The sequence below is a fragment of the Xanthomonas euroxanthea genome, assembly GCF_900476395.1.
Classification (GTDB): Bacteria; Pseudomonadota; Gammaproteobacteria; order Xanthomonadales; family Xanthomonadaceae; genus Xanthomonas; species Xanthomonas euroxanthea.
In genome coordinates this window covers 340,453-398,123 of sequence record NZ_UIHB01000006.1, presented here as the reverse complement: position 1 = coordinate 398,123, position 57,671 = coordinate 340,453, and the positions used below count along the sequence as shown (strand labels likewise).

At 67.4% G+C, this 57,671-nt stretch carries 40 protein-coding genes (2 of these 40 only partly in view); 8 read left to right on the top strand and 32 right to left on the bottom strand.

Annotated elements, in window-relative coordinates; translation table 11 throughout:
* Positions 1-602: the 3' portion of a hypothetical protein gene (locus CPBF1521_RS19075; RefSeq protein ID WP_115677936.1), read on the top strand. 22 nt of this gene lie to the left of the window's left edge; the window shows 602 of its 624 coding nt (coding positions 23-624); its start codon lies off the left edge, out of view; it ends in the stop codon at positions 600-602.
* 95 nt (positions 603-697) lie between these two features.
* Here CPBF1521_RS19075 and ribD read toward each other — a convergent pair whose 3' ends face one another.
* The 5 genes from ribD to CPBF1521_RS19050 form a co-directional block, all read right to left on the bottom strand.
* Complete coding sequence (gene ribD / locus CPBF1521_RS19070; RefSeq protein WP_115677935.1) at positions 698-1,792, bottom strand: bifunctional diaminohydroxyphosphoribosylaminopyrimidine deaminase/5-amino-6-(5-phosphoribosylamino)uracil reductase RibD; 1,095 nt, start codon at positions 1,790-1,792, stop codon at positions 698-700.
* A complete protein-coding gene (locus CPBF1521_RS19065) occupies positions 1,783-2,268 on the bottom strand; it encodes a GNAT family N-acetyltransferase (RefSeq protein ID WP_164739764.1) in 486 nt (161 codons plus the stop codon). Before CPBF1521_RS19065 ends, ribD begins: the two co-directional genes overlap by 10 nt.
* Positions 2,265-2,789, bottom strand: a complete 525-nt coding sequence (nrdR, locus tag CPBF1521_RS19060) for a transcriptional regulator NrdR (protein ID WP_006453216.1) — start codon at positions 2,787-2,789, stop codon at positions 2,265-2,267. The genes CPBF1521_RS19065 and nrdR overlap by 4 nt, the downstream gene beginning before the upstream one ends.
* Positions 2,790-2,890: 101 nt before the next feature.
* Positions 2,891-4,144, bottom strand: a complete 1,254-nt coding sequence (gene glyA / locus CPBF1521_RS19055) for a serine hydroxymethyltransferase (RefSeq protein WP_104649428.1) — start codon at positions 4,142-4,144, stop codon at positions 2,891-2,893.
* 199 nt (positions 4,145-4,343) lie between these two features.
* On the bottom strand, positions 4,344-4,868 hold the full coding sequence (locus CPBF1521_RS19050; protein WP_104585544.1) for an RcnB family protein: 525 nt from the start codon (positions 4,866-4,868) through the stop codon (positions 4,344-4,346).
* Positions 4,869-5,094: 226 nt separating this feature from the next.
* On the opposite strand from CPBF1521_RS19050, the gene ettA reads away from it, so the two are divergent.
* A complete protein-coding gene (gene ettA, locus CPBF1521_RS19045) occupies positions 5,095-6,756 on the top strand; it encodes an energy-dependent translational throttle protein EttA (protein WP_016904669.1) in 1,662 nt (553 codons plus the stop codon).
* 53 nt (positions 6,757-6,809) lie between these two features.
* Here ettA and def read toward each other — a convergent pair whose 3' ends face one another.
* On the bottom strand, positions 6,810-7,325 hold the full coding sequence (gene def / locus CPBF1521_RS19040; RefSeq protein WP_016904668.1) for a peptide deformylase: 516 nt from the start codon (positions 7,323-7,325) through the stop codon (positions 6,810-6,812).
* A gap of 260 nt (positions 7,326-7,585) precedes the next feature.
* Positions 7,586-8,008 (bottom strand): arsenate reductase (glutaredoxin), encoded by a 423-nt coding sequence (arsC, locus tag CPBF1521_RS19035; RefSeq protein WP_115677971.1) that lies wholly within the window; start codon positions 8,006-8,008, stop codon positions 7,586-7,588.
* Between the two features lie 675 nt (positions 8,009-8,683).
* On the opposite strand from arsC, the gene CPBF1521_RS19030 reads away from it, so the two are divergent.
* Together CPBF1521_RS19030 and CPBF1521_RS19025 are read left to right on the top strand one after the other, a co-directional pair.
* Positions 8,684-9,097: a post-PEP-CTERM-1 domain-containing protein gene (locus CPBF1521_RS19030; protein ID WP_181901295.1), complete on the top strand. Its 414-nt coding sequence runs from the start codon at positions 8,684-8,686 to the stop codon at positions 9,095-9,097.
* On the top strand, positions 9,090-10,748 hold the full coding sequence (locus tag CPBF1521_RS19025; protein WP_115677933.1) for a PA domain-containing protein: 1,659 nt from the start codon (positions 9,090-9,092) through the stop codon (positions 10,746-10,748). The genes CPBF1521_RS19030 and CPBF1521_RS19025 overlap by 8 nt, the downstream gene beginning before the upstream one ends.
* Before the next feature lie 138 nt (positions 10,749-10,886).
* Here CPBF1521_RS19025 and pncB read toward each other — a convergent pair whose 3' ends face one another.
* The 6 genes from pncB to CPBF1521_RS18995 form a co-directional block, all read right to left on the bottom strand.
* On the bottom strand, positions 10,887-12,083 hold the full coding sequence (gene pncB / locus CPBF1521_RS19020; protein WP_115677932.1) for a nicotinate phosphoribosyltransferase: 1,197 nt from the start codon (positions 12,081-12,083) through the stop codon (positions 10,887-10,889).
* Between the two features lie 162 nt (positions 12,084-12,245).
* A complete protein-coding gene (locus tag CPBF1521_RS19015; RefSeq protein WP_115677931.1) occupies positions 12,246-13,214 on the bottom strand; it encodes a glycoside hydrolase family 113 in 969 nt (322 codons plus the stop codon).
* A complete protein-coding gene (locus CPBF1521_RS19010) occupies positions 13,196-14,491 on the bottom strand; it encodes a hypothetical protein (protein ID WP_181901294.1) in 1,296 nt (431 codons plus the stop codon). The genes CPBF1521_RS19015 and CPBF1521_RS19010 overlap by 19 nt, the downstream gene beginning before the upstream one ends.
* 49 nt (positions 14,492-14,540) lie before the next feature.
* Positions 14,541-16,448, bottom strand: a complete 1,908-nt coding sequence (locus tag CPBF1521_RS19005) for a glycosyltransferase family 2 protein (RefSeq protein WP_115677929.1) — start codon at positions 16,446-16,448, stop codon at positions 14,541-14,543.
* A gap of 13 nt (positions 16,449-16,461) precedes the next feature.
* Entirely contained in the window at positions 16,462-17,484 is a 1,023-nt protein-coding gene (locus tag CPBF1521_RS19000) for a hypothetical protein (RefSeq protein WP_181901289.1), read from the bottom strand.
* Positions 17,485-17,614: 130 nt separating this feature from the next.
* The gene (locus CPBF1521_RS18995) at positions 17,615-18,454 is read right to left on the bottom strand and encodes a glycosyltransferase family 2 protein (RefSeq protein WP_104649423.1); all 840 of its coding nucleotides are present in this window, start codon (positions 18,452-18,454) and stop codon (positions 17,615-17,617) included.
* Between the two features lie 353 nt (positions 18,455-18,807).
* Here CPBF1521_RS18995 and CPBF1521_RS18990 point away from each other — a divergent pair, with 353 nt between their 5' ends.
* The 4 genes from CPBF1521_RS18990 (at position 18,808) to CPBF1521_RS18975 (ending at position 23,843) form a co-directional block, all read left to right on the top strand.
* Positions 18,808-19,968 carry a phosphotransferase enzyme family protein gene (locus tag CPBF1521_RS18990; protein ID WP_115677928.1) on the top strand — a complete coding sequence of 387 codons (1,161 nt, stop codon included), beginning with the start codon at positions 18,808-18,810 and terminating at the stop codon, positions 19,966-19,968.
* Positions 19,969-20,000: 32 nt separating this feature from the next.
* The gene (locus CPBF1521_RS18985) at positions 20,001-22,166 is read left to right on the top strand and encodes a TonB-dependent receptor (RefSeq protein ID WP_115677927.1); all 2,166 of its coding nucleotides are present in this window, start codon (positions 20,001-20,003) and stop codon (positions 22,164-22,166) included.
* A 267-nt stretch (positions 22,167-22,433) separates the two neighbouring features.
* Positions 22,434-23,009, top strand: coding sequence for a nicotinamide riboside transporter PnuC (gene pnuC / locus CPBF1521_RS18980; protein ID WP_115677926.1), 576 nt, complete (start codon positions 22,434-22,436; stop codon positions 23,007-23,009).
* Positions 23,010-23,114: 105 nt separating this feature from the next.
* Positions 23,115-23,843, top strand: coding sequence for a UTRA domain-containing protein (locus CPBF1521_RS18975; RefSeq protein ID WP_115677925.1), 729 nt, complete (start codon positions 23,115-23,117; stop codon positions 23,841-23,843).
* A gap of 512 nt (positions 23,844-24,355) precedes the next feature.
* Here the strand turns inward: CPBF1521_RS18975 and CPBF1521_RS18965 are convergent.
* From CPBF1521_RS18965 to xerD, 19 genes are all read right to left on the bottom strand, one after another.
* A complete protein-coding gene (locus CPBF1521_RS18965) occupies positions 24,356-25,195 on the bottom strand; it encodes a glycosyltransferase family 2 protein (protein ID WP_115677924.1) in 840 nt (279 codons plus the stop codon).
* Entirely contained in the window at positions 25,192-27,495 is a 2,304-nt protein-coding gene (gene gspD / locus CPBF1521_RS18960; protein WP_115677923.1) for a type II secretion system secretin GspD, read from the bottom strand. Before gspD ends, CPBF1521_RS18965 begins: the two co-directional genes overlap by 4 nt.
* A complete protein-coding gene (gene xpsN / locus CPBF1521_RS18955) occupies positions 27,492-28,283 on the bottom strand; it encodes a type II secretion system protein XpsN (protein WP_115677922.1) in 792 nt (263 codons plus the stop codon). The genes gspD and xpsN overlap by 4 nt, the downstream gene beginning before the upstream one ends.
* The gene (gene gspM, locus CPBF1521_RS18950) at positions 28,273-28,926 is read right to left on the bottom strand and encodes a type II secretion system protein GspM (RefSeq protein ID WP_115677921.1); all 654 of its coding nucleotides are present in this window, start codon (positions 28,924-28,926) and stop codon (positions 28,273-28,275) included. The genes xpsN and gspM overlap by 11 nt, the downstream gene beginning before the upstream one ends.
* Positions 28,910-30,031, bottom strand: coding sequence for a PilN domain-containing protein (locus CPBF1521_RS18945; RefSeq protein WP_115677920.1), 1,122 nt, complete (start codon positions 30,029-30,031; stop codon positions 28,910-28,912). Before CPBF1521_RS18945 ends, gspM begins: the two co-directional genes overlap by 17 nt.
* Positions 30,028-30,879: a type II secretion system minor pseudopilin gene (locus CPBF1521_RS18940; RefSeq protein ID WP_104649414.1), complete on the bottom strand. Its 852-nt coding sequence runs from the start codon at positions 30,877-30,879 to the stop codon at positions 30,028-30,030. The genes CPBF1521_RS18945 and CPBF1521_RS18940 overlap by 4 nt, the downstream gene beginning before the upstream one ends.
* A complete protein-coding gene (locus tag CPBF1521_RS18935; RefSeq protein ID WP_115677919.1) occupies positions 30,876-31,511 on the bottom strand; it encodes a type II secretion system protein J in 636 nt (211 codons plus the stop codon). Before CPBF1521_RS18935 ends, CPBF1521_RS18940 begins: the two co-directional genes overlap by 4 nt.
* The gene (gene xpsI / locus CPBF1521_RS18930) at positions 31,508-31,924 is read right to left on the bottom strand and encodes a type II secretion system protein XpsI (protein ID WP_115677918.1); all 417 of its coding nucleotides are present in this window, start codon (positions 31,922-31,924) and stop codon (positions 31,508-31,510) included. Before xpsI ends, CPBF1521_RS18935 begins: the two co-directional genes overlap by 4 nt.
* Positions 31,921-32,430 (bottom strand): type II secretion system protein XpsH, encoded by a 510-nt coding sequence (xpsH, locus tag CPBF1521_RS18925; RefSeq protein WP_104649412.1) that lies wholly within the window; start codon positions 32,428-32,430, stop codon positions 31,921-31,923. The genes xpsI and xpsH overlap by 4 nt, the downstream gene beginning before the upstream one ends.
* Before the next feature lie 10 nt (positions 32,431-32,440).
* Positions 32,441-32,872 (bottom strand): type II secretion system major pseudopilin GspG, encoded by a 432-nt coding sequence (gene gspG / locus CPBF1521_RS18920; RefSeq protein WP_024939118.1) that lies wholly within the window; start codon positions 32,870-32,872, stop codon positions 32,441-32,443.
* A gap of 123 nt (positions 32,873-32,995) precedes the next feature.
* The gene (gene xpsF, locus CPBF1521_RS18915; protein ID WP_104585582.1) at positions 32,996-34,213 is read right to left on the bottom strand and encodes a type II secretion system protein XpsF; all 1,218 of its coding nucleotides are present in this window, start codon (positions 34,211-34,213) and stop codon (positions 32,996-32,998) included.
* Between the two features lie 175 nt (positions 34,214-34,388).
* A complete protein-coding gene (gspE, locus tag CPBF1521_RS18910; protein WP_164740086.1) occupies positions 34,389-36,116 on the bottom strand; it encodes a type II secretion system ATPase GspE in 1,728 nt (575 codons plus the stop codon).
* A gap of 129 nt (positions 36,117-36,245) precedes the next feature.
* Positions 36,246-38,129: a diffusible signal factor-reguated S8 family serine peptidase gene (locus CPBF1521_RS18905; RefSeq protein ID WP_115677969.1), complete on the bottom strand. Its 1,884-nt coding sequence runs from the start codon at positions 38,127-38,129 to the stop codon at positions 36,246-36,248.
* Positions 38,130-38,352: 223 nt separating this feature from the next.
* Positions 38,353-44,913 (bottom strand): ESPR-type extended signal peptide-containing protein, encoded by a 6,561-nt coding sequence (locus tag CPBF1521_RS18900; RefSeq protein ID WP_115677916.1) that lies wholly within the window; start codon positions 44,911-44,913, stop codon positions 38,353-38,355.
* A gap of 542 nt (positions 44,914-45,455) precedes the next feature.
* Complete coding sequence (locus CPBF1521_RS18895) at positions 45,456-47,213, bottom strand: S8 family peptidase (protein WP_370659387.1); 1,758 nt, start codon at positions 47,211-47,213, stop codon at positions 45,456-45,458.
* Between the two features lie 213 nt (positions 47,214-47,426).
* On the bottom strand, positions 47,427-51,383 hold the full coding sequence (locus CPBF1521_RS18890) for a YadA-like family protein (protein ID WP_478212770.1): 3,957 nt from the start codon (positions 51,381-51,383) through the stop codon (positions 47,427-47,429).
* Between the two features lie 440 nt (positions 51,384-51,823).
* Positions 51,824-55,870 carry a phosphoribosylformylglycinamidine synthase gene (purL, locus tag CPBF1521_RS18885; protein WP_115677914.1) on the bottom strand — a complete coding sequence of 1,349 codons (4,047 nt, stop codon included), beginning with the start codon at positions 55,868-55,870 and terminating at the stop codon, positions 51,824-51,826.
* Between the two features lie 424 nt (positions 55,871-56,294).
* Entirely contained in the window at positions 56,295-57,098 is an 804-nt protein-coding gene (locus tag CPBF1521_RS18880) for a DsbC family protein (RefSeq protein ID WP_104585968.1), read from the bottom strand.
* A gap of 117 nt (positions 57,099-57,215) precedes the next feature.
* On the bottom strand, positions 57,216-57,671 hold the end of the coding sequence (xerD, locus tag CPBF1521_RS18875; RefSeq protein WP_115677913.1) for a site-specific tyrosine recombinase XerD. Its footprint extends 516 nt past the window's final position; the window shows 456 of its 972 coding nt (coding positions 517-972); the start codon falls outside the window, past its right edge; the stop codon is at positions 57,216-57,218.

The following is a 57,671-nucleotide window of genomic DNA, read 5'->3' as shown; positions in this document are numbered from 1 at the left end:
CTGCCGTGCTGGCCGCCGCACCGTTTGCCGCATCGGCCGAAGGCCTGAGCTATTCCTACGTCGAAGGCGGCTGGAACCGGACCGAAATCAACGTCAACGACGCGTCCGACGATATCGACGGTGGCTACATCCGCGGTTCCTGGCAGATTGCCCAGCCGGCCTACCTGCTGGCCAGCTACGAACGTGCCACCAAGGATTACAACCTCGGCAGCGGCTTCGTGATCGACGGCACCCTGCAGCAGGCCACGCTGGGGATCGGCTACCGCCAGGAAATGACCGAGCGCGTCGAGTTCACCGCCGACATCAGCGTGCTGCGCACCAAGATCGAATCCGACCTGCGCCTGCGCGGTCGCTCGATCGACAACGCGTCCGACTCGACCAACCTGGGCTTTGCCAACCTGGGCCTGCGCGGCAAGCCCTCGCCGCGCACCGAAGCCTGGATCAAGGCCGGCTACATCGACGGCAGCGACGTGGACGAAGGCGAGTTCGTCGGCACCCTGGGTGGCCAGGTCAACTTCACCCGCACCTGGGGCCTGGTTGCCGAAGCGCAGTTCGTCGACAACGCCAACCAGTACAAGGTGGGCGTGCGCGCAAGCTTCTGATCGGCGCGTCGCAGATGCACGAAGGCCCCGCATGCGGGGCCTTTTTCATGCGCGCAACCACACGCCCGCGCGGCATCGGGCAAGCGGTGCAGTGCTCATCCGGCAACAACCGGCGCATAACGCAGACGCAGATCCTGCCCCAGCTGGCGCACATCCAGCAGCTGCAACGCAGACCGCTGTGCCATCGTCTCGATGCCTAGCCCGGCCAGCAGCGGCCTGGCGGTATCGCCCAGCAGTACCGGCGCCACGTAGACCAGCAATTCGTCGACCAGCCCGGCCTGCAGCAGCGCACCGCTCACTGTTGCGCCGGCTTCCACATGCACCTCGTTGATGCCGCGCTCGGCAAGCAGGGCCAACACGGCACCCAGCTCGAAACGGCCGGCATGCAACGGCATCGCAATGAACTGCGCATCGTCCAGCGACGGCGCGGCCACATCCTCACCATGCAGATACAACGTGGGCGCATCGCCCTGGCGAATGGTGTTGCATGCCAACGTCCGCAACCCGGCGTCGAGCACCACGCGCAGCGGCGGCACGAACGGCGTGTCATCGCCCAGCCGCACCGTCATCGATGGGTCGTCCGCCAGCACCGTACCGGCGCCAGTGAGGATCGCGCCGGCACGCGCACGCCAGCGCTGCACATCCGCGCGCGCATCGGCGCCGGTGATCCACTTGGATTCACCGCTGGCCAGCGCAGTCCGTCCATCCAGGCTGGCGCCGAGCTTGACCCGCAGCCACGGCCGCCCGCGCTCCACCCGCGATAGGAATCCCCGGTTGAGTGCGCGCGCCTGTGCCTGCAGGACCCCGCTGAGCACCTCGATCCCGGCCTCGCGCAGCAGCGCGAACCCGCCACCGTTGACCTGCGGAAACGGGTCGGCCATCGCCGCGACCACACGCGCCACTCCGGCATCGATCAAGGCCAGGGCACAGGGCGGCGTGCGTCCGTAGTGCGCGCACGGTTCCAGCGTGACGTAGGCGGTGGCGCCCCGCGCCAGCGCGCCGGCTGCGCGCAGCGCGAACACTTCCGCATGCGGGCCGCCGGCACGTTGATGAAAACCTTCGCCCACGCACACGCCATCGCGCACGATCACGCAGCCAACCATCGGATTGGGGCGCGTGGTGTAGGCACCGCGCTCGGCCAGACGCAATGCCTGGGCCATCCAGCGGTGATCGTCGGCCGTCACGCGCACTGCAGCACCGGCGCGATCTGCATCACCACGATCTGCATCGGCCCCAACAGCAATTCTGCATGCGTATGCCAGCCCAGCCGCTGGTAGTACGGCGACAGTGCTGGCTGGCAATACAGATATAAGGCCGGCACGCCCATGCGCGCGGCGGCCTGCACGCAGTGCGTCACCAGCGCCTCGCCGATGCCCTGCCCGCGCGCCTGCGGCTGCACGTACAGCGACGCCAGCCAGGGCGACCACTGGCGAATACGCGCATCGTCGTTTTCCAGCAGGCTGACCGACCCGAGCCACTGTGCCTGATCGAGCGCAACCCACGTGGTTGGGATCACGCCGTCGCGGCTGTGGCTGCGCAACTCGCGCAAGGCCTCATCGAAATTCCAGTCCGGCAACAGGCTGCCGAAGGCCTGCAGATGCGCCTGCGCGAGGGCGGGCAACAGCTCCGGCGTGTCGGCCACGCAGGCGATGCGCATCGCGCTCACCGCTTGCCGGGCTTGCCGGCGCGTTCCAGCGCCGCTTCCAGCAGCGGCAGTTGCTCGATGCCGACCGGCAGCTCGCGCTCGAGCTTTTCGATTTCCTCGCGGAAATCGGCCACGTCCTGAAAGCTGCGGTACACCGAGGCAAAGCGTACATAGCCCACATGATCGAGCTTGCGCAGCTCGACCATCACGTATTCGCCCACCCGCAGCGAGCCGACCTCGCGTTCGCCGGACATGCGCAACTGATGCACCACCGCGCGCACCGCCGCTTCGATCTGTTCTTCGGACACCGGGCGCTTTTGCAGCGCGCGGTCGAAACTGGTGCGCAGCTTGCGCGCATCGAAGGCCTCGCGCCCGCCGTCGCTCTTGACCACGGTCGGCAGCTTGAGTTCGATCGTTTCCAGGGTGCTGAAACGCTCGCCGCACGCCTCGCACTCACGGCGCCGACGAATCGTCGTGCCGTCTTCGGACACGCGCGAATCGATCACGCGGGTGTCGTTGTGCTGGCAAAAGGGGCAGTGCATCAGGCGTCCGGGAATAGGGAGAGGGGAATAGGGAATCGGAACGGCACAGCTATCGCAGCGTTGCTTTTACCATTCTCGTCTCCCTATTCCCCATTCCCATCTCAGCCATACACCGGATACTTCTTGCACTGCGCCGTCACCGCGTCGCGGACCTTGGCCAGCACCGCTTCGTCGCTGGGGGCGTCGAGCACGTCGGCGATCCAGTTGGCCAGGTCGATGCTGTCCTGCTCCTTGTAGCCGCGGGTGGTGATCGCCGGGGTGCCCAGGCGCAGGCCGGAGGTGACGAACGGCGAGCGCGGGTCGTTGGGCACCGAGTTCTTGTTGACGGTGATGTGCGCCTTGCCGAGCGCGGCTTCGGCGTCCTTGCCGGAAACGTCGCGGCCGATCATGTCCACCAGCATCAGGTGATTCTCGGTGCCGCCGGACACGATCTTGTAGCCGCGCGCGATCAGCGTGTTGGCCATCGCCTGCGCGTTCTTGACCACCTGCTGCTGGTAGGTCTTGAAGTCCGGCTCCAGCGCCTCCTTGAACGCCACCGCCTTGGCCGCGATCACGTGCATCAGCGGGCCGCCCTGGATGCCGGGGAACACGATCGACTGCAGCTTCTTCTGCAACTCTTCGCTCGCGCCCTTGGCCACGATGATGCCGCCACGCGGGCCGCGCAGGGTCTTGTGGGTGGTCGAGGTGACCACGTGCGCATGCTCCAGCGGGCTCGGATACACACCGGCGGCGACCAGGCCGGCCACATGCGCCATGTCCACGAACAGATACGCACCGACGCTGTCGGCGATGGCGCGGAAGCGCGCCCAGTCGATCTTCTGCGAATACGCCGAGAAGCCGGCCACGACCATCTTCGGCGTGTGCTCGGTGGCCAGGCGCTGGACCTCGTCGTAATCGATCAGGCCCTGCTCGTTGACACCGTACTGCACCGCGTTGAACAGCTTGCCGGAGACGTTGACCTTGGCGCCGTGGGTCAGGTGACCGCCGTGGGCCAGGCTCATGCCCAGGATGGTGTCGCCCGGCTGCAGCAACGCCAGATACACTGCCTGGTTGGCCTGCGAGCCGCTGTGCGGCTGCACGTTCGCATAGTCGGCGCCGAACACCTGCTTGATGCGCTCGATCGCCAGCTGCTCGGCAATGTCGACGAACTCGCAACCGCCGTAGTAGCGCTTGCCCGGATAGCCTTCGGCGTACTTGTTGGTCAACTGGCTGCCCTGGGCTTCCATCACCAGCGGGCTGCAGTAGTTTTCGCTGGCGATCAGCTCGACGTGATCCTCCTGGCGGCCGGCTTCGGCAGCGATGGCCTGGGCCAGTTCGGGGTCGTAGGTTTCCAGTCGGACGTCGCGCGAGAACATGCAGAGCTCCGGGGCAGCTGTTGCCAGTAGGGGCGCCGATTGTAAGCCCCCGCGTGGACAGGTGACCAATTGCGGCGCCGGCGCGGGCCACGCGGGCCTTGGCGCGCCCGGCCCTTGAACGACGAGGGCGCACCGGAGTGCGCCCTCGTGTAAGGCCCTGCCCGCTCGCCGGGTCAGGCCGGCCAGGCCACTGCTGAACTTAGTTGTTGAGCACCAGGTCGGCGATCACACCGGTTGCAATGGCCACAAGCAGCAGATTGCCGGTGTTGTCGCGCTGCCAACGGTAGCCATACGGCGGGCGGCGCAGGTTGTAGCGGTCGTAGTCGTTGATCACGTAGACCGGGCCGTGGTAGCGCTGACCGCGGGCCCAGTACGGGCGCGGCGGCGGACCGGCGCGGTAGTAGTTGGGGCGATCGTAGACATAGACCCGATTGCGGTCGTAGCGACGGTCCTGATAGCGCGCGTCGCGATAGCCCTCGCGGTAGCCGTTGCTGTAGTAACGGCGGTCCTGGCGCCACTCGCGGCGGTCTGCGCGGCGGTCATCACGCCATTCGCGGCGGTCATCCCGGCGGTCATTGCGCCAGTCGCCGCGATGATCGCGGTGGCCGTGGTCATGCCCACGGCGGTCGTCGCGGTCCCAATCCCCGGCAAATGCGGCCGGTGCGGCGAAGCCCAGCGCCAAGATGGAGGAAAGCACAACAGTCACGATGCGTTTGCGGTTCATGGGATTGCTCCTGTCTGCGATGTCGCAATTTCATTAAGGCGCCAACCGCCTTAACGCTTTCTTGCTGGAATCGATTGCGAAAACGCCCATTCAGGTGACAGGTAAGCTGCCGTTTAGCTGCCGCATCGCCGCCGCGAGCCAGGCCGCTTGCCCGTATAATCGGCGCAATCCCTTTTCCGCTGCCTCCGGCCCCGGCCGGTGGGCTGCCTGCGTCCACGGAGCACCCATGTCGCAATACATCTACACCATGAACCGCGTCAGCAAGGTGGTCCCGCCCAAGCGGCAGATCATCAAGGACATCTCGCTGAGCTTTTTCCCGGGCGCCAAGATCGGCCTGCTGGGCCTGAACGGCGCCGGCAAGTCCACGGTGCTGAAGATCATGGCCGGCGTGGATACCGATTTCGAGGGCGAAGCCCGTCCGCAGGCCGGCATCAAGGTCGGCTACCTGGCGCAGGAGCCGCAGCTCAACCCCGAGCACACCGTGCGCGAAGCGGTCGAGGAAGGCGTGGGCGACGTGCTGCAGGCACAGGCCGCGCTGGATGCGGTGTACCTGGCCTATGCCGAGGAAGGCGCCGATTTCGACGCGCTGGCCAAGGAACAGGAACGCCTGGAGGCGATCCTGGCCGCCGGTGACGCGCACACCCTGGAGAACCAGCTGGACGTGGCCGCCGATGCGCTGCGCCTGCCGCCGTGGGACGCCATCGTCGGCAAGCTGTCCGGTGGCGAAAAGCGCCGCGTGGCGCTGTGCCGCCTGCTGCTGCAGAAGCCGGACATGCTGCTGCTGGACGAACCGACCAACCACCTGGACGCCGAGTCGGTGGAGTGGCTGGAACAGTTCCTGGCGCGCTACACCGGCACCGTGGTGGCGGTCACGCATGATCGCTACTTCCTCGACAACGCCGCCGAGTGGATCCTGGAGCTGGACCGCGGCCGCGGCATTCCATGGAAGGGCAACTACACCGACTGGCTGACCCAGAAGGACGAGCGCCTCAAGCAGGAAGACAACCAGGAAAAGTCACGCCAGAAGGCGATCCAGAAGGAACTGGAATGGTCGCGCCAGAATGCCAAGGGCGGGCGCACCAAGGGCAAGGCGCGTCTGGCCCGCCTGGAAGAGCTGCAGTCGGTGGATTATCAGCGCCGCAACGAAACCAATGAAATCTTCATCCCGCCGGGCGAGCGCCTGGGCAACTCGGTGATGGAGTTCAAGAACGTGTCCAAGAAGTTCGGCGACCGCCTGCTGATCGACAACCTGTCGATGATCGTGCCGCCTGGCGCCATCGTCGGCATCATCGGCCCCAACGGTGCCGGTAAGTCGACCCTGTTCAAGATGATCACCGGCCAGGAAAAACCCGATTCCGGCGAGATCGTGATGGGCCCGACCGTGCAGCTGTCGTACGTGGACCAGAGCCGCGATGCGCTGGAGGGCAACCACAACGTGTTCCAGGAAATCGCAGGCGGCCTGGACATCCTCAACATCAACGGCGTGGAGATCCAGTCGCGCGCCTACATCGGCCGCTTCAACTTCAAGGGCCAGGACCAGCAGAAGATGGTCGGCTCGCTCTCCGGTGGTGAGCGCGGTCGTCTGCACATGGCCAAGACGCTGCTGCAGGGCGGCAACGTGCTACTGCTCGACGAACCGTCCAACGACCTGGACATCGAAACGCTGCGTGCGCTGGAAGATGCATTGCTGGAGTTCCCGGGCAATACCTTCGTGATCTCGCATGATCGCTGGTTCCTGGATCGCATCGCCACGCACATCCTGTCGTTCGAAGGCGAGTCGCACGTGGAGTTCTTCCAGGGCAACTACCGCGAGTACGAAGAAGACAAGCGCCGCCGCATGGGCGATGACGCCGGTCCCAAGCGTCTGCGCTTCAAGGCGCTCAAGTAAGCACGACAAGGGCGCCGCAAGGCGCCCTTGTCACATGCGATGCCGCGGTGCGATCACAGGTCGTAGGACAGCACGTCCTCGAAACCGAAGGTGGCGAAGTTCTCGATCCGCGAGGGGTACAGGCGGCCGACCAGATGGTCGTATTCGTGCTGCACCACGCGTGCGTGGAAGCCTTCGGCCTCGCGCTCGATCGGGCTGCCGTCCGGCGCGAAGCCGCGGTAGCGAATGACGCGATAGCGCGGAATGACGGCACGCAGGCCGGGAATGGACAGGCATCCCTCCCAGCCGTTTTCCATCTCCTCCGACAGCGGTTCGATCTGTGCATTGGCCAATGCGGTGCGCGGCACTGCCGGCGCCTCGGGATAGCGATCGCTGGCTTCGAAGCCGAACACCATCAGCTGCAGATCCACTGCGATCTGCGGTGCGGCCAGGCCGACGCCGCGCGCATCGTCCATGGTCTCGAACATGTCGGCCACCAGCGTGCGCAGCTCGGCGCTGCCCAGGTTGGTCACTGGTGGCGCCACGCGCAGCAGGCGCTTGTCGCCCATGCGGATAATCTCGCGAATCATCTGGCTGCTCCGGGGAAACGTTGTGGCGATTCTAGGACCTGTGCGGTAGGGGCAGGTGAGGTTGGGGAATGGGGAATGGGGAATGGGGAATGGGGAATGGGGAATGGGGATTGGGGATTGGGGATTGGGGATTGGGGATTGGGGATTGGGGATTGGGGATTGGGGATCGGGGATCGGGGATCGGGGATCGGGAGTCGGGAATGGGAATTAGGGCGACTGCGCTTGATGTGGGATGACTGCGTGTTCCGGGTATCTGTCTATCAGCCCGTTACGCGTTGCCCGGCATCGTCCAGCACGCGTTCGCCGTCTTCCTTGACGAAGCCGTGCGTCGCCGGCGGCAGCAGGTCCAGCACCCGTTCGGAAGGGCGGCACAAGCGCGTCCCCAGCGCGGTTTGCACGAAGGGTCGGTTGATCAGGATCGGATGCGTGAGCATGGCGCTCAGCAGCGCTGCGTCGTCCAGCGTGGGATCGTCGAGCCCGAGTTCCAGATACGGGGTGCCTTTCTGACGCATGGCCTCACGGACCGGAATGCCGGCGGCAGCGATCAGGGATTGCAGTGTTTCGCGTGTGGGCGGGTGTTGCAGGTAGTCGACGATCTGCGGCTCGATGCCGGTATGACGGATCAGGGCAAGGGTGTTGCGGGAGGTTCCGCAGTCGGGATTGTGATAGATGACGGCGTGCATGGAAGCCTGGTGCGCGGGGTTGCTGACACTATAAATCGCTGCGATGGAATGGCATGCGCAACCAGCGCAGCGTACGCGCAGCGCGCCGATGCCGATGCCGATGCCGATGCCGATGCCGATGCCGATGCCGATGCCGGGCATCAGCATCTCGCCAGCAGGCGCCAGTGCACGGCTTGCACACGTTGGTGCATCCGCGCTGCCTGCACAGGCCCTGCCGCTGGCCTGGGCGGACTACGGCCCCTCTCCCCTCGGGAGACGGGTTGGGGTGAGGGTACGGGCCGAAGCGCAGATAGACCCGACGCTGTACTCAAGCTCCGCCGGGCTCCGCGCGTGCCCTCATCCGCCCCTTCGGGGCACCTTCTCCCAAGGGGGAGAAGGGAGACGTGATCCGGCTACTGGCGGACCAGCAAGGCATTCGACACGGCCGGTTCGCGTCAAACGCTGGCCGGTCCGCTTGCCAATTGCCGTTGCGCGATCCGGAAATCCCCCTCGGCGCAAGTGCGCAGGTGACTGTTTCAGGCGCTCGTTTCGCATTCAGCACCCTACATGTCAAAAGATTGACACACATCACGGATTCATGATTCAGTCATGAACAGACTGAAACGGAAGGATTCCCCCGACGCTGGTGTCTGCACGGCGTCCCTTTTCCCTGCTGGACCCAAGGAAACCCCAACGATGATGAGCTTTCGTAAGCCCGGATGGATGCTGTCCGGTATGTTGTGCGTCGTTTGTCTGCCGGCCATGGCCGTCGCGCAGGAGGCAGCAACTAGCAGTTCCAAGGTCGGCATCGACCCCGCCACCGGCAAGCTGCGCCCGCTGACCGACGCCGAGAGCGCGGCGCTGGACCAGCAGGCCGCCTCGGCCGCCCGCAGCAGCGCTGCCCGCACCGCGGTGCCGCAGACCGAATCTGCCGCACGCGCGACCGAGCGACGCCTGCCCAACGGCACCGTGGCGCGCAAGTTGCCGGCCACGCAGATGAGCTCATTGATGGCGACCCGTCAAGCCGATGGCCGCATCGTCATCGAGCACGGCGACGACGCCGCCACCCAACCCGCCCACGCCGAGCACGGAGCGCTGCCGCATGAATAAGCCCTTGTTGCTGCTGTCCCTGGCCGTGGCTGTCGCCATCGCCCCGCTGCACGCCAGCGCCGCCAACGTCACGCTGATCAATGGCGACGCCGGCACCAGCGTCGGCTTGAACGACCCCACCAGCGCTGCGCCCCTGGGCGGCAACCCGGGGCGCTCGGTTGGCGAGCAGCGTCGCATCGCCTACCAGTACGCGATGGACCTGTGGGGCGCGGTGCTGCAGAGCAATGTCGAGATCAAGGTGTATGCCTCGTTCGCACGGCTGACCTGCACCGCCACTGGCGGCACGCTGGGCCAGGCCGGCCCGAACTGGATCGTCAACGACTTCCCCGGTTCCAAGCCCAATACGCTGTATCCGTCCGCGCTGGGCGATGCGATCGCCGGGCAGGACCTGGTCCCCGATCCCAGCGATCCGGCCGACGTGTTTTCGCAATTCAACGGCGACCTGGGCAAGGACGACTGCCTGGCTGGCTCGGGCTGGTACCTGGGCCTGGACGGCAAGACGCCCGAAGGCCAGATCAACTTCCTCAACGTGGTGATGCATGAGATCGGCCACGGCCTGGGTGCGGCCGGCTTCCTCAACAAGACCACCGGCGTGCTCGGCTCGGGCAGCGGCCTGACCGACGTCTACACCGCGCAGGCCTTCGACAACGTGCAGAACAAGCGCTTCGACGATCCGGCCATGACCAACGCGCTGCGTGCCGAAGCGATGCGCACGCCCGGCCGTACGGTCTGGGCCGGCACGCGCGTCAACCGCGAGGCGGCGCTGATCCTGGATCCGCGCACCCTGTTGCAGGTGAGCGCACCGGCCAGCGCGGCCGGCAAGTTCGAGGTGGGCTTTGCCAGCTTCGGGCCGCTGGCCACGGCGGCCAATTTCCCGGCACGCGCAGTGGTGACGGTCAATGACGGCGTGGCTGCCGCGTCGGCCAGCGATGGCTGCGAAACGCCGTTCGTCAATGCGGCCGAGGTGGCCGGCAAGGTGGCGTTGATCGACCGCGGCACCTGCGCGTTCGCGATCAAGGTCAAGAACGCACAGCTCAACGGTGCGGTGGGCGTGATCGTGGCCAATAACGCGTCCGGCGTGCAGACGATGGGCAATGCCGCCCCGCCGATCACCGACATCACCATCCCCGCCATCATGGTCTCGCAGGCCGATGGCGCGCGGCTGAAGGGCAGCGCCGGAGTGGTGGCGGCGTTGTACGAAGACCCCGAGCTGCTGCAGGGCACCGACAGCGCAGGCCGCACGCGGCTGTACGCGCCCAGCGTGGTGGCCGGTGGGTCGACGTTCTCGCACTTCGATACCGACCTGCAGCCCAACGCGTTGATGGAACCGTTCGATACGCCGGAAGTGCAGGCGCATCTGAACATCGACCTGACCCCGGCGCTGTTTGCCGATATCGGCTGGACGCTCAATCGCGGGCTGGCCAAGCTGGGCAGCTGCAATACGCTGGTGCCGACGCTGGAGACCGGCGGGCTGATTCCCGGCGCGAACATCTCGGCCGAAAACAGCCTGTGCAAGGCGCAGAACGCTGGCAACCGCCTGGGTTACCTGACCTGCATGGACGAGCACGCACGCGAGTTGCAGAACCAGGGGGCGATCAGCCGCATTCAACAGGCAGCGGTGTTTGTCTGCGCCACCAAGGTGCGCCCGTAATCCGCAAGATTCACTGCGTGTAATGCGAACGGCGCCGTCAGGCGCCGTTCGTTTATCTGCAATCACCCTATTCAACGCAAGCGGATCGGCTGCCTGCTATGAGCGGCAACGATTTCTCGATGCGCCGCTGCACGTCAGTCACTGCCGCGCGTGGTCACCGGCGTCCGGTACCGGCGGCAGGCCGAACACATCGCGCAGATAGCGCAGGTAACCGGCGTCCTCGCACATGCTCTTGCCCGGCGAGTCGCTGAGCTTGGCCACCGGCTGCCCGTTGCAGCGGACCATCTTGATCACGATCTGCAGCGGCGTCGGCCCCAGGTCGTTGGTCAGGCTGGTGCCAACGCCGAACGCCAGCCGGCAGCGCGTGTGGAAGTGCGCGTACAGCCGCATCACCTTGTCGATGTTGAGGCCATCGCTGAACACCAGCACCTTGGTCGCGGGGTCGATGCGGTGTGCCTGCAGGTGGGCGATGACACGCTCGCCCCATTCGAACGGGTCGCCCGAATCATGGCGCATGCCGTCGAACAGCTTGCAGAAATACAGGTCGAAGTCGCGCAGGAACGCGTCCAGCCCCACCACATCGGACAGGGCGATGCCCAGGTCGCCGCGGTACTCGCGCGCCCACGACTCCAGCGCAGCCACCTGCGAGTCGCGCAACCGCGGCCCCAGTGCCTGGAACGCCTGCAGATATTCGTGCGCCATCGTGCCCAGCGGGGTCAGGCCGTAATGCTTGGCGAAATACACATTGCTGGTGCCGACGAACTGCGCGCCCAGGCCGTCGCGCAGCAACGGCAGCAACTCGCCGTGCCAATGCCGCGAATAGCGCCGCCGGGTGCCGTAATCGGCAATCTTGCAGCCGGCCGGCATGCTGCGCAGGCTGCTCACCTTCTCGCGCAGGCGGCTGCGGCCTTCCTCGAAATCCGGCTCGGAGGTATTGCGGAACCACACCTCGTTGATGATCGCCAGCAACGGCACTTCGAACAGGATGGTGTGCAGCCACGGGCCACGGAGGGTCAGCTCGATCTCGCCCGGATGGGTGGTCGATGCCGACAGCTGCAGGTATTTGCGGTCCAGATGGAACAGCGCCAGGAAGTCGGCGAAATCCGGCTTGATGAAGCGCAGGCCGCGCAGATAGGCCACCTCGTCCTCGTGCAGCCGCAGCCGGCACAGCGCGTCGATCTCACCCGAGATCTCGTCGATGAACTGCGCCAGATCCACGCCGGGCGTGCGGCATTTGAAGCGGTACTCGACCTGCGCGGCCGGATGCTGATGCAGCACCGCCTGCATCATGGTGAATTTGTACAGGTCGGTGTCGAGCAGCGAATGGATGATCATGCCGCCGGATTATGCCCGCAGCGGTGGGCGTGCTGCGTGCAGGCCGGTCGATGCGCGGGGGCGGCGGCACGCAAGCTGGCGGCAGTGCGCCGGGCCGTCACCTTGGCGATACCTCGGCAATGGCGCTGGGCAATGTCCTTGGACGATGCCCAGCGCCATCGCTCAGCGCGCCAGCACCTGCTGCGCCGGTTTGCCCTGCACGGTGAAGTCGCTGTCGCCCGGCCCGCCGGCCTTGGGGTCGGTGTACCAGCACCACAGCGCGATGCCTTCCACCCCGTGCGCCTGCAACACCTTGCGCCACTGCTGCAACACCTGCAGTTGCAGGCGGGTATCGACGGCGGCAGCGCGTTGTTCCGGGCTTTCCCAGGGTGCGGCCAGGCTGCCGCGTGCAGACCGCAGGCCCAGCTCCGCCACCCACACCGGCTTGCCCACACGCTGGCCCAGTTGCTGCAGGCGCTGCGCGGCGGCGTTCATCTCGGCCGTGCGGGCGGCGGCCGCTTCGGACAGGCGCGGATACAGGCTGGTGCCCACTGCATCGAACAACGACCAGTAGCGGAAGCTTTCGGCATGCTCCATGCCGTCGGCCACGTACAGCAGCTTGCCGCGGTAGACCTTGCGCACCTCCGCCACCAGGCCGGGCCACTGCGGCGCGTCCTGCAGTTTGCGCAGTTCGGTGCCGATCACCAGTGCTTCGGCGTGCTCGTCTTCGGCCAGCCTGGCCAATGGCAACACCGCGTTCTGATACGCGGCAAACCAGGCTGCCTGGTCGGTGGGCGCGGTGTCGCCGGCCCAATACCCGGGAATCCACACGTGCACCTTGAGCGTGGCCTGCAGGCCGGCGTGGTGGCTCTGCCGCAACGCGGCGCGCATGTCCTCCACGCTGCTGTCGCTGCCCAATACCGGGTCGTTTGACTGCGGGCTGGCCTGCCACACAAACGCCACCAGCAGCGCCTTGCTGGCGCCGGTCTTGGCCAGCGCATCCAGCGACTGCGCCGCGGCCTCGCTTTGCCACGGCGCATTGGCCGAGACCTTGACGTTGGCGCCCATCCACGTCGATGCGTCCGCATTGCAGCCGTTGGCCAGCATGCACGCCCCGACCAGCAACGCGGTGCTCAGAACGCGTTTGAACATGTGGCAGATGCCTCGGTGGTGGACGCTGCGGTGCTCCGCGCGCAGTCCATTGCACCAATGGCCGCGGTGTTCTTGCCCGGCTGAACCATCGCCGCAGTGGCAGCCGCAGCGGGCGCACTGGCGCCGGCAGCGCCCTGCGTGGTCACGGCATCGCCTGCGGCGGTCGCCGCAGTGGGCGGCAACTGCGCCGCGTCCGCTGCCGGCGTCGCCGGGCCACTGGTCGGCAACGACACCGGCGCGGTCATCACCACCGCCTCGCCCTGCAGCAGGGATTGCGCATCGGCAGGCGCCGCACGCATCCAGCTGCCCCAGCCCTGCGGCTGTACCCAGGCCGCCCCGATCAGGCCCAGCAACAGCAGGCCGGCGGCCTGGGTGCGCTGATCGGCATGCAGTGCGCGCAGCAGCAACGCGGCCGGCACCCACAGCAGCAGCAAGGCGTCGAACCCGGCCCAGCCGAAGGCGAACGCCAACGCCGCCGCACAGAGGACGGTGCCGGCACTGGCCACCACGCCGCGCGTGAGCGCGCTGCTGCGACTGCGGGCCAGCAAGGCCAGGACCGGGAAGCAGACTACCGCCGCCACGCTCCAGCGTACCGCCGGCAACCAGCCTTGCGCATGCTCGGCCAACGGCAGCGGCAGCGGATGCGCGCCCTGGCCGATGCTGGACAGCGTCGGCCATGGTGCGTTGAACACGGTCAGGTTGACGTAGGCCCACATGCCGACCAGAAACGCGAACGGCAGGTAGCACACCAGGTAGAACGAGCCCGGCGCCTTGCGCAGCATCTGCGGCGGCATCACCAGCAGCAGCCACGGCGCCACCATCGTCGACAGTGCCAGGGTCTGCAGATCCAGGCACAGCAGGATGCACAACCAGCCAGCGATACGCAGATAGGTGAAGGCCTCCACCGGTGTCTGCAGGCGGCGCAGGGTGCGGCACAGGCCGTAGAACGCCAGCAGGCCCAGCGCCTGGCTTCCGCCTGCGGCGATCGGCAGCAGGAACAGCGGATTGCAGCCCACCAGCACCGTCAGCCCGCTGGCCCAGCCACGTCCGAACACGCCGGCCAGATCGCGCCACAGCAGCGACAGGAACAGCGCGTTGGCAGCGACCGCCAGGAACGGCCAGACCTGGAACGGCAGATTCCAGCTGTCCAGCCCCAGATTGATCGCCCACGCCAACACGCCGGTTGCCGGCAAGCCGGCTGCTGGTGCGATGGCCGGTGCGGCGGAGCCGGCCGACTGCAGCAGCAACGGCTGGCTCAGCAGCGACAGCGCCACCACGGCGACCAGAAACGCCGGCAGCCCGCTGTGCCGGCGCGGAACTGCCGACTCACTCTTCGAGTGCGGCGCGGCGCTCGTTTTCCGAATGCTTGCTGATGCCATGAGTGGTCTTCTCCCAATAGAACGGATTGTGGATCAGCTGCCAGAGGCCCTTGTAGGCGGCGATCGACTGCAGCGCCCAGTACAACGGCACGGTCAGCGCGTAGGGCGCCAGCTTGAAGTAGTCGCGTTTGAAGGCGGCCACCAGCGTGATGTAGATGAAGAACGCATTGGCCAACAACAGATTGACCAGCGAAATGGTGGCCAGCCACGGCGGGAAGAACCGCTCGAACGCGCTTGTCCCGGTGACTGCCCAGACCAGGTACAGCGCCCACAGCACCGGCACGCCCAACGCGGTGAAGAAGCCGCCACCGATGAAGAACTGAAAGCCCCAGAAGCCCTTGAACCCGGTGCTGCGATACAGATGCACCGGGTCGCGCATGTGCACCAGCCAGGTCTGCATATAGCCCTTGAGCCAGCGCGAACGCTGCCGGATCCAGTTGGGAATGCTGACGTTGGCTTCTTCGAACGTGGTGGAATTGACCACGTTGACGCGGTAGCCGTTCTGGATCAGCCGCACGCCCAGATCGGCGTCTTCGGTGACGTTGTACGGGTCCCACGCGCGCACCTGGCGCAGCACATCCAGACGGAAGTGGTTGGAGGTGCCGCCCAACGGAATCGGGATGCGCAGGTATTCCAGCGCCGGCAGGTAGAAGTCGAACCAGAGCGTGTACTCCAGCGTGAACATCCGCGTCAGCCAGTTTTCGTCGGCGTTGTAGTAGTTCAGGCGCGCCTGGATGCACACCACATCCTTGTCCGCCTTGCGGAATGCCGCCACCACGCGCTTGAGCTGATCCGGCTCGGGCTTGTCTTCGGCGTCGTAGATGGTGAGCAGTTCGCCGCGCGCAAAATGCAGCGCGTAGTTGCAGGCCTTGGGCTTGGTCTTGGGCTGCGACGGCGGCACCCGGATGATTTCGAAGAACGCTTCCAGGCCGAGTTTCTTGGCGGCCTCGATGGTGTCGAAATCGTCCGCTTCCAGTACCAGCTTCACGTCGAGCTTGCTGATCGGGTAATCCAGCTTGCGCAGCGCATTGGCCAGGATCGGCAGGACTTCCGGCTCCTTGTACATGGGCACCAGCACGGTATAGACCGGCAGGTCGTCATCGCGCAGTGCGGCCACTTCGTCCTCGGTGACCTTGATGTCGATGCGGTGGCGCGAGCCGAACCACACCAGCAACAGCTTCAGTCCGAAGGTCGCCAGAAAGCCCAGCGCCACCAGCACGTTGACGGTGATCAGGGCCGGCACCGGGAACAGCACCATCGCGATCACCAGCACCGCGGCAATTGCCCACAGCGTGAGCTTCTGCCCGCGTGTCACCACCTGGCGCGCCGAGTAGGTCGGCGCATGCGATGCGAGCAGGTTCAGCGCGTTGTCGGTGAGCTGTTCGTCGGCGTAGCGCTGCAGGCTCCAGATGATGTCGAACTTGGCGGTGCCGACAAACCGCACGTCTTCGCCATAGTGCGCACGCGCCCAGGCGAACACCGCCGGGTCGGGGTCGGCCACGGCCAGCACCAGCACGCCGTCTTCGCGGCGCCACGGCAGCAGCAGACGCTGCGCATAACTTTCCAGATCGCCGGGGGTGAGCAGTTCCGGATCCGGCGGCTGCTGCACCAGGTCGACGAACTCCAGGCCGAAGTGCGCGGCGACGATGGCGTAGAACCGCTGCGCCGGCACGCCGCGCTGGGCCAGGATCACATCGCCCAGGCGCGAGTTCCAGCGTTGCTGCAACGCCAGCGCCGAGCGCAGTTGTTCGTCGGTGATGACGCCTGCCGTGACCAGCGCGCGGCCCAACAGACCGCGTTCGCGGCCGATGTCCGGTGCCCGTCCCAGCGCGTCCATTTCGCAGGTGACCGTCATTGTCGTGGCGTCCTTAGAACCGCCACCAGGCAGCCACGAATGGCCCACCTGCAGCGCCGGTGTTGCGGCCCATCACTGGCTGCTGATATCCCACCTGCCACTGGCTGCCGCCCGGCGCGGTGTACAGCGTGGACAGCTGCAGCTTGGTGAGGTCGTAGTTGGTGCCGGTAGCGACGAAGCCGGAGTCACCAGGCGTCGAGCCGACGACAAAGGCGTCGTTACGCCCGTTGCCCAGCCCCTGGATCACGTTGACTTCGCCAAGCAGCAACCAGCTCGGGGTCAGGCTCAGGCCGCTGGAGGCGTCCACGCGCAGTTCGTCGGAGGCCGCACTGCCGCGCAGGCGCACTGCGCCGCCCAGATCCACGTAGCCGTTGCGCCCGCCCAGCGTGTAACCACGGCCGCGGCTGTAACGCAGCTCCAGACCGTAGTCGCCCAAACCGAGTGCCGGGTCGCGTCCGGGATTATTCGGGTGATAGGTCTTGTCACGACCATAGGCCGGGATGCTGACCAAGGCTTGCACCGAACTACGCCAGACCTCGTTCTCCGCGCTTGGCAGTGCGTAGCGCAGGCCGATTTCCTGATCGGCAAAGCCGGTGGTGCTGCGGCGTGCCCGTCCGGGCGCACCGTTCACCGGTTCGTCGTTGTTGAACCCGACCTCGGTGAAATAGAAATTGCCGATGAAGCTCAGCTTGTCGCTCAAACCATGCTCGACATACACATTGAGCTGGTCCTGGCGGCTGCGTCCGTTGTTGCCGAAGTCGCCACGGTGATGGGCATCGTTGAACCAGCCGGTGCCATCGCTATGCAGCGCCTTGACGATCACCAGGGTGTCGCCCTGCGGCTGGGTCCAGGCACCGGCCACGGCGGTGCCTGGCACGGCGGCCATCACATAGCTCAGCGCAAGCGCCGATAGCGCGGCTGCCGGCACGCGGCGGGTGCTGGATACAAGAGAAGGAGGCGAGACAACCGGACGGGACTGCAGCGCAGCGGCGCACGGCTGACGTACCCGCAATTGCGGGTCGTTCTGTAAGGACATTTGCACGATTCCTGATGGGGGACCCGGAAGGGACAGGAAGCTAGTGATTGATCACACTTCGAAGCGAAACGTATCACAGTTACGCCCCGCCACCCATCACTGATTTATCACAAATTTAACGCTAGCGAACTCATCTCTTTCGCAACAATTTCGGCACCTGGGCAGCGGCATGGGTCCAGATCGCCAGCCATACGCCAAGCCGGGTGACCGGCCCGCGCCGGCCCGCCTCGAACTTGCGGAAATAGCGCCACAGCCCGCGGTGTTTGTGCCACTCCACGAAGAATGGCCGCGACCGGCTGGACACGCCACGCACGTGCACGACCTGCAGATCGTTGGCCACCGCCACCAGCGCGCCGGCCTGACGCGCCCGCCGGCACAGGTCCAGGTCTTCGGCATGCAGGCGGTAGGCACCGTCCCAGCCGTCGAGCCGGTCGAACAGGCTGCGCTGCATCAGCATCAAGGCGCCGGAGATGGCGTCCACCACCTGCAACGTCGCAGAAGGATCGGCCGGCACCGCCAGCTGCGCGGCAGCGCGCGGTGCGCGCAGCATCGCGGCAAAATCCGGATCGCGGCGGCGCACTGCCGCATCCGGCTGCCCCTGCTCGTCCACCTGCTCCACGCCCAACAACACTGCCGCATGCCCTGCCGCGCGTGCGCACAGCTGCGCCAATGTGTCGCGCTCGACCATCAGGTCCGGATTGATGAACACCAGCCAGGGCGCCTGCGAGTCGCGCGCGCCCTGGTTGCAGGCCGTCGCAAAGCCGGGGTTGTCCGGGTTGGCGATGAAGTGCAGGCGCGCATCGGCCAAGGCATGCCGCTGCACGACTTCCAGGGTGTCGTCGCTGGAGGCGTTGTCGACCACCCGGATCTCGCTGATGCCCTCTGCCACGCGCAGCCGCGACAGGCACGCATCGATGGTGCTGCTGCTCTGGTAGGTGACGACGACGGCGGCGATCTGGACAGGAGTCATCGGTCCATTATCCGGTGCCGAGGCCGCGCAACGCCATCACGCCGATGCCGGCCCGCACATGACGGCTGGCAGCGCCAGCAGGCATACTGCGCGCCCGGAGCCGCCCAGCGGTCTTCCGCAGGCGCCGCCCACGGCGCACCCCACATTCTTCAGTGTCGAGATGACGGCCAGCGACCTTTCGGTGTTGCGCTGCCTTTTCATTCCCTGCAGCGCAACCGCCTGATGGCGCGCGCGCTGCAACGACGGCCCGGCAGCGCCGTCCGTGTTATCGCCGGTGCGCGCGCCGGGTCCGCTACAACGGCATCGATTGGCTGGTCTATACCACTGGCATGCGCCGCACCGGAGCTGCACGCATGAGTACCTCGCATCAGGTGCACGGCATGAGCCTGGAGTTGGCACTGCCGGACTGGCCGGTGTTGACCGCCGAGGAAATCCATCGCGTGCTGCAGCACGTTTGCGCTGCCGGCGATGGCGCACGGATTCGCTGGCATAGCGCACGCCCGTTTTCCGCTGCCGCCTGCGTGGACACCGCCACCGGCACGCTCATCGTCAAGCGGCATCACCGCAGCGTGCGCAGCATCGCCGACTTGCGCGAAGAACATGGCTTCATGGCGCACCTGCGCTGGGCCGGCGCGCCGGTGGTCGAGGTGCTGCACGATGCCGCCGGCCACACCGCCCTGGCCGATGCGCACTGGGTCTATGAAGTACAGCGCGCAGGCCTCGGCCAGGACCTGTATCGGGACGCCTTGTCGTGGACGCCCTTTACCAGCACCGCGCATGCGTTGGCCGCAGGCGCCGCGCTGGCACGCCTGCATCTGGCAGCGCAGGGATTCGATGCGCCGCCACGTCGAAGCAGCGTCCTGGTCGCCAACCTGGCGCTGTTCGCGCAGGCCGACCCGCTGCGGGCGGTGGAACAGGCATTGCTGTCGCGCCCCGGCTTGGCCGCCGATTTCCAGGGCCGGCCCTGGCGCCGCGACCTGGCCGACCATTTGCTGCCCTGGCACGCCCGGGCATGGCCGGTATTGTCGGTGCCCGGTGCATTGCCGCCGCTGTGGACGCACGGCGACTGGCATGCCTCCAACCTGCTGTGGCGCACGCACGACGATGGCGACACCGAGGTCGGCGCGGTGTTCGACTTCGGCCTGTGCGACCGCAACTTTGCGATGTTCGACCTGGCCACGGCGATCGAACGCAACCTGATCCCATGGTTGAACCTGGACGCAGGGCAACGTGCGCAGCCACAGCTGGAGCAACTCGACGCCTTGCTGGACGGCTACAGCCGGCACTGCACGCTGGGCGCGGTGCAGCTGCGGCAGCTGGTCGCCTTGCTGCCGATCGTGCATGCCGACTTCGCCCTGAGCGAGATCGACTACTTCGCCGGCATCACCCGCTCGGCCGACAACGCCGACATCGCCTATCACCGCTACCTGCTCGGCCATGCGGACTGGTTTGCCAGTGCCGATGGCCAGCGTCTGCTCGACCACCTGCACGCGCGCGCGCGCCGGTTGCCATGAGCGCTCTCTCTTCTCCTTCTCGAGTCCTGCGCATGTACCTGCCCGTCTCCCTGCCCCACCGCCGCCCGCTCGCGCTTGCACTCGCGCTGTGCGTGGCCACGCCTGCACTCGCGCAGCAAGACCCCGGCGCCGAGGCGGTGGAACTGGATGCGGTCAACGTGCGTGGCGAACGCGCCGAGGCCAGCACCGCGTTGACCGGCTTCGGCGCCACGCGGCTGCTGGATGCCCCGGCCTCGATCGCGGTGATCGATCGCCAGCAAGTGCTCGACCGCCAGGCACGCGTGCTCAGCGAGGTATTGCGTGCCGATGCCTCCACGGGCGAGGCCTATGCACCGATCGGCTACTACGAAAATTTCGTCGTGCGCGGCTATTCGCTCAACGCCGCCAACAGCTACCGCATCAACGGCCTGAGCGCGGTGGGCGAGCAATCCATCGCGCTGGAAAACAAGCAGCAGGTGCAGCTCCTCAAGGGTCTGGCCGGGCTGCAATCGGGTGTCAACGAACCGGCCGGGTTGATCGACTACCGCACCAAGCGGCCCGAGCACGTGCGTAGCGTGACCCTGGGGACCGACGAACAAGGTTCGCGCTATGTCGCCGCCGACCTGGGCGACTGGTTCGGCGCTGAACGCAGCCTGGGCCTGCGCGTCAATGCCGCACGCGAAGACATCGACAGCTATGTCGACCACGCCGACGGCTACCGCAATTTCCTGTCGCTGGCCGGCGACTGGAAGATCACCCCGCAATCGCTGCTGCAGCTGGACGTGGAATACCAGCATCGCCAGCAACGCTCGGTGCCGGGTTATCAACTGCTGGGCGGCACCCAGGTGCCGCGCGCCATCGATGTGCATCGCCTGCTCGGCTACCAGCCGTGGTCGCGGCCGGTGGAGATGAATGCGCTCAATGCGCAACTGCGTTACGCCTACCAGTTCAACGACGACTGGCGCGCCACTGCCGAAGCGGCGCGCAGCCGCTCGGTGATCAACGATTTCTCCGCATTCGCCTGGGGCTGTTACGGCGCGGCCAGTTGCGCCGATATCACCACACCGAACTTTTTCAGCGCGCAAGGCGGGTACGACGTCTACGACTACCGCAACCCCGACGACACCCGCGTGCACGATCAACTGCGCGCCACGCTGGAAGGCCGCGTGCTCACCGGCGCACTGGATCATCACCTGAGCATCGGCGGCGACTGGCTGCGCCGCACCATCGATCGTTTCGGCTCGGTCAACGAATTCGTCGGCAGCGGCAGCATCGACCGCGACCCGCAGGTGTTTGCACAAACCGACGTCGCCCTGGACCCGAAAGAGCGCCGCCTGGACAGCCGTCAACGCGCCCTGGTGATCGCCGACCGGATCGGACTGGGGCCGCGGTGGGAGCTGTCGCTGGGCGCGCGCTATGTGCACCTGGACGAGCGCAGCTTCGATCGCGATGGCGTCCTGGAGCGCCGCACACGCAAGGACACGCTGCTGCCGCAGGCCGCACTGCTGTTCAAGCCGCAACAGAACGTGTCGCTGTATGCCAGCTACGCCAAGAGCCTGGCCGCCGGCGGCACCGCGCCGTGGTTTGCCGACAACGCCGATGAGATCCTGCCGCCGACCAATGCCTACCAGCTGGAAACCGGCGCAAAATTCGATTTCGACGGCCTGCGCCTGGGCGCGGCGCTGTTCGACATCCGCCAGGCCTACCAGTTCACCCAGCCGCAGGTCGATGGAGGCTTGCTCTATGTGCAACAGGGCCGCCTGCACAACCGCGGCCTGGAGGTGTCGGCCGATGGCGCGGCCACCGCGCAGTTGCGCATCTTCGCCAGCGTCGCGGCGATCCGTGCGCGCGCCGAAGACACCGGGATTGCCGACTACGAAGGCCATCAGGCCATCAACGTACCCAAGCTGCGTGCCAGCCTGCAGGCCGACTACAGCGTGCCCGGCATCGACGGCCTGGCGCTGCTGGCAGGCCTGCAATACAGCGGGCGCAAGTTCGCCGACCGGCTCGGCAACGCCAGCGTGCCGGCCTACACCGTGGCCAACCTGGGCGCGCGCTATGCCACTGCACTGGGCGGGGTGGCCACCACCTGGCGCCTGAACGTGGACAACGTGTTCGACAAGCGCTACTGGCGCGATGCCGGCGAATACCAGGGCGATGCATACCTGTTCCCGGGTGCGCCGCGTACGGCGCGCCTGACGGTGCAGGTGGATTTTTGAGGTCTGCTGCCCCCATCCGCCCTTCGGGCACCTTCCCCCGCAGGCGGGAGAAGGACGTCGAAGCGAGTCAGCCGTGTTTGTGCGTGTTTGAGGCAATGGCTGAAAACAGCAGGCACCAGTTGAAGGCAGGAACTCAGCGGTGAGAGCGCTATCGCGTTTCCATCGCATGCAGATTCGGGGCACCGCGCAGCATCCACGTCCGACCGCACCGCTGTTTTGCACGGCTTGCACCTCTCCCACCGCTGTCCACTTTCCATCAGGCATTGCATGTCATTGCTCGAATCCACCGCCGTCGTGATCAACCTGCTGGGCGTGTGGCTGACCGCGCGGCGCATTCGCTGGTGCTGGCCGGTCGGCATCGTGGCGGTGGCGCTGTATGCCTGGCTGTTCTATCAGTGGAAGCTGTATTCGGACATGCTGCTGCAAGGGGTCTACGTGCTGGCCCAGCTGTACGGATGGTGGCACTGGCAACGCGGTGCCGCTGCAGAAACACGGATTCGCCCGCTGCCGATGCCGGTTGCGGAACTGTGGCTATCGCTGTGCATCGGCGCGGCGTTCGCTGCCGCGCTCGGTGCCTACATGCATCACCGCACCGATGCCACGCTGCCGTGGCTGGATGCGGCGCTGGCCAGTTTCAGCCTGGTCGCCAGCGTGTGGGCCGCGCGCAAACGCATCGCCAACTGGGTGCTCTGGATCGTGCTCGATTGCATTTACGTAGGCGTGTTCCTGAGCAAAGGGCTATACCCCACCGCCCTGCTCTACGCCGGTTTCGTGGGGCTTGCGGTGTATGGATGGCGTAGCTGGAAAGCCCAACAGCAGCAGAACCCGGCAGGCGTTGCCTGAGCCACCTGCGGTTTGCGGGCGCGTTCTTCTTTACCATCGCCGCATGTACCTCTCTCACCCAACTGTCTTGCACAGGCGCTGCAGCCACCACCGGCGGATCGCCGCATGAGCGCACCGCGCCAGCACGCCATCACCGAAATCGTCTCCGCGCAGATCGCCGCTGGCGAATGGGGGCCGGACCAGCGCCTGCCGGTAGAGCGCGCGCTTGCCGAACGCTTTGGCTGCACCCGCATCACCTTGCGTGAGGCCTTGCAGCAACTGGAAGCGCAGGGACGCATCTACCGCGAGAACCGGCGCGGCTGGTTCGTCAGCGCACCGCGCGTGCGTTACGACCCCACCAGCATCGCCGGTTTCATGCAGTACGTGGCGGCGCAGGGGCGCAAGCCGCGCACCGAGCTGTTGAGTGCCACCCGCCAGGCGGCGGGCGCTGCCTACGCGGCGGCGCTACGGCTGCAGACACCGTACGAAGAGGTCTTCGTGCTGCAGCGCCGGCGCTGGATCGACCGCCGCGCAGTGCTGCTGGAAACCAACGTGGTGCTGGCTGCCTGGGCGCCGGGCCTGCTGGAACACGACCTGGCCGGTTCGCTGTCGAGCGTGTTCAACCGGAAACTCGGGCTGTTCCTGAGCCGCGCGCAGGTGTCGATGCATCCGGCCGGGCTGGACGCCGCGCAAGCCCTGTTGCTGCAGTCCACCACCGGCACGCCCTGCTTCCGGCTGCAGCGGCTCAGCTACGCCGAAGACGGCCGCGCGGTGGAACTGGATATCGAATCCTGGCGCCACGATGCGCTGGAGGTGGTGGTACGCACCGAGGCACCGATGCGTTCGGCTTCTTGAGCGGCTAACAAGACGACGTCACGTCAGTCATTGCACTGCGGCCTGGCTGCAGGGCCCTTGCCCGCCCACCATCGCGGGACACGCCGTGAATCCGTCCATGGAGGCTCTTACGCGGCATCCATGCCGCGTAAGGTCCCGCGACGGTGGGCGGGCAAGGACCAGTCGAGATGGTTGGTGTGCATGTTTTCAACAAAGCAACCGACTCACTCTCCGGTGCGGTGTCCTCGCCGATTGCGGGACCGTGTGGCGGCATGGATGCCGCCACCGAGCCCCCAGGGACGGGTTCACGGCGTTTCCCGCGAGCGGTGAGGGCACCGCGCCCTCGACCCCCTCGGCGTTTGACCTGGACTCCCGATAGCATCTACCAGCATACGGCCGACAAGCCACTGCACTCACCGCACGGCAAGCAGTCGTCAGGTTGCATAGGAAAGCGCTCAAGAACTGCACTGCACAAGTCCACCGAACACCGGCTGCGCCCGCCTGACGGTGAGCATGCCGCTTTGGCAGCTGTTCTACGCGTCAAATAGCCTGCGTTGTGAATCCGGCGGCGGCAGGTCGGCGAGCAGCTGCGCGAGTTGATCGCGCTGCGCACGCAGCGGGTCGTGCATCAGGAAGTTGGCCAGGCGGGCGTGCCAGGCCGGCCAGCGCGTGGCCAGTGCATCCATGTCGCCATCGGCCGGGCGGCCTTCGTGCGGCGAGGCGACAAAGGCGGTGTCGCACAGCACGTTGCGCCATCCCAGCCCCGCCATGCGCAGGCTCAGGTCCACCAGTGCCGCATACCAGGAGCCGTAGCTGCTGGCATCCAGGCCGCCGGCCTTGCGCCGTGCGCTGCCGCGCAGCAACACCGCGTGGCCGATCGCCGATGGCAGTTCCGGATGCAGCGGCGGCATCGCCGCACACGCAGCGGCCAGCCGCTCCGGCACCTCGGGCATCGGGTTGAGTTCGCCCAGGCGTGGCCAGGCACAGGCTTCGCCTACATTGCTCCACGGGGTGGCGGTGGCAATCGCCGCATCGCGCGCAAAACAGGCATCGAGTTGATTCAACCAACCCGGCAGCGGGCAGGCATCCACACCCAGCACCACCACGTCGGCATCGCCGCAGGCGCTGAGCATTTCGTCCAGATGCGCGACCTCGCCGAGCATGCGCTGGCGCCGTGTGTGATGCGCCTGCAGCCGCGTGCGCGCCAGCCAGTGCTCGATCACCGCGCGGCCACGCGGGCCGGCCTGCGCGTCGTCGGCCAGCCACACCCGCGTGCCAGCGGGCGTGGCGGCATCCAGTGCGCCCAGGCACGCATCCAGGGCCTCGTCGTCGGTGCCGACCGGCACCAGCACGACGGGCAGTGCCGCACTCATTGCGGCTTCTGGCTGGGCTTCAGCGGCTCCATGGCCTTGAACTTCTGGCCGTACTCGTCGGTGAGATTGCGCGCTTCCTGCGGGTTGCGCACGATCGACGGGGTGATCAGCACGATGACTTCGCGGCGAGTCGTATCTCTGGTCTTCTGACCGAACAACGCACCGACAACCGGCAACTTGCTGAGAAACGGCACCCCGGAACTTCCATCGCTAGTGCTGTCGTCGATCAGCCCGGCCAACATCATGGTGTCGCCACTCTGCACCGCGGCTTCGGTTTTGACACGGCGCGTGTTGATGTCGACATTGCAGGCGGCGCTATTGACGGTTGTGGTGGTCGCGGCCGTACACGCAGCAGGACGCGCACCAGGCGTACTGATTTCCTGCACGATATCCAGGAACACCATGCCGTCCTTGGTGACGCGCGGACGCACTTTCAGGATCACACCGGTATCGATGTACTGCACCGACGAGAAGCTGCTGTCGCTGCCCAGCCCGGTGTTGATCGATGTGGAATTGATCGGAATGCGCGAACCCACATTGAGCGTGGCTTCGGCGTTGTTTCGCACAAAGACCGATGGCGTCTGCAGCAAGCGAATATTGGTGACCTGATCGAGCGCACTGATGACCGCAGCCGCATTTTTCCCCAGGAATGTCCAACCCACACCGTTGTTGGTGATGCTTCCCGCTATGTCGCCCCAGATATTGCGGCCCGCAGCCGATGGCAGTGCAGGACCGCCACCATTACCGTTGGCGTTGAACGGAGTTGTTACCGCATTTTCGAAGTACCAATTCACACCGTACTGCAGCTGGCCCGTCAAATTCACCTCAGCCACCTGCGCCTCGATATGCACCTGCATCGGCATCACGTCGAGCTTTTCGATGACGTCGCGGATGGAGGTCCATGCCTGCGGGGTGGAACGCACCAGCAAGGTATTGGTTTCGGCCACCGCCGACACGCCGACCTTGTCGCCTTCCACCTCCAGCGTCACCGCGCCATTGCCGTTGCTGCGCGGCGACAGCTGCAGGCTGCCGTTGCCCAGCCCACCGCTGCTGCTGCCACTGCCGCTGCTGCCACCGAAGCTGCTGCCGGAGGAGCTGCCATCGCTACTCTCGCCGACGCTGCCGCCGGTCATGCCGGAGCTGCCGCCCATGCTGCTGTCGCGATTGCCCAGCTGCCCACCCAGCACGCTGGTTTCCGCGCCCGGCGCCAGCGAAGCATTGGAGTCGCCGTTGTTGCCGCGGCCGCCGAACACCTCCGACAGGCGGTCGGCCAGGTCCTTGGCCTTGATGTATTTCAACTCATACGAGAACAGCCGCACACCGCCGCCGGCGCTGTCGATGCGGTCCAGCCATTGCTGGATCTGGTCCAGGTAGCGCGGCTGCGGGGTGATCACCAGCACCGCGTTGGCGTTTTCCAGCGGCATGAAACGGAACATGCCGGCGCTGGGCGTCTTGCTCTGTTCGCCGAAGACCTTTTCCAGATCGGCCGAGACCTTTTCGGCCTTGCCGGACTGGATCGGGAACACGCCCACCGACATGCCCGACAGCCAGTCCACGTCGAAGATCTGCACGGTGCGCAGGTAGTTTTCCAGCTCGGCGCGGGTGCCGCCCAGCGTGATCACGTTGCGCGAGGGGTCGGTACCGACGATGGCGTTCGGGCGCGCGTACGGCTCCAGCACCTTCTTCATTTCGCTGGCGGAGATGAACTTCAACGGCACCACGCGCACCTCGAAGCCGCGCGCGGCCGAGGGCGATGCGGTGCTGGGCGCGACGGTGCCGGCCAGCGCCTGGTCGGCCGGCACGATGTTGTAGCGGCCGCCGCTGAACACCATGCGCGCGTTGTTCCAGCCCAGCACCATTTCCAGCAGGTTCAAGGCCTGCGCCGGCGAGACCGGATTGGGCGTCGCCAGGGTCACGGTGCCCTGCACGCCGGGGGCGATGACGTAGTTCTGCCCGAGCATGTCGCCCAGGATCGCCTTGACCACCGCCTGCACCGATTCGCCTTCGAAGTTGAAGGTGGCGCTGCCGCTGCTGGCCATGCCCAGCGAGGGCGACGGCGCGGCGGCGGCGCTCTGGTTGATCATGGTGCCGCTGCCACGCCGGATCACCGGGGTGGGCTTGGCGCTGGCATTGCCCTCGGCGCGTTGCTCGGCGCTGGTCTGGGTGGCGCCGGCAGCGCCGACTTGCGGGTCCAGGCGCGCGTCGCGGCGCACCTCCGGCGGCGGCGTGGAGGCGCAACCGGCCAGCAGGCCGATCAGCAGGGACACGGGAAACAGGCGCTGCGTCATGCGTTCACTCATTGGGTCTGACCGGGGGTAGAGCCGCTCTGGCGCTGCTGTTGCAGCTGGCGGCGTCGGGCTTCGATACGTTCGCGGATGGCGCGCATCTGATCGTCGGAGGGGCGTGGGGCTTCCTGGGCGCCATCGCTGCGCTGCGGCGGCACCGTCGGCGGTGCCTGTCCACCGGGCTGCTGTGGCTGCGCGGCGGGCTGGGTCTGCGGCGGTTGCGTCGGCGCAACGGCGGCGGCATCGGGCGAGGGTAACGGCGGGATGGCGCCGGCAGCGGCGCGCGCGCCCGCATTGGCGGTGGGTGGCTGCCCGCCCAGGCCGTTGAACACATGCAGCTCCAGTGTCTGGGTGCCGCCGGGGCCCTCGATGGTTGCGCTGCGCGGCTGCAGGGCGAGCAGGCGCCAGCCCTTGACCGCCTCGCCGCCCAGTTGCACACGCACCGAATCCTGCGGGTCCAGCGTCAGCGTGGCCATCTTGAAGTTGTCCGTCAGCAGCACGCCGGTCAGGCGCACTGTCGAGGCAGCACCGCTGCCGTCGTTGCCGGACAGGAAGAACGGATGCGGCAGGCGGTCTTCGGCGAAGGCCGGATGCGCGGCGATCTCCGAATATTTTTCGAATGCGCCCAGCCGTTCCGGGGCTGGTGCCGGCAGCGTGGGCAGGCGCTGCACCAGGGCCGGGTCGTCCGGCAGCAACTCCACGCGCTTGCCCAGCCCGGCCACGGCCAGCACGCATACCAGCAGCGCCCAGCCGACCACGGTAGCCAGCAGCCAGGTGCGCAGGCCGATCATGTCAAGGCGCATTGCCGGCCTCCGCAGCGTCGGGGGCGGCGGGCGCCGCGTCGGTGTTCAACGGCGCGGCGCTGGCGCCCGGGCGCAGATAGCCGGCCAGTTCGAAGGCGATATCCAGGCCGTTGCCGCTTTCGTTGGGCGAAAGTTGGTAGCGCTGCGCCATCACGTTGAGATTGTCCACGAACAGGCGCGGGGTGCCGTTTTCCAGGCTGTACAGCACCGAGGCCAGCTCCGGCGTGCCACAGCGCAGGCGCACCTGCACCGCGACGCGGGTGAAGCGGTCCTTGCTTTCCGGCTGCAGCGGCGAGCGGTTGCTGATCGCGCAGCTGCGGTTGCCGGGGCTGGCTTCCACCACGGCGCGCTCCAGCCGCTGCACCAGGCCGGCCGAGGCCAGTTCGGCCGAAGTCTCCGGCAAAAAGCCCGGGCGGCTTTCCAGTGTCTGGCGCGCCTGGCGCAGCCGCTTGCTGACTTCCGGCGCCTGCTGCAGCTGCACGCGCACGCGCAGCTCGCGTTCGCGCAGCGCCTGCAGATCGTCCTGCACGGCGATCATCGGCTGGGTGAACCAGGGGTGCACCAGCACCAGATAGGCCACGCCGATCACCAGCAGCAGCAGGCCCAAAGCGATCCAGCGATCGCGCTTAACGCTGCGTGGCATCGGCCGCCTCCTTGGCATCGGGGCCGGCCAGTTCGGCGGTGATGGTGAAGCGGTCGACGTTGCGACCGGCATCGCTCTGCAGCACGCCGGTCAGCGAGGGCGTGCGCCACAGCGGCGAGCCTTCCAGACGCCGCACCAGCGAGGAGGCTTCGTTGCTCAACCCGATCAACTGCAATTGCCCGCCTTCCACCGAGAATTTTTCCAGATAGGTGCCACCGGGCAGGCGCCGGCTCAGCTCGTCCCAGATTTCCACCGAGGTCGGGCGGGTGGCGCGCTGCTGCTGGAAGAAATTTGCACCTTCGACCAGATCCAGCAATTGCTGGCGTTCGGCGGCGACCTGGCGCGCACGCGCGGCGTTGGCCTGCACCTTGGCACGCAGGTCGTCGGCGGCCTGGCGGCGGTTGTCCAGCAGCAGCCAGCCGGCCACGGCCAGCAACACCAGTGCGGCGGCCGCGAGCAACAGGTTCCAGCGCTGCATCGGGTCGCTGCGCCGCAGCCGGCGCGCCGGTGGCAGCAGGTTTACACCCAAGGGCAGGCCCTGCGCGTCGGCGACATCGATGCCGGACAAGGCGCTGGTCCATGCGTCGGGCACGCCGTCGGGGCCATCGATCATGCGTCGCGGCACCACCACCAGTTCGGCATCGAGCTGGCCGTCTTCGCGTACGTCCAGCACGCGCGCATCGAAGTACACCTGGTCGGCGGTGAACGGGGTTTGCCGGTCGATCTCGAAGCGCGCCACGTCCTGCAGGCGCGCGGCTGCCGCAGCAGGCAGGCGCAACGGGCGACGCAAGGCATGCGCGGCCGGCAGCAGCCAATGCCGCGGCAGGCCCTCCAGCGCGGTGGGCAGCAAGGCATTGACCTCCTGCGGCTGCACCGGCCATGGCAGGCTGGCGATGGCCTCGCTGCTGTGGTCGCGCTGACGCAGCAACTGCAACGCCTGCCCATCGGGCTGCAACAGCAGCCGCGACGGCGACAGGCCCAACTGCCATTGCCAGCGCTGCGGCAGCCAGGCCAGCAGCGATTGCTGCCACCAACGCCAGAAGCCTCCGGCGCCCGGCATGGCGCGTACGCCGATACGACCCAAGGTATCCCGCCATGCGGTCATTGCACTGCTGCTCCCTCTTCCCAACGCAACACGGTATACGCCGACCCAGGTAATGCGGACGCACTGGTGGAGACGACTGCCCGCAACACGGCCTCGCGTCCCTGACTCAGTCGCGCCCGGCTCTCGATACTATAAGTGTCCGACCCACCGACCGTCGCCTCGCTGCCCGGCAAACCCGGCGGCGCGTCACGCTGGGCCAGCAGTTGCCGCGCATCCAGGCCCATCGCGGTCAGCACCGGCCCGGGCGCAAAGCGCGCCTCGGGACGCGAGCGGCCGCTGTACAGGGTGAGGTTGGGCAACAGCTTGCGATACAGCTCGCCATCCATGCCCAGCACCAGGCGCAACTCGCCCAGCGTTTCGAACGGGCCATCCTTGGCACCGTACGGCAACCCGGCATCGGCGTAATCGCGATCTTCCGCGCCACCGCCGGGCTGGCTCAGCGAGTCGCCGTCGCGCCAGTCGACGATGGCGCCGGCAATGCGCGTATCGCGGCCCTGTTCGGCACCGACCGCGCGCACCAGGCCGGCCAGCAGCGCGGGCTCGGCCATGTTCAAGTCCACCTTGCCGCTTTCGTCGGTGATGCGGATCTCCACCGTGGCGTCGTCCATCTGCCAACGATAGCGCCGGCCGTCTGCAAGCCAGCGTGCCTGGGTGTCGGTGCTCTGCAGGCGGGACAATGCGTATTCCAGTCCGGAGCGCGCGTATTCCTGCGCCTGCGCGCCATTGCGCAGCATGCTGCCCTGCAGCGCTTCCACCCGCGCGGTCAGCGCGAATGCGCCGATCATCGCGGTGAGCAGCGCAATCAGCCACAACACCAGCACCAAGGCGGCGCCGCGCATCGCGCTCATTGCCCCGCTCCCGGGTTGCTGGATTGCGGCAGGGCCACCACCATTGGCGGCCAGGCGGCACCGCCACTACGGATCTCGATGCGCACCAGCAACGGCAGACGGTCGTGCCATTCCCACTGCGGCAACCACGCGCTGAGGCGTCCGCTCTGCGGATCCATGCCGCGATACCGGAAGCTCACCTGCTGCACGTCGTCGGCAAGTGTTTCCGGCGGCAGCGTGGTGCCCTCCTCGATCGGCTTGCCCGATTGCAGCATGGTCAATGCGATCCGCAGGGTGCGCTGCTCGCCATCGCCGGCCACCGACAGATCGTGCAGATACGGCCCGCCGCGGCCCAGGTAATCCGGCACATCGGCGGCAAACCGCATGCGCTGCGCCTCGCCGATGAACAGCATCGGCTGCTGACTCTGCGGGTCGATGCCCATCGCGATCGGCAGTGCCGCCGCCAGCCGCCGGCGCAGGAATTCCTCCACCGCACGCACGCGCTCGCTGCGCTGGGCGATCGCCTCGCCGCGCTGGCTCACCGCGCTGGCCGAGCGCAAGGTGGCAAACGCCAATGCCAGCCCGCCCACCAGCAACATCGTCGCCAGCAACACTTCGATCAAGGTGAACCCGGCACTACGCGGCCGACTCATGGCGCGCTGCCCGGTTGCGCCGCCGCGACCAGCCGCAAGGTGCGCCACTGCAACACCTGGTTGGGTTGCTCGCCCCAGCGCACCACCAGGGTCAGCTGCAGCAGCGTGTGTGCGCCGGGGGATACCGGCGCCTGCGGATTGCGCCGCGGCTCGGCGTACGGGCGCACATCCATCGACCAGCGGAAATGCCCGTCCTCGAACGTGCCTTGCTGCTGCTCGGGCACCAGCGGTTTGTCCATGCCCTGCGCCGCCAGCAACGATTGCGCATGCAAGGTGGCGCGCGTGCTCTCGTCGGCCGCACGCACCTGACGCGCGGCACCGGACAGCGATCCCAGCAACAGGCTCAATGCCAGCGCCAGTAACGCAAAGGCGACGATCACCTCGATCAGGGTGTAACCGCGCTGGCGCTTCATGGCGCCGGCGTCCGCAACTGCCCGGAACGCACTTCGCCGGTGATCCAGCCCACGTCCACGCGCCAGGTCGCGTCCTTGACGCGCAGATCGATGCGCCCGCCGGTGGAGGCGCCATCGGGGAAGAACTGGATGGCGCCCTGATCCTGCCGCGACTGCACCTGCCGCGCACCGGTGAAACGCACCTCCAGCGACGCCGGCAGATCGCCGTGGTGGCCGCCGGGTGCTTCCCAGCGGCGCTGCTGCGGGTCGATCAGAAAGCGCTGCGGCGTGCCGGTGGCGATCGCCTGCGTGCGCGTATAGCGCAGCTGCGAGGCGATCGCCTTGCCGGCGGTGCGCAGGCGCATGCCGTCGATCCCGCCGTTGAGCGCTGCGGCAGCCAGCACACCGGCCATCGCGATCAGGGCGATGACCAGCAGCATCTCCAGCAACGAACTGCCACGCGTGCGGGGACGACCAGGGCCGACCACTCCATGCGGATGACGCAACGGCTGACACGCAACGCGCATGGCGAGCGGCTTATTGGTACTTGATGTCCGCGTCGTAACTGCTGCCACCGGGGCGGCCGTCCTTGCCCAGGCTGATCAGATCGAACGGCTGGCCATCGCCGGGCGCGCGGTATTCGATGGTGTGGCCCCACGGGTCGTTGAGTTCAGCCGGCTTGGCGTACGGGCCAAGCCAGCCGCTGCTGCCGCCGGGCTGGGTGACCAGGTCATCGAGCTTGCTCGGCAACTTGCCGGTGTCGAGCTGGAAATTCTCGATCTTGCCGGCCAGGGTCTGGATCTGCGACTTGGCCAGATTGGCCTTGCCGCGATCGGCACCACCGAGCACACGGCTGCCGACCAGGGTCAGCACCGCGCCGATCAGGACGATGACGATGATGATTTCCAGCAGGCTCATGCCGGCCTGGCCTGCACGCGATGGGCTACGGGTGATGGAGCGCTTGATCATGAACGATTTCCTTGCACGTCGATGAAAGATGCTGCCGCCAGAAGATGACACAGCGGCCATTGCAATGGTTCCCGCATGGGTGTCGCGCGGTCGCCGGAACGTTGTTGTGAATCCACCGCCACGTTATCCGATGGCATTGGTCAGGTCATACAGCGGTACCAGCACCGAGATGATGACAAGCCCCACCACCGAGGCCAGCACCAGCGTGATCAGCGGCACCAGCGCGGCCAGCGCGCGGTCGATGGCCTGCGCGGTTTCCAGCTCGAAGGTGTCGGCGGTCTTGAGCAGCATCGTGTCCAGCGCGCCCGATTCTTCGCCGACCTGGATCATCTGCAGGGCCAGCCGCGGGAAGCGCTTGCCGCGTGCCAGCGCCATCGCCAGGCCATGGCCGTTCTTGACGTCGTCGGCGGCGGCATCGACATCCTCGACCAATGCCAGGTTGGACATCACGTTGCGCGCAATGCCGATCGCTGCCAGCAGCGGCACGCCGTTGCGCAACAAGGTGCCCAGGGTCCGCGTCAGCCGTGCGGTTTCCAGGCGCGCGATCAGGCTGCCCACCACTTTCTGCCGCAGCAACCATTCGTCCAGCGCGGCACGGAAGGCGGCATTGCGGCGTTTGCGATCCAGCCACAGCCCCAGTACGCCCGGCACCACGATCAACACCACCCACCAGTCGCGCACCAACAGGCCCACGCTCAACACCGCCTGGGTGAACCACGGCAAGGCCACATCCAGGCTTTCGTACATCTGCGCGAACTGCGGCACCACATAGCCGAGCAGGAACAGCAGCGCGCAGCCGACCACCGCCAGCAGGATCGCCGGATAGATCAACGCGTTGATCACCTTGCCGCGCAGCGCGCGGCTGCGCTCCAGGTAGTCGGCCAGGCGTTGCAGCGTGTCCTGCATGCTGCCGCCGGCTTCGCCGGCGCGCACCATGTTGATGTAGAGCTTGGAAAACAGCCCGTGCTGGCGTTCCAGCGCCGAGGACAGCGGCGCGCCGCCACGCACGGTGTCGCGCACATCGCCGATCACGCGCCGGCTTTTGTCGTCTTCGGGCAGATCCATCAGGATCGACAACGCGCGATCCAACGGCTGGCCGGCACCGATCAGCGTGGACAACTGCTGGGTGAACTGCACCAGCGCGGCGTTGTCGAACGGCTTCTTGCGCAACAGCATGCGCAGCGACGGCGAATCGTTTTCGCCGGTGGCCAGGCGTGTTTCCACCGGCAGGTGGCCCTGCTCCTGCAGGCGCAGCGCAACGTCGGCGTCGCTGGCCGCTTCCATCTGGCCATCGAGCATTTCGCCGTGGGCGTCGAGCGCCTTGTAGCGGTACAGGGGCATCAGGCTGGAAGGCCGGGAGTGGGGAATCGGGAATCGGGAATCGGGCAACGCACGGTGCTGCGCTGTGCTGGCGCGACTGCGCGCATCTGCGCGTGCGCGCACCGCAGTGCCAGGACGCTGCTTTGGTTATCTTCCGATCCTGAGCATCCGATGCTCGTTGTGGCTCCCTTGACTCTCACGCATCCTCCGTCACGCGCAGCACTTCTTCGATGGTGGTTTCGCCGCGCAAGGCCTTGGACAGGCCGTCTTCGTACATGGTGCGCATGCCGGCCTTGCGGGCCAGTTGCTCGATCTCGCCCATGCCGGCGCGACGCATCACCGCGCGCCGCAATTCGTCGTTCATGACCAGGAATTCGACGATGGTGGTGCGGCCGAGGTAACCGGTCGGCGCGGCGGCAGAGGCGCGCGGGCGATACAGGTAGATCTCTCCGTCCGGCTGCAGCCGGCGCAGGTTGAAGCGTTCGACTTCTTCCGGCGATGCCGGATAGCGCTCGGCGTTGGCCAGGTCGAGTTTGCGCACCAGCCGCTGCGCCAGGATGCCGTTGATGGTGGAGGTGAGCAGATAATCCTCCACGCCCATGTCGAGCAGGCGGGTGATGCCGCCGGCCGCATTGTTGGTGTGCAGCGTGGACAGCACCAGATGGCCGGTGAGCGCGGACTGGATCGCGATGCGTGCGGTTTCCAGATCGCGCATTTCGCCGATCATGATGATGTCCGGATCCTGGCGCACGATGCTGCGCAGCGCGTTGGCGAAATCCAGCCCGATCTGCGGTTTGGCCTGGATCTGGTTGATGCCTTCGATCTGGTATTCCACCGGGTCTTCGACGGTGATGATCTTCACGTCGGAGGTATTGAGCTGGCTCAATGCGGTGTACAGCGTGGTGGTCTTGCCCGAGCCGGTCGGGCCGGTCACCAGCATGATGCCGTGCGGTTGCTCCAGCACCTTGCGGAACTGCGGCAGAAACTCTTCGGTGAAGCCGAGCTTGTAGAAGTCGAACACCACCGTCTCGCGATCGAGCAGACGCATCACCACGCTCTCGCCGTGCGCGGTGGGCACGGTGCTGACACGCAGGTCCAGCTCCTTGCCCTGCACGCGCAGCATGATGCGGCCGTCCTGCGGCAGCCGGCGTTCGGCGATGTTGAGCTTGGCCATGATCTTGATGCGGCTGATGACCGCGGCGGTGAGCTTGGCCGGCGGGCTTTCGCCTTCCACCAGCACGCCGTCCACGCGGTAACGCACCTTGAGCCGGCTTTCGAACGGTTCGATATGGATGTCCGAGGCGCGCAGCTCCACCGCGTGCTGGATCACCAGGTTCACCAGGCGAATCACCGGCGCCTCGGACGCCAGGTCGCGCAGCGCTTCGATATCGTCGCTACTGTTGGCATCGCCATCGGCGGTTTCCACGATGGTGCCCATCGCGCTGCGGCCCTGGCCGTACCAGCGCTCGATCAGATCGTCGATTTCCGAGCGCAGGCCAACCTGCAGGAACAGCGCACAGCCGGTGGCAAGCCGCACCGCGTCGATCGCGTAATCGTCGTAGGGATCGGCGATCCACAGCTCCAGCCGGCCATCGCGTTCGCCGACCGGGCACAGATGGAATTGCTTGAGGAAGCGTAGCGACAGCCCCTGCACTTCCGGCAGCATCTCCGGCGGGGTATCGCCGAGCTGGCGGGCATCCACCAGCGGCAGACCCAGCACATCGGCGCAGGTCTCGGCATGATCGCGTTCGGATACCAGGCCCAGACGGCCGAGCAAGGCCAGCAGGCCCATGCCGGATTCGGTCTGCAACTGGCGCGCGCGCAGCAGATCGGTGTCTTTCAGGCGACGGCGTTCAAGCAGCGCCTCGACGATGCGCGTCTCCGCACTGCGATGCTCAATTGGATCGACGGCAACCGCGTTCACACTCGTCTCCACTGGTCCGGCGCCGACTGTAGCAGTTTGCCGCGACGATCAACCGCACGCATCTGAATCGCCCTGAAAAACGATGCCCCCGGTGATTGGCCGGGGGCATCGGTCACACTATCTGCGTACTTACTGTCGTGCAACGAGCGTCAGCTTCGCGTAGTCGCCAGCGCCCACCAGCTTGATGTAGTAGGTGCCTGCCTTGGGAGCAGTGAAACGCACGGTTTCGCTGTTGCCCGGGCGGGTCGACTTGGCGTCGTAACTGGTCGCGCTGGGTTCGGCTTCATGGCTGACGTACACCGACACATCGCCGGTGCCGCCGTAGGTCATGAAGCTGAGCACGGCCCCGGCCTTGGCTTCGAAGCTGTACAGCGTGGCGCTGCCGGCGGGACCACTCAGGCCGGTCAGCGGGGCCTTGTTGGTCAAGGCAATGGCGGTCGGCGCGCAGCTTTCGGTGGCCGGATCGCAGGGCTCCACCAGCACCGCTTCCAGCGCGGCCTTGGCATCGACGATGCCGCTGCCGATCGGGGTGCTGGCCGGCGGCGTCACCGGGAAGCGGCGGCTGGTCTGCTTGAGCAGGGCTTCCACTGCGGCCGGAGTCAGCGGGCCATCGCCCAGGCCGATCGCCGCGCTCTGCACCAGGGCGACGACACCGGCCACGTGCGGCGATGCCATCGAGGTGCCGCCTAGTCCCATATAGGTATAGGTGCCCGAGGTCGGCGTGGTCGCACCGGTATAGCCGGCCTGCCAGATGTAGCCGCCCGGATTGCCGTCCACGCTGCCACCGCCGCCCGGACCGGACAGGTCCACCTTGCTGCCGTAGTTGGAGTAGTAGGTGATGCCGCCGGTGATACGCGTGGCACCCACGGTGATGGTGTTGTTGCAGCTGGCCGGCGAATGGTTGGCCGCGTCTTCGCCGCTGTTGCCGGCCGCCACCACCACGGTGGTGCCGCGCGAGACGGCGCCGTTGATTGCCAGCTGGGTGGCCGAATCGCACGGCTCGCCGCCGCCCAGGCTCATGTTGATCACCTCGGCCGGGTTGGTGTTGGCGGGCACGCCAGCAACCGTACCGCCGGAGGCCCAGACGATCGCATCGGCGATGTCGGAGGTGTAGCCACCGCAACGGCCGAGCACGCGCACCGGCAGGATGGTCGCCTTCGGCGCCACGCCGGCCATGCCGACGCCGTTATTGGTCGCTTCGGCCACGGTGCCCGAGACATGGGTGCCGTGCCAGGAGCTTTCCTGTGCCACCGAGCCGTCATAGCAGACGTTGTCGGCCTCTTCCCAGTCGCCGTAATCCAGCGCGCCCGGTACCCGGGCATCGGTGGGACGACGCGAGACTTCGGCATCGGTAATGAAGTCGTAACCCTGTAGCAGGTTGCCGGCAAAGTCCGGATGGCCCGGCAGGATGCCGGTATCCAGCACCGCCACCACCACGCCGGCGCCCTGCGACAGATCCCATGCGGCCGGCGCATTGATGCCGCCGTTGGGGTTGCTCAGATGCCACTGGTACTGCGCGTACAGCGGGTCATTGGGTACCAGCTGCGGGGTCACGTCGGTGGTGGCGACGCTCTTCTTGATCTCGACCGGGCGCAGCATGCGATCGATCTGCACGTCGGCCACGGACGGGTCGTTCTTGAGCTCGACCACGACCTTGTCCACCTGTGCGGTGGTCAGCGTGCTGGACAGCTTGATCAGGTCCGAGCCGATGCCGAGCTTGCGCACATACGTCGCCTTGGCGGCGGCTGCGCTGCTGCGTGCGCCAGTGCTCGCACCGACACGGCCGACGGCGGCCTGCACCGCGCTCAGCTTGCTGGCGCGATCGGTCGCGGCGGCGGTGTTGTCCTTGTAGCGCACGATCAGGCGGCTACTGAACGCAGCGCCGGCCGATGCTGCCTGGGTCGGTTCCTTGACCAGCAGTTGCGGGGCAGCAGCGAGCGTGCCCGATGCACCGAGCGCCATCATCAAGATGGCGCCGGTCAGCGGGGAGAGACGGAAATTCTTGTCGATCACGGTGAAGTCCTCTTCGTGTTTTTCGTCGATCAGCTGGGAGCGGCTTTCGAAACTGCTGCGCAACTGCGGTGCAGCTCGCTGCGTTTGATCAGCCACTCCTGGTAAGGCCATCACTCCATCGAATCCGTTGGCCGGCCCAGCCACGGTCCTTGCCCGCCCCCTCGGGCCTTGCTCTGGCGCGGCGGCGCACACCGGCGCCGGCGCGTGTCATGCACCCAGCGGGTTACCAGCCGAAGCCGGCACCCACACCGATCGAACTGTCGTCACCGCTGAGTGCGCCGCCCACCGTCAGCGTGGCGCGCGGGCTGATCGCACGCTGGTAGCCCACCGACAACGCCGATTCGCCGTTCTGGAAACCGACGCCGGCACCGACGCGGTTCTGCGTGGCGATGCCACCGACGCTGGCGGCCATGTTCAACATCGCCGAGCTCATCGCACCCTGCCGGTCCAGGCGACGGTTCTGCCGGCGCAGACGGTCCTCGATGTCGCCCTGGTAGGTCTCGAAGCTGTCGGCCATCGCGCTGTAGCGGCTGTCGGTATAGCTGTTGGCCGCAGCGACGCCGTTGTCCAGCTGGCCCTTGTTGACCGCGTCGGTGGCACGCGTGCCGGCGGCCACATTGGCCACCTGCCGCTCGCCGCCGACGCTGCCCACCGACACCGTGTTGGCACGATCGGCCACCGACCCCTGACCCAGGGCCACCGCACCTTGTGCGCTTGCCCGTGCACCCTGTCCGATCGCCGTGCCGGAGGCCGCGCTGACCTGCGCGCCTTCGCCCATGGCCACCGCATTGGTCGCCACCGCGGCAATCTGCGTATTGGCGCCGACCGCGGTGCTGCCGTCGGCATTGACGCGTGCATTGCTGCCGATCGCAGTGTCGTTGGGGCCATGCGCATACGCGCTGCCGCCGATCGCCGTGCCGGTCACGTGGTTGGCCACTGCCGCCGTGCCGACGGCGGTGGACGTTGCGGCCGGGGTGATGCTGCCGACCACCGCTGCGGTCGGCGTGCCCTGCACGCTGGCGCCGGTATCGGCGACAGCGTTGCTCGATGCAGTCACTGCACTGGTGGCAACAGCCGGCACCGCTGCGGTGCGCAGCGACAACGTGCGTGCCGCAGTACTGGCCGTTGCACTACCGCCACGCGCGTCCAGCTCGGTGACCTTGCTGTCCAACGCGGTCAATGCCGCACCGACGTTGTTGTAGCTGGCACCCTGGATCACGTAGGTCGGCGCGACGAACACGCCTTGCGCACCGATCGCCGCACCACCGCCGAGGAAGCTGGCAGCGTTGCTCAACGACTGGAACAACTGGCCGCCGTTGACTGCATCGGTGCTGGCACTGGCAATCGCGCCGCTGCCGACATTGACGATGCGACGCGTGGCCGGGCCGCCGCGGCCATCGCCGCTACCGACCGACACCACGTTGGCGTCGTAGGTACGCGAACCCGAGCCCAGCGCTACCGAATCGGCACCGCTGGCACCGGCATTGGCACCCAGCGCCACTGCGTTGGCACCGCTCTGGCGCACGAAGGAGTTGTAGCCCAGCGCCACGCCGTTTTCGCCGATGGAATTGGTCTGCCGGCCCATCGCGGTGCTGTTCACGCCACTGGCGCTGCTGTCCACGCCCATGGCGCTGGCGCCGGTGGCCGAGGCGCGGCTGCCGGAGGCGATCGCCACGCTGCGTGCGCCGCTGGCGGTTGCGCCGGCACCTGCGGCGGTGGCGCGATCACCGGTCGCGGTGGCCACCCCTTCGCCGGTGGTCTGCACCATGCCGGTGGTGGTCTGCACATCGGCCGCCAGCGCATCCAGCTGGCCCTTGTTGACCGCATCGGTCGCCGCCTGGCCGTCGCTGACATTGACGATACGGCGGGTGGCCGGGCCGCCGCGGCCATTGCCGCTGCCAATCGACACCGTGTCGGCTTCGTCGCTGCGCGAGCCCGAGCCCAGTGCCACCGAATCGGCACCGGTTGCACCGGCATTGGCACCCAGGGCCACACCGTTGACCGCGCTCTGGCGCACAAACGAGTTGTAGCCCACCGACACCGCGTTCTCGCCGATCACGTTGACCTGTCGGCCGACGCCTGTGCTGTTGATGCCGGTCGCCGATGCATCCACGCCGACCACGCTGGCACCGACCGCATCGGCGCGGCTGCCCCCACCCAGGGCCAGCGTGTTGTCGGCAAGTGCCGCCGCGCTCTGACCCAGCGCGGTGGCATTGACGCCGTCGGCATAGGAATTCCAGCCGATCGCGGTGGTGTAGTCGGCCGTGGCCCAGGCACCTGCACCGAATGCAGCAGCGCCGGTGCCGGTGGCACGCGCCGGGATGAAGCCGAAGAACGTGCTGCCGCCCACCGCCACGCTTTCGTCGCCGGTGGCTTCGCTGAACTCGCCCACGGCGACCGCGCTTGCACCGGAGGCCAGCGATGCGGCACCGACCGCGGTGCTGTAGTCGCTCGAGGCCACCGCGCCGTAACCCAGCGCCGACGACAACCGGCCGCTGGATTCGCTGTAGCCACCGAAGGCGGCGCTGCCGACATTGGAGGCGGTGCTGCGGAAACCGGCCGCCGTGGCCTGGTTGTCCGATGCCACTGCCTCGCTGCCGAGCGCGGTGGTATAGGTCGAAACCGCTTGCGCGCCGGCACCGTTTGCGGTGGCGCCGACATCGCTGGCCAGGGCATTGCTGCCGACCGCGCTGCTGTTTTCGCCGGTGGCCTGGGCATTGTTGCCCACCGCCGCCGCGCCGATGCCGCTGGCCAGTGCGCTCACGCCGACCGCCGTTGCGTTATCGACCACCGCCTGCGCGCCTGCGCCCAACGCCGTGGTGCCGGTGCTGGTGGCATTGGCGCCCTCGCCTGCAGCCAGCGCGTTGTCGCCATCCACATAGGCGCCGGCATCGCTGTCGGCGCTGCCGCTGGCCTGGAAGTACTTGCTGGTGGATTGCGCGGTTTCGGCCACGGCGTTGAGCTGGTCCAGATTCACCGCATCGGTGCCCTGCGTACCGGCGGCCACGTTGGTGATCTGACGCTCGTTACCGGCGCTGCCCACCGAGACCGCAAAATCGCGATCGGCCACCGAATCGGCGCCCAGCGCCACGCTGCTTTCGCCGGTGGATTCGGCGAAATTGCCGAGTGCGGTGCTGTTGAGGCCAGGCGCCCATGCAGCGCCGCCGAGCGCGGTGGAGAAGTCGCCGGAGGCTTCGGTCGGCAGCAGGCCGAGCAAGGCGCCACCGACCGACACGCTGTTGTAGCCGCTGGCCACGCTGCCCTGGCCGGCCGCGACGCTGTAGTCGCCGGTTGCGGTGGCATCGCCACCCACGGCCACGGTACTGGAGCCGCTGGCGGTGCTGAAATTGCCCAGCGCGGTGCTGTTGAACCCGGTCGCGCTGGAATAGCCGCCCAGGGCGGTGGAGTAGTTGGAGGTGGCCTCGGCGCCGAAGCCGAACGCCGCCGCGCTGGTGCCATCGGCCACGCTTTCCGCGCCGACCGCGGTGGCCGAATCGCCACTGGCGCTGGCGAAATAGCCCACTGCGGTGGTTTCGCTGCCATCGGCCACGCTCAGCGTGCCGGCCGCCAGCGACCCATCGCCATAGGCGCCTGCCGCCGCACCCAGCGCGGTGCTCTGCGCGCCGGCGGCTTCGCTTTCGCCACCCACGGCCACGGCATAATCACCGCTGGCCTGGCTGAAGGCGCCGCTGGCCACACTGCCGTATCCGCTGGCGGCGGCGTTGTAGCCGGCCGCATTGGCGTACTGCGCGGTGGCGCTGGCACCGCTGCCGATGGCGACCGTGCCGATCGCGGTGGCCTGGCTGCTGGAGCCGAACGCGCTGCTGTAATCGCCATCGGCGGTGGCATTGGACCCGGCCGCGATGGCGTCCTCGCCCTGCGCATCGGCGGTGCCGGTGCCGGTACCGGTAAACAGGCGCGCAGTGGCTTCGGCGGTCTCGCCGACCGCGTTGAGCTGGTCCAGGTTCACCGCGTCGGTGCCTTCGGTACCGGCGGCGACATTGGTGACCTGGCGCTCGCCACCGACGCTGCCCACCGACACCGTATTGGCGCGATCGGCAACTGCGCCGGCGCCCAGCGCTACGCTGTTTTGCGCGGACGCAAGCGCGTTGCTACCGATGGCCACGCTCTGCGCGCCATCGGCCTGCGCTTCCCAGCCCAGCGCAGCGCTTTCATCGCCTACCGCGGCAGATTCACTGCCAAGTGCAATGGCACGCGCGCCCCACCCGTTGGCGAACGCACCCATCGCCACCGAGGCGGTGTCGGCGGCGAAGGCATTGGGGCCCACTGCGGTGCTGTCGTAGCCATAGGCCGAACTCTCGATGCCGATCGCGGTGCTGCCATCGCCCCAGGCGACGCTGGCCCTGCCCAGCGCAGTGGCCGAGCCGCCGTTGGCGATGCTTTCATAGCCGATCGCTGTCGAGTAGCGTCCGTTGGAGATGCTGTTGCCGCCGACGGCGGTGCTGAAATATCCCGATGCATTGCTGTCGCCGCCGAGCGCGGTGGCGTAGTCGTCACCGGCGCTGCTGTTGAAGCCCACCGCCGTGGCATTGGCGATGCTGGCGTTGGCATTGCTGCCGACCGCCGTCGTGCCCAGCGCGGAGGCCTGGCTGCTCGCACCGAGCGCAATGCTGTCGTCGCCCGACGCGTTACTGGCGCCACCCAGCGCAACGGTGCGCTCGCCGAAGGCACTGCTGTTTGCGCCGATCGCAGTGGATGCGCTACCGCCGGCGGCGGCATTGGCGCCGAAAGCGGCGCTGTCATCGCCGAACGCGACGCTTGCACCGCCCACGGCCGTACTGGTGTCGCCGAAGGCCACACTGCCCGCCCCCAGCGCAGTGGAGTCGGCGGCGTTGGCGATGCTCTCGTAACCCAGTGCGGTCGCGCCGCTGGCGGTGGCCTGGCTTGCGCCGCCCACTGCGGTGCTGGACTCGCCCGACGCGCTGCTGGTGGCGCCAAGCGCAGTGGCGTTGTCGGCGACTGCATTGCTGTTGAAACCGAGCGCGCTTGCATTCTCGCCGGTCGCGATGGCGCCGCTGCCGAGCGCGGTGCTGCCCTGCGCGGATGCCTGGCTGGTCGAACCGAATGCAGCGCTGTAGTCACCCGTTGCCGATGCGTTGGAACCGGCCGCAACACTGTCGATGCCTTCAGCAATCGCGGTGCCATCGCCGGTGGCCACGAACGTGCGCGCGGTGGTGGAAGCAACGTCGGACACGGCGGTGAGCTGGTCGAGATTGACCGCATCGCTGCCTTCGGTACCGGCGGCGACATTGGTGATCTGGCGCTCATCGCCGGCCGCGCCAACGGACACGGTGTTGGCGCGCGTGGCAATCGAATTGGCGCCCAACGCAACCGAGTTGGCGCCGCGTGCGGTGCTGTAGTAACCCAGCGCCGTGCTCAGCTCGCCGCTGGCCCAGGATTCCGGGCCGACTGCCGTGGCACCTTCGCCGGGTGCATAGGCGAAGTAACCCACGGCGGTGGCTTCGGTGCCGGAGGCTTCACTGAGCACGCCGACGGCGGTGGTGTAGGTACCCGATGCGATCGCCCCGGCGCCGAGCGCGGTGGACGCATCGCCGCTGGCCTGGGTCTGCACGAAGAAACCCAGACCCGGGACGTAATCGACCGGACCACCGACTGCGGTGCTGCTGGTGCCGCTGGCGCTGGTCTGCGTGCCCACGGCGGTGGCGTAATCGCCTGCCGCATTGGCAACCGCACCGAACGCGGACGACTGCGCACCGGCCGCATACGCGCCGACGCCGAACGACGAGGCCGCGAAGCCATCGGCATTGGCGCTGGCGCCGACCGCGGTTCCGCCGACGCCGGCACTGGTGGCACCGGTGGTGACCGGCACGCCGCCGTTGGTGACCAACGGCTCGCCATCTTCGTCGACCGCAGCGCCGCCGACGGCCACGCTGCCGGGGCCGTTGGCCTGCGCGTTATGGCCGAATGCCGCGCTGTTCTGCCCGGAGGCGAGCGCATTGGCACCGACCGCGGTGGCATTGTCGGCCACCGCATTGGCACCGGTTCCCAGCGCAGTGGTCGCCGTGCCCGTGGCATTGGCGGCATCGCCGGCAGCCAGCGCGCTGTCGCCATCGACATAGGCGCCGACGCTGTCTTCGCCCGGGGTCGCCTTGAAGAACGTGGCGGTGTCTTCGGCCACGTCGGCCACGTCGCGCAACTGCGCCACGTTGACCGCGTCGGTGGCGTTGACGCCGGCGCTGACGTTGGTGATGCGGCGCGTGGCCGGGCCACCGCGGCCATTGCCGCTGCCGACCGACACCACATCGTCCTCGTGGGTGCGCGAGCCTGCGCCCAGCGCCACCGAGTTGGCACCGGTCACGCCGGCGTTGGCGCCCAGCGCCACGCCGTTTTCGCCGCTCTGGCGCACGAAGCTGTTGTAGCCAATGGCCACTGCGTTCTCGCCGATCGCATTGGTCTGGCGGCCGATCGCGCTGCTGTTGACGCCGCTGGCGCTGCTGTCGGCACCGGTGGCGAGCGCGCCGGTCGCGCTGGCGCGACTCCCGGCGCCGATGGCGGTGGCGTTGGCGGCAGGTGCCGACGCACCGCGACCGACTTCGACCGATTGCGCCACTGCGGAAAGGGGGATGGCGATGCCGGCGCTACCCAGCGCCAGGGCGATCGCGGCAACCAGGCAACGGCTCTGGCGGCGGTCGATGAATGCGGCGGTGCTCACTGCGCCCGGGCTGTCGCCGCTGGCCAACTCCGATGCCACGGCCCACACGCCTAACGATTTGTTCCAGACCTTGCGATAAATCCGATTCATCGACGCCCTGCTCCTGAATGTTGGGACTGGTTTTTTTGACAAACACCCACCGTCGCGAGGCCGTCAGCCACTGCGATCCCCGTGGTGATTGGCGCCATGGGCCAACTGGCGGTGCGCGGAAAGCGGCACCCTGGATAGTCAAAAAGTGAACGCTACCCAACCATAGAACTGAGCGAAGTGTTAACAGCGGTCAAATCGGGCGTCAAGTTTTTGACAGAAAGCGAAGCTGAGCGTGCTTTTCATCACACTTCGGCTTGCGTTTATTAGTTTTTTGATAATTCTTTGGAAAACAGCGATCTAGATCATGTCCCGCGAGACATTTGAAAGCTGAATACGGATGTCTGCAGCAGACAAAAAAGCCCGCTGGCAGGACGCCAGCAGGCTTGGTTGCGCAAAACCGCGCGCGAAACAGGTCAGGAACCGCGCCAGCGCGTCCCGCGCCGACGCTTCAGGCCACGACGCCTCGCAATGCGGCCGCTCTCATCCGCATCATCGCGCCAAGAAACCGGCGGCAGCGCCCTCTGGCGCCACCGCGTGTCGGATCACTGGCGCGCCAACAGGCTCACCCCATCGAAGCTGCTGCCATCGAGCCGGATGAAATAGGTTCCGGCACGCGGTGCGGTGAAGCGCACCGTCTGGCTGGTCCCGCTGCGGCTGGACATGCCGTCGTTGTCGGTTGCGGTCGGCGCGCGGCCCATGGCGACATACAGCGCCGCCTGCCCGCTGCCGCCGAAGCTGACGAAGCTCAGCACCGCACCCGCATTCGCTTCGAAGGCGAAGACGCCGGCATCGCCGGCCACATTGGACAGACCGCGCTCGGGCACGCTGTTGCGCAGCGTCTGCGCGTCCAGCTGGCAGCCCAGGTCGCCGCTGGCGCAACGGCGCAGTGCCCGATCGATGGCCGCGCCGGCATCCACGATGCCGCTACCGGCCGGCGTGCTCAACGGCAACTGCACGGGGAACGCGCGCGCACTGCGCTTGAGCAGGCGTTCCAGTGCCGCGGGTGTCAGCGGCGGCTTGCCGTCGGCGATCAGGGCGCTCTGCACCAGCGCGGCCGTCCCCGCCACATGCGGCGCGGCCATCGAGGTTCCGGCAAAGCCAGGCCCGAGATAGGCGAATTGGCCGGACGTGGGCGTGGTCTTGCCGGTGTAACCGGTCTGCCAGATCCAGCTGCCGATCGGGCCGTCGTACAAGGTGTCGGTTTCCAGATCGCGCGCGCCGCCGCCAGGCGCAGCCAGATCGATCAAGCTGCCGAAATTGCTGTAGTACGCCAACCCGCCGGTCAGGCGGGTGGCCGCCACCGACACCACGTTGGCGCAGTTGGCCGGCACGGCACTGGACACGTCCGCGCCATCATTGCCGGCCGCCACCACCACGGTGGTGCCACGCGACACCGCAGCGTTGATCGCCGCCTGCGTGACCGAATCGCAGGGGCCAACGCCGCCCAGGCTCATGTTGATGATTTCCGCCGGGTTGCGATTGTCCGGCACGCCATCCACATGGCCGCCCGACGCCCACACGATGGCATCGGTGATGTCCGAGGACGAACCGCCGCAATGACCCAGCACGCGTAACGGCAGCACCTTGGCCTTGTAGGCCACACCGGCACCGCCAATGCCGTTGCCGGTGGCTTCGGCAATCGTGCCGGCCACATGCGTGCCGTGCCAGGAACTGTCGCGGGCCGCTGAAAAAATGCCGCATTCGCCGTCCGTTGCTTCCCAATCCCCGTAATCCAGCGCGCCCGGCGCACGCGCGTCGGTGGCGCGTCGCGACCTGTCGGCGTTGGTGATGAAGTCGTAGCCCTGCAGCAGGTTGCCGGCCAGATCCGGGTGCCCCGGCAAGATGCCGGTATCGATCACCGCCACGACCACGCCTTCGCCCTGGGCGGTGGCCCAGGCTGCCGGCGCATCGATGCCGCCAACCGGATCGGTGAGATGCCATTGATTGCCCGCCAGCAGCGGGTCGTCGGGCAGGCTGCCACCGCTGTTCTGCAACGGATACATGCGCGTGTCGATCTGCGCGTACTCCACTGCAGGATCGGCCTGCAGTTCGCGCACCAGGCGGTCGGCGTCACTGCGGCTGAGCTGTGCGGGCAACCTGATCAACTCACTGCCCACCGCCAGCGTACGCACATGCGTCGGCGCGGCTTGCGTGCCGCTGCGCGCGGCCGGCACCAGGCGCACTGCCGCGCGCGATGCCGCCGCGGCGATCGTGGCCACCGACGCAGTGCCGACACTGCGCGCGCTCACCCGGCCACTGCGATAGTTGACGATGATGCTGTCGACCGGGGCGTCGCGCATGGCCTGCTGACGTTGCGCAGTGCGTACGCTGGAATCCGGTGTGGCCGCGGTGGCGATGCCGCTGGCGAGCGACAGGACGGCGCTGCAGACGATGGCGAGCGTTCGGGAACGATGGGTCTGAATCACGATGACGTCCTCTTCAAGATGAAATGCAAAGCAAATGAGTGAGCACGCAGCGGCCATACGCGCGCCGCTGCAACGGCAAGGCCTGCGTTACCAGCCGAAGCCGGCGCCCAGGCCGATCGACCTGTCGTCACCACTGAGCGCGCCGCCCACCGTCAGCGTGGCGCGCGGGCTGATCGCACGCTGGTAGCCCACCGACAACGCCGATTCGCCGTTCTGGAAACCGACGCCGGCACCGACGCGGTTCTGCGTGGCGATGCCGCCGACGCTGGCGGCCATGTTCAACATCGCCGAGCTCATCGCACCCTGCCGGTCCAGGCGACGGTTCTGCCGGCGCAGACGGTCCTCGATGTCGCCCTGGTAGGTTTCGAAGCTGTCGGCCATCGCGCTGTAGCGGCTGTCGGTATAGCTGTTGGCCGCAGCGACGCCGTTGTCCAGCTGGCCCTTGTTGACCGCATCGGTGGCACGCGTGCCGGCGGCCACATTGGCCACCTGACGCTCGCCGCCGACGCTGCCCACCGACACCGTGTTGGCGCGATCGGCGACCGACCCCTGGCCCAGCGCGACCGCACCTTGTGCGCTTGCCCGTGCACCCTGGCCGATCGCCGTGCCGGAGGCCGCGCTGACCTGCGCGCCTTCGCCCATCGCCACCGCATTGGTCGCCACCGCAGCGATCTGCGTATTGGCGCCGACCGCGGTGCTGCCATCGGCATTGACGCGTGCATTGCTGCCGATCGCAGTGTCGTTGGGGCCATGCGCATATGCGCTGCCGCCGATCGCCGTGCCGGTCACGTGGTTGGCCACTGCCGCCGTGCCGACGGCGGTGGACGTTGCGGCCGGGGTGATGCTGCCGACCACCGCCGCAGTCGGCCTGCCCTGCACCGCGTTGCCTGCATCCAGCGCGCTCGCCGTTGCAGCAACCGACGACGCCGAACTTTCTGGCATGCCGTCGATGGCCAGCGCTGTCGCCTGCAGGCCATCGTCTGTCGCATCCGCCGTGGTGGCGACAGTCGAGGCGTCCGCAACTGGTGAAGGCGCCGCTGCCACACGCGCAGCGCTTGAACGTGCGGCAGTGCCGGGCGTGGCCGCTCCACCTCGCGCATCCAGCTCGCTGACCTTGCTGTCCAGCGCAGTCAGCGCCTCGCCCACATTGCGGTAACTGCTGCCCTGGATCACGTAGGTCGGTGCCACGAACACGCCTTGCGCACCGATCGCCGCGCCACCGCCGAGGAAGCTGGCAGCGTTGCTGAGTGACTGGAACAGCTGGCCGCCGTTGATCGCATCGGTGCTGGCACTGGCAATCGCGCCGCTGCCGACATTGACGATGCGACGCGTGGCCGGGCCGCCGCGGCCATTGCCGTTACCCACCGACACCACGTTGGCCTCGTAGCTGCGCGAGCCCGCGCCCAACGCCACCGAATCGGCACCACTGGCACCGGCATCGGCACCGAGTGCGACGGCGTTACTGCCCCCTTGCCGAGTAAAGGCGTTGTAGCCCATCGCCAGACTGTTGTTGCCCAGCGCATTGGATTGCACGCCCAGTGCCATCGCCGCGCTGCCCGCTTCACCGACGAACACGCCGACGCTGGCATTGCGCCCGATCGCGATCGCGTCGGGCGCGTCCGCCCTGGCGTTGGTTCCCAGGGCGATATTGTCGCCATGGAGGATCGAGGTATTGGCGCCGCTGCCGATCGCAATGCTCCTGCTGGAGGCGGCACGCGCGTCGTAGCCGATGCTGATCCCCTCAACGCCCTCGGCAGATGCCAGCGCCCCCAGCGCCACCGTGCGCGGCGCGAACGAGGCCGCACTATGGCCGATCGCCACCGCATCGGCATTGCTGTCGTTGGAGAACACATTGGCGTTGTAGCCCAGCGCAACGGCATAATCGCCGTCGCTTCGCGCGCCGGCGCCGATGGCAACGCCACCGACCCGGAAGGCACCTGCCGACCTGAGCGTGGAGCTGATCAGCGACATGCCGCCGAGCGTCACGCTGCGCTCGCCAGCGGCAACCGCCAGACTGCCCACGGCCACACTGCCTTCGCCAAGACTGGAGGCGTTGAAGCCCACCGCCGTGGTCATGCTCGCGTTGGCCAGCGCACCGAAGCCGAAGGCCGACGCCGCCGCACTGCGGGCGCTCGAAAAGGCGCCCACCGCAGTGGCCACATCATCCTGCGCACGGGCGCTGAATCCGGCCGCCATCGATTGCTCGCCACTGGCCGCTGCACCCGTGCCGACCGCAGTGGCGAAGCTGCGCTGGGCAATGGCCGCGCTGCCCAGCGCCACCGCGCCGCGCGCCTGGGCCGAGGCACCCTGTTCCTGCGCGCCGACGATCGAGCCCGCCGCATCGAACACCGGCACGGACGCCACGCCGCCCACTGCAACGGCCGATGCATCGGCCGCGCTGGCGTTGCGGCCGACAGCCACGGTATCGCGCCCCAGCGCCAGGCTGCCCGAGCCCAGCGCATTGGCGCCGTCGCCGATCGCATTGCTGGCGCTCCCCAAGGCCAGCGCATTGAGTCCGTCGACATGGGCAGCGGCTTCGTCCGTATCGGTCTTGCCAATGGCCAGCGTGCTGTCGAGCCGATTGGTGATCGCGCGCACGCTGTCGAGTTGGGCCACATTGACCGCATCGTTGGCTTCGGTGCCTGCCGCCACGCTGGTGATCTGCCGCATCAAACCCGCCTGCACATCGCCCACCGACACCGTGTTGCTGCGGTACGCGTAGGAATGTGCGCCCAGTGCGACTGCACTGGATGCCGAACGATTCCAGGCATCGTCGACAAAATCGCCCACGCGCGCGCCATAGCCGATCGCCAGCGCATCGATGCCATTGGTCTGGGAATCTGCACCGATCGCGGTGTTGTTGCCGTTGAACCACGACGTAGCGGCGCGCGCGCCCAAGGCGATACTGTTTTCCACGTAGGCCGTGCTGTCGTGACCGATCGCGATGCCGCCATCGCCCATCGTCAATGCGAAACCACCCAGCGATACCGTGCGTGGCGCGAACGAACCGGCGCTGTGGCCGATCGCCACGGAATCGGTATTGCCAGGCCGATTCGGAAAGATGTTGGAATCGTAGCCAATGGCAATCGCATAATCGGACTGGCTCTGCGCACCTGCGCCGAGCGCGATGCCGCCTGTTCCGGTGGCGGCGGTGATCGAGCCGAAGTTGCTGATGCCACCCACCACCACACTTTGCACCCCGCTGGCCAGTGCGGTATCGCCCACTGCAATACTGCTACTGCCTTCGCTGCGCGCCCGGTAACCGAAGGCGGTGGACGTATCTCCGCTGGCACGCGAACTGTAGCCGCCGGCGGTGGAGAGAAAACCACTGGCCGTGGACAGACCGCCCACCGCGGTGGCGCCGTCGTTGCCGGTCTGCGCGCGATACCCCACCGCCGTGCCCTGCACGCCGATGGCGCTGGCGCCGCTGCCCAGGGCGCTGGAAAACGGATCGCCGGCCAGTGCACCACCGCCGATGGCCGTCGCCCCCACCCCGGACGCTTGCGTGGCCTGTTCGCGTTGCCCGATGACAAAACCGAATGCGTCGTAGTCGTAGACCGTTGCCACGCCGCCAATGGCGGTTGCCGATTCCCCGGCAGCCGATACGTTGTGCCCGATCGCGGTGGCGTCGCGCTCCAGCGCCAGGCTTCCGCCACCGAACGCACTGGTGCCATCGCCCAGCGCATTGCTTGCATTGCCCAGTGCCAACGCATCCTGCCCATCCGCAAACCCCGGTGCATCGGTATCGGCCGCAGGCGTTGCGGTCACCTGCGCGCTCGCGGTTGCAGGCACTACGTCGTTGCGGGTCGCCGCATCGGTGTCGCAACGTTGCTGGCCCTCGACCGCGGTGCAATGCGCAAGCGCATCGGCATGCGTGGTGGCCTGGGCAGCTGCGGCCACGCCGGCAAGTGCCAGCAGCATCGCTGCCGCCAGCCTGCCGCGCGCATGCACCGGCGATCGATTCAACCGCTGATTCCCCACATCGCAGGCAAGCCTGCCCGTTCGGCAATGGGCATGCTGCCCACCGCCGGCATCCAAGTACATTGGTTTCATCGACGACTTACTCCCCATTGGTCTGGTGTAAAAACCGACCACCGCGCGATTGCATCGCACGGTCCCCCTGAGGTTTATCCAAAATGCACTCGCACTGCGTCTGCGCCGGAGATTACCCGCGCAAAAGAACCCACGAATCGCGACATAAAGTGCTGCAGAAACGCCATGAATCAATGATTCAAAACGTGGTCTGAATCTATTGAAAAACCAAAGATTCAATTGGGATTGACATCACACAAGCAGCATCACCGTATACCGCGAGTAAATAACTAGTAGTTTTTATAGTGACGTAAAGCAAACCATGTCCCGGCGTTGATTACTTACTTTCTTGCAGGACCAGCAACGACAACGGCCGTGTGCATCGCTGCACACGGCCGTCCGATGGCACCGTTGGTACGGCGCTTCAGCTCATGCCGTACCGCGCCACATCATCAACCGCACCAGACCCGCGCATTGCGGAACATGCGCAGCCACGGCGAGTCCTCGCCCCAGTCGGCCGGGTGCCAGCTCAGGTTTGCCGTGCGCGGGGTGCGCTCCGGATGCGGCATCAGAATGGTGGCGCGACCGTCGGTGCTGGTCAGCCCGGTGATGCCGTCCGGCGAGCCGTTCGGATTGAGCGGGTACTGCGAGGCCACCGCGCCATCGCCATCGATGAAGCGCAGGGCCACACGTGCAGCGGCCTGATCCACCACGGTGTCGAACTCGGCGCGGCCTTCGCCATGCGCCACCGCCACCGGAATCCGCGAGCCGGCCATGCCGCGCAGGAAGATCGACGGCGACTCCACCACTTCCAGCAAGGCCGTGCGCGCTTCGAACTGCTCGCTGCGATTGCGCAGGAACCGCGGCCAATGCTCGGCACCGGGAATGATGTCCTTGAGCTGGCTGAGCATCTGGCAGCCGTTGCACACGCCCAGCGCGAAGGTGTCGCTGCGTGCGAAGAACGCGGCGAACGCATCGCGCAAGGCTGACCGTTCCAGGATCGAGGTGGCCCAACCGCGGCCGGCACCCAGCACGTCGCCGTAGCTGAAGCCGCCGCAGGCCGCAAACCCCGAGAATTGCGCCAGATCCACCCGGCCTTCGATCAGGTCGCTCATGTGCACGTCGAACGCACGGAAACCGGCGCGCTCGAAGTTGTAGGCCATCTCGATCTGCCCGTTGACGCCCTGCTCGCGCAGGATCGCCACCTTGGGCCGCGCACCGGTCGCCACGAAGGGCGCGGCCACGTCTTCGGACGGATCGAACACCAGCTTCGGACGCAATCCCGGCGCCTGGAAGTCGCGCGCCTGTGCACGCTCCTCGTCGGCGGTTTCCGGGTTGTCGCGCAACTTCTGCATGGCGTGGCTCACCGACCACCAGGCATCGAACAAGGCTTCCCAACGCCACTCGGCCAGCACGCGGCCCTGCCCGCTCACGCGGATGCGCGGCGCGCCGGTGGGACGTGCGATACGCTGCGCGCATTCGGTCAAGGCATGCCGCTCGACCAGATCGGCGAACGCGGCGCGATCCTCGTTGGCGATCTGCACCACCGCGCCCAGTTCTTCGTTGAACAGGCTGCGGAACGCATCGTCGCCCCAGGCATCGAGCGTGATATCCAGGCCCTGGCGCGAGGCGAACGCCATTTCGCACAGTGCCGCAAACGCACCGCCATCGCTGCGGTCGTGGTACGCCAGCAACAGGCCACTCTCGCGCGCGGCGCGGATCAGTTTAAAGAAACTGCGCAGGCGCTGCGCATCGTCCAGATCCGGCACCTCGCCGCCGAATGCCGGTAGCGCGGCATCGTCGGCATACACCTGCGCCAGCACCGAGCCCCCCAGACGCTGCTTGCCGCCGCCCAACCCGATCAACCACAACTCGCTCTCTTCGTCGCTACGCAACAGCGGCGTCAATTGCGTGCGCACATCGCCAACGGGTGCGAACGCACTGATGATCAGCGAGACGGGTGAAACGCTCTTGTGCGTTTCGCCGGGAATGGGGAGTAGGGAATCGGGAATGGTGGAAGCGGCGGGCTGCGGCGTTTCGCCATTCCCGATTCCCGATTCCCCATTCCCGACAACCCACTGCGCCTGCATCGACAGCGAGTCCTTGCCCACCGGTACGCTCAGTTCGAGCGCCGGGCACAGCTCCATGCCGATCGCGCGCACCGCGTCGTACAGCAAGGCGTCTTCGCCGGCATGACCGGCCGCGGCCATCCAGTTGGCCGAGAGCTTGATGCTGTCCAGCGTCTGCACTGGGGCGGCGCACAAGTTGGTGATCGCCTCGCCCACCGCCATGCGCGCCGACGCGGCGGCGTTCAACAACGCCAGCGGGGTGCGCTCGCCGATCGACATCGCTTCGCCGGCGAAGGTATCGAAGCCGGCCAGGGTGATCGCGCAATCGGCCAGCGGCAGCTGCCACGGCCCGATCATCTGCTCGCGCGCGGTCAGGCCACCCACGCTGCGGTCGCCGATGGTGACCAGAAAGCTCTTGGACGCCACCGTGGGATGCGCCAGCACGCGCAGGCCGGCCTGCTGCAGATCCAGCGCGGCGGTCTGCAGCACCGGCCATTGCGGCGCCGGCGGATGCACCGCATCGCGATGCATCTTCGGCGCCTTGCCGAAGAGGACGTCCATCGGCAAATCGATCGGCAGCGAGGAATCGGGAGTGGGGAATGGGGAATGGTGAGAAGCGGCATCGGCAACCGGCAGTGCGCCGTTACCATTCCCGATTCCCGATTCCCCATTCCCAGCGTCGAGGACGCCGTAGCCAACCACCAGCCGCTCCTCGGCCGTGGCCACGCCGACGGCGGCAAACGGGCAGCGCTCGCGTGCGCAGATCGCGGCGAATTCGTCCAGGCGCGCCTGCGGTACGCCCAGCACGTAGCGCTCCTGCGATTCGTTGCACCACAGTTCCAGCGGCGACAGCGAGGGGTCGTCGGTGAGCACGCGGCCCAGGTCGATGATGCCGCCCACGCCCGAATCGTGCAGCAACTCGGGAATGGCGTTGGACAGGCCGCCCGCGCCCACGTCATGGAACCAGCGGATCGGGTTGTCGGTGCCCAGCGCCACGCAGCGGTCGATGACCTCCTGGCAGCGGCGCTCCATCTCCGGGTTCTCGCGCTGCACGCTGGCGAAATCCAGTGCCTCGGCGCTGTCGCCGGCGGCCACCGAACTGGCCGCACCGCCGCCCAGGCCGATCAGCATCGCCGGGCCGCCCAGCACGATCACCGCATCGCCGGGCTGCAGGCGCAGCTTCTCGACCTGGTTGCGATCGATCGCGCCCAGGCCACCGGCCAGCATGATCGGCTTGTCGTAGGCGCGGGTCAGGCCCTGCCCTTCGGCAAGCTCGAAGCTGCGGAAATAGCCGAGCAGGTTCGGCCGGCCGAATTCGTTGTTGAACGCGGCGCCGCCGAGCGGGCCGTCGAGCATGATGTCCAGCGCCGGGGCCATGCGCGGGTTCAGCGCGCGCGGCGCCTCCCACGGCTGCGGCAGGGTCGGGATGCGCAGGTGCGAGACCGTGAACCCGGTCAGGCCGGCCTTGGGCTTGCCGCCGCGGCCGGTGGCGCCCTCGTCGCGGATCTCGCCGCCGGCACCGGTGGCGGCACCGGGGAATGGCGCGATCGCGGTCGGGTGGTTATGCGTTTCCACCTTGATCGCAAACGCCGACGGCAGCACCGCCTCGGCGCGGTACTCGCCGCTGGCCGGATCCGGCCGATAGCGCGCGGCCGGCACGCCTTCCACCACCGCGGCGTTGTCGCTGTAGGCCGACAGGGTGTGCTGCGGGGTCTGCTGGTGGGTGTGCTTGATCATGCGGAACAGCGAGCGTTCCTGCGGCTTGCCGTCGATGGTCCAGCTGGCGTTGAAAATCTTGTGCCGGCAATGCTCGGAGTTGGCCTGGGCGAACATCATCAGCTCGACATCGGCCGGGTCGCGGCCCAGCTCGGCGAAGCGTTCGCGCAGGTAGTCGATCTCGTCCTGCGCCAGGGCCAGGCCCAGGTCGCGGTTGGCCTGCTCCAGCGCCGCCAGTGGCACGCGCTGCAACTGCCCGCGATCGGGCACGTTGAACAGCGCCTCGGCGGCCGCGGCCGAGCCAAGCAGCGACTGCGTCATCGGGTCGTGCAGCAGCTTGGCCACGGCGGCCTGCATCGCGTCGTCGGCCGGCCAGCCGGCCAGATCGATGCGGGTGCCACGCTCCACGCGCTGGATCGGCTGCCCGGCCCCGCGCACCAGTTCGGTGGCCTTGCTCGACCATGGCGACAGCGTGCCCAGGCGCGGCACCACGTAACGCGAGGAAGCCTCCTCGGCCCGCGGAGCGGGGGCGGCTTCGGCCTGCAGGATCCGCTGCAAGGTGGCCTGGTCGGGCGCTTGCCCGGCCTCGGCGCGGATGAAGTACACGTGCCAGGCGCCGGTGATGCGCAGCGCGGGAACGAGGGCTTGCAGGCGGGTTTCGAGCCGAGCGCGGCGGAACGGCGAAAGGGCGGAAGCGCCCTCGAGGACCATCATGTCCGGGGAACCGTGTCAGAAACGGGGCTGCAGATTGTAACGGAGCTGATGCGTCGGCGCCGGACCCGGGATGTGGCGGCCAGCGATCTGTGCGGTGGTGACTCGCCCCGCCCGGCGCGGATTCGGCACGTTCCGGCCAGATGCGGCAGCGGCAGCGGCGGATGGCGATGCCGACCCGGATTCGCGCGCACACCTGCCTTGGGCCGGATCTGCGCGCGGGGGCGACGTCCGCAGCGCTGGCCGCCACGCCGGTCCATCGCCGCTCTCACCCAACAAACCGTGCTGCCAGCCCCAAACCCTGCTGCCAGCCGGTCCTGAAACGCAACAGGCCGGAATGCATGCGCATCCCGGCCTGTTGATCGATCACGCCGACCGTCGCGGCGGCCAGCGTCAGCGCAGCATCACGGCGCTGCCGGCGGCGACGTCAGCGGCTGCCACCGGCGGTGGTGACCGCGCGCTTTTCCAGCGCTTCACGCAGCTGCGCCGGCGGCAGGTAGCCGCCGAGCTGGGTGCCGTCCGGGGCGAAGATCGCCGGGGTGCCGTTGACGCCCAGACGCTGGCCCAGCGTGTATTCCATCGACACCGGGTTCTTGCAGTCCTTGGCATTGACCGGCTGCCCGGACTTGGCCGCGGTCAGCGCCTGCTTGCGGTCGGCGGCGCACCACACCGCGATCATTTCCTTGTGGTCCTGGCTGCCCAGGCCCATGCGAGGAAACGCCAGGTATTCCACCGCGATGCCCTGCTTGTTGAGCTCGCCGATCTCGCTGTGCAGCTTGCGGCAGTAGCCGCATTCCACGTCGGTGAACACCGTCACGGTGTACTTGGGGTTTGCCGGCGCAAACACGATGCGGTCGGCCTTGGGCACGGTCTCCAGCTGCTTGCGGCGGTAGGCCAGCAGGCCCGGGCTGGCAGCGAACTGCTTGTTCTGGATGTCGAACGGCTGCGCCTGGATCAGGTAACGGCCGTCGTCGCTGACGTACAGCACCTGCCCGCCGACCACCACTTCGCGGAAACCGGGAAACGGCGCTGCGCCGATGTAATCCGGCTTGAAATCCGGATCCAGCGCCTTGAGCGCAACGCTCACACGCTGGTCCACGTTGCCCGCGGCGGCGGGGGCGGCAGCAGCGGCTGGCTTGGCGCCGGCGTTGCTTGCCGCAGGCTGCGAGGATTGCGCGCAGGCGGTAAGGCTGAGTGCGCCCAGCAGCGCGGCGATGGCAAGACGATACATTCACGCATCCAGTGGAATGGGGTGCCTGGATTCTCGCACAGCGCAGATGAAGCCAGACAGCGGCTGAAACGCTTTCTTCTTTCTCTGGACGTTGCCTCGCCTGCGGCGCACCCGCCATCACCCGCGCGGGTGATGGGCGGCATGCAGCTTCTGCAGGTGCTGACGCGCAACCAGCGTATAGATCTGGGTGGTGGACAGCGAACTGTGACCGAGCAGCATCTGCAGCGCGCGCAGGTCCGCGCCGTGGTTGAGCAGATGGGTGGCAAAGCTGTGCCGCAGCCCGTGCGGGCTGACCGTGGCGGGGTCGATCCCGGCCACCGCCGCATAGCGTTTGACCAGCGCCCAGAACTGCTGGCGACTGGGCGGCTGCCGCGCCGCATCGATGAACAACGGCACCTGCCCGTCCACCGCTGCCACCACCTTGTGGCTGGCCAGCAGCGGGCGCGCCTGGCTCAGATAGCGCTCCAGCCAGTGCTGGGATTCCTCGCCCAACGGCACCAGGCGCTCCTTGCTGCCCTTGCCGGTGACCCGCAGCACGCCCTGGCGCAGGTTGACCCCCACCGCCGGCAGGTT

Coding starts and splice junctions, on each gene's coding strand:
- nrdR (WP_006453216.1), bottom strand. CDS start 2,789: ATGCACTGCCCCTTTTGCCAGCACAACGACACCCGCGTGATCGATTCG.
- glyA (WP_104649428.1), bottom strand. CDS start 4,144: ATGTTCTCGCGCGACGTCCGACTGGAAACCTACGACCCCGAACTGGCC.
- CPBF1521_RS19050 (WP_104585544.1), bottom strand. CDS start 4,868: ATGAACCGCAAACGCATCGTGACTGTTGTGCTTTCCTCCATCTTGGCG.
- ettA (WP_016904669.1), top strand. CDS start 5,095: ATGTCGCAATACATCTACACCATGAACCGCGTCAGCAAGGTGGTCCCG.
- def (WP_016904668.1), bottom strand. CDS start 7,325: ATGATTCGCGAGATTATCCGCATGGGCGACAAGCGCCTGCTGCGCGTG.
- arsC (WP_115677971.1), bottom strand. CDS start 8,008: ATGCACGCCGTCATCTATCACAATCCCGACTGCGGAACCTCCCGCAAC.
- CPBF1521_RS19030 (WP_181901295.1), top strand. CDS start 8,684: ATGATGAGCTTTCGTAAGCCCGGATGGATGCTGTCCGGTATGTTGTGC.
- CPBF1521_RS19025 (WP_115677933.1), top strand. CDS start 9,090: ATGAATAAGCCCTTGTTGCTGCTGTCCCTGGCCGTGGCTGTCGCCATC.
- pncB (WP_115677932.1), bottom strand. CDS start 12,083: ATGATCATCCATTCGCTGCTCGACACCGACCTGTACAAATTCACCATG.
- CPBF1521_RS19015 (WP_115677931.1), bottom strand. CDS start 13,214: ATGTTCAAACGCGTTCTGAGCACCGCGTTGCTGGTCGGGGCGTGCATG.
- CPBF1521_RS19005 (WP_115677929.1), bottom strand. CDS start 16,448: ATGACGGTCACCTGCGAAATGGACGCGCTGGGACGGGCACCGGACATC.
- CPBF1521_RS19000 (WP_181901289.1), bottom strand. CDS start 17,484: ATGTCCTTACAGAACGACCCGCAATTGCGGGTACGTCAGCCGTGCGCC.
- CPBF1521_RS18995 (WP_104649423.1), bottom strand. CDS start 18,454: ATGACTCCTGTCCAGATCGCCGCCGTCGTCGTCACCTACCAGAGCAGC.
- CPBF1521_RS18990 (WP_115677928.1), top strand. CDS start 18,808: ATGAGTACCTCGCATCAGGTGCACGGCATGAGCCTGGAGTTGGCACTG.
- CPBF1521_RS18985 (WP_115677927.1), top strand. CDS start 20,001: ATGTACCTGCCCGTCTCCCTGCCCCACCGCCGCCCGCTCGCGCTTGCA.
- pnuC (WP_115677926.1), top strand. CDS start 22,434: ATGTCATTGCTCGAATCCACCGCCGTCGTGATCAACCTGCTGGGCGTG.
- CPBF1521_RS18975 (WP_115677925.1), top strand. CDS start 23,115: ATGAGCGCACCGCGCCAGCACGCCATCACCGAAATCGTCTCCGCGCAG.
- CPBF1521_RS18965 (WP_115677924.1), bottom strand. CDS start 25,195: ATGAGTGCGGCACTGCCCGTCGTGCTGGTGCCGGTCGGCACCGACGAC.
- gspD (WP_115677923.1), bottom strand. CDS start 27,495: ATGAGTGAACGCATGACGCAGCGCCTGTTTCCCGTGTCCCTGCTGATC.
- xpsN (WP_115677922.1), bottom strand. CDS start 28,283: ATGCGCCTTGACATGATCGGCCTGCGCACCTGGCTGCTGGCTACCGTG.
- gspM (WP_115677921.1), bottom strand. CDS start 28,926: ATGCCACGCAGCGTTAAGCGCGATCGCTGGATCGCTTTGGGCCTGCTG.
- CPBF1521_RS18945 (WP_115677920.1), bottom strand. CDS start 30,031: ATGACCGCATGGCGGGATACCTTGGGTCGTATCGGCGTACGCGCCATG.
- CPBF1521_RS18940 (WP_104649414.1), bottom strand. CDS start 30,879: ATGAGCGCGATGCGCGGCGCCGCCTTGGTGCTGGTGTTGTGGCTGATT.
- CPBF1521_RS18935 (WP_115677919.1), bottom strand. CDS start 31,511: ATGAGTCGGCCGCGTAGTGCCGGGTTCACCTTGATCGAAGTGTTGCTG.
- xpsI (WP_115677918.1), bottom strand. CDS start 31,924: ATGAAGCGCCAGCGCGGTTACACCCTGATCGAGGTGATCGTCGCCTTT.
- xpsH (WP_104649412.1), bottom strand. CDS start 32,430: ATGCGCGTTGCGTGTCAGCCGTTGCGTCATCCGCATGGAGTGGTCGGC.
- gspG (WP_024939118.1), bottom strand. CDS start 32,872: ATGATCAAGCGCTCCATCACCCGTAGCCCATCGCGTGCAGGCCAGGCC.
- xpsF (WP_104585582.1), bottom strand. CDS start 34,213: ATGCCCCTGTACCGCTACAAGGCGCTCGACGCCCACGGCGAAATGCTC.
- CPBF1521_RS18900 (WP_115677916.1), bottom strand. CDS start 44,913: ATGAATCGGATTTATCGCAAGGTCTGGAACAAATCGTTAGGCGTGTGG.
- CPBF1521_RS18895 (WP_370659387.1), bottom strand. CDS start 47,213: ATGCGCGACGCCCCGGTCGACAGCATCATCGTCAACTATCGCAGTGGC.
- CPBF1521_RS18890 (WP_478212770.1), bottom strand. CDS start 51,383: ATGTACTTGGATGCCGGCGGTGGGCAGCATGCCCATTGCCGAACGGGC.
- purL (WP_115677914.1), bottom strand. CDS start 55,870: ATGATGGTCCTCGAGGGCGCTTCCGCCCTTTCGCCGTTCCGCCGCGCT.
- CPBF1521_RS18880 (WP_104585968.1), bottom strand. CDS start 57,098: ATGTATCGTCTTGCCATCGCCGCGCTGCTGGGCGCACTCAGCCTTACC.